Here is a 55240-nt window from a genome sequence, read left to right on the forward strand (position 1 = left end):
CCTGTATTACCGATTGACTTTGTGGGTTATTTGCCGGACGATGGGCGGGAACCCAGCCCCCAGCCGTGAGTGAGGTCTTCCGTGTCCGCTCCCGCCGTCGACGCGGGGATACGACAACGGGCCGTGCGAACACGGTCACGCGTCCCCCTTCTCTCCGCCACCGCCTGGCAGCGTCTCGCCAGCCCTCTGGTCATCGTCGTCGTCTGGCAGGTCGCCAGCACCGCCGGACTCCTAGAGGAACGGCTCCTCGCCTCACCCGCCAAGATCCTCACCACCGCCGCCGGGCTCGTCCAGGAAGGGGTCCTGCCCGAGGCGATCGCCGTCTCGCTCCAGCGGGCCGCGATCGGCTTCACCCTCGGCGCGGTCGCCGGAGTCGGCCTCGCCCTGGTCGCCGGGCTCAGCCGCGTCGGTGAGAACGCCGTCGACCCGCCGCTGCAGATGCTGCGAGCGCTTCCGCTTTTCGGCCTGATCCCGCTGTTCATCCTGTGGTTCGGCATCGGGGAGACCCCCAAGGTGGCCCTGGTCGCCCTCGGTGTGCTCTTCCCGCTCTACCTCAACACCTTCTCCGGGATCCGCGGCGTCGACGGCAAACTCGCCGAGGTGGCCCGGGTGCTGCGGCTGAGCCGTACCGAGACGATCGCCCACATCGTCCTGCCGGGCGCGCTCGCCCAGACGCTCGTCGGCCTGCGGCAGAGCCTGGGCGTGGCCTGGCTGGCGCTGATCGTGGCCGAGCAGATCAACGCGGACGCCGGACTGGGATACATGATCAACAACGCCCGGGAGTTCCTGCGCACCGACGTGGTCGTCGTCGGTCTGATCGTCTACGCGGTCCTCGGCCTGCTGACGGACGCGCTGGTGCGCCTGCTGGAGAGGAGGGCCCTGTCATGGCGGCAGAATTTCCTGTCACGCTGACCTCGTCCCGTACGGAGACGCCTTCGCGCACCGATTCCCGGCCGCCGGCGAGGACGCCTTCGCGGACCGAGCCGCAGACCTTCGTGAAAGCGTCGTCCCGCACCGAGAGTCGGCCCGCCACGGCGGCTCCGGTGGCGGCTGTCAGGGGCCTCACCAGGGATTTCGGGCGGCGAAGGGTCCTCGACGGGGTCGACCTGGAGATCGGCCGGGGCGAGTTCGTCGCCCTGCTCGGCCGCAGCGGTTCCGGCAAGTCCACCCTCCTGCGGGTGCTCGCGGGGCTCGACCCCGGCGCCGAGGGCGAGGTCGAGGTCGGAGGCGTCGGAGGCGTCGGAGGCGTCGGAGGCACTGTCGCCGTGGCCTTCCAGGAACCCCGGCTGGTGCCGTGGAAGCGGGTCCTGGCCAACGTCGCCCTCGGTCTTCGCGCCCCCGACCCGGACGCCGCCGCGCGGGCCGCGCTGGAGGAGGTCGGTCTCGGCGGGCTGAGCGACGCCTGGCCGCTCACCCTGTCGGGCGGGGAGGCCCAGCGGGCCTCCCTGGCCAGGGCACTGGTCCGCGAGCCCGGTCTGCTCCTGCTCGACGAGCCGTTCAGCGCCCTGGACGCGCTGACCCGCATCACCATCCACCGCCTCGTACTCGACCTGTGGGAGAGGCACCGCCCCGGCATCCTGCTCGTCACCCACGACGTGGACGAGGCCATGCTGCTGGCCGACCGCGTCCTGGTACTCGACGGAGGCACCGTCGCCCACGAGTCCCGGATCGAACTGCCCCGGCCCCGCCACCGCGACCACCCCGACCTCATCGCACTGCGCTCCACCCTGCTCGACCGGCTGGGCGTCACCCCGGAAGGAACCGCATGAAACGTCGTGTCACCGCCCTGATCGCCGCGGCACTGCTCCTCACCGTCACCGCGGCCTGCGGGGCGGGGGAGGAACAGGGCGCCCGGGCCGACGGCTCGATCGACCTGTCCCAGGTGACGCTGCGCGTCGGCGACCAGAAGGGCACGGGTCTGCAGGCGCTGCTGACCGCGGCCGGCCAGCTCGACGACGTCAAGTACAAGGTGACCTGGTCCCAGTTCACCTCGGGGCCGCCGATCCTGGAGGCCATCAACGCCGGTTCCCTGGACTTCGGCGCGGTGGGCAACGCCCCGCCGGTCTTCGCCGCCGCAGCGGGCGCGAAGATCTCCGTCGTCGCGGTCGCCGAGAAGGGGCTCGGTGGCCAGGCCGTCGTCGTCCCCGCGGACTCGCCCATCAAGACCCCGGCCGACCTGCGCGGTAAGCGCGTCGCCGTGGCCAAGGGCAGCTCCGCGAACTTCCACCTGCTCGCCGTGCTGAAGAAGGAGGGGCTGAGCTTCGGCGACATCCAGCCCCAGTATCTCCAGCCACCGGACGCCCTGGCCGCGCTCTCATCCGGCAAGATCGACGCCTGGGCCATCTGGGATCCCTACACCGCCCAGGCCGAGGCGCAGACGAAGGCGCGCATCCTGGTCGACGGCGAGGGCTACGCCAACGGCTTCGAGTTCCAGATCACGGGCAAGGACGTCCTCGCCGACCCGGCCCGCACGGCGGCGCTGGGAGACTGGGTGGCGCGAATCCGCAAGGCGCACCAGTGGGCCAACGAACACCAGGACGAGTGGAGCAGGGTCTTCTCCGAGCTCACCGGCCTGGACCAGGGGATCGTCGGCACGGCGATCAAGCGCAGTTCGTACCGGGACCTCAAGCTCGCCGGGGACGTCGTCGAGCGTGAGCAGCTCGTGGCCGACGCCTTCAGTGAGGAGAAGCTCATCCCGGTGTCCATCACGTTCGCCGACGTCGTCGACACCCGGTTCGACGCCACCTTGGAGAACCCCTCGTGACGTCCCTTCCGAGGCCCGGAGGCACTCGATGAAGTTCCACTGGTTCCTGCCCACCGCCGGTGACAGCCGGGTCCTCACCGGGGGCGGCCACGGCCTCGCCAGGGGGCACGGCCGCTCCGAGGCGGCGGCGTTCCGCTCGCCGGACATCGAATACCTGGCGCAGGTCGCCCGCTCCGCCGAGCAACTCGGCTTCGAGGCCGTCCTCACCCCGACGGGCACCTGGTGCGAGGACGCCTGGCTGGTCACCGCCGCGCTGACCCGCGAGACCGAGCGGCTGAGGTTTCTCGTCGCGTTCCGGCCGGGCTTCATGTCCCCGACGCTGGCCGCGCAGATGGCCGCCACCTACCAGCGGCTCTCGCGCGGCAGGCTCCTGCTCAACGTGGTGACCGGCGGGGAGACCGCCGAACAGGCCAGGTTCGGCGACCACCTGTCCAAGGACGAACGCTACGAGCGCACCGACGAGTTCCTCTCGATCGTGCGCGGAGCGTGGAGCGGCACCCCGTACGACTTCGACGGCACGCACTACCGCGTCGAGGGCGCGATGGTCTCCGAGACGCCCGACCCCGTCCCGGAGATCTACTTCGGCGGCTCCTCGCAGGCGGCGGGACCGGTCGCGGCCAGGCACGTGGACGTCTACCTCACCTGGGGCGAGCCCCCGGAACAGGTCGCGAGGAAGATCGAGTGGATTCGCGGGCTGGCCGAGGAGCAGGGCCGCAAGCTCCGCTTCGGCATCCGGCTGCACGTGATCACCCGCGACACCGAGCGCGACGCCTGGGCGGAGGCCGAGCGGCTGCTGGCCGCCATCGACCCGGCCGACATCGTCTCGGCCAGGAAGCTGCTGGGCCGCAGCGAGTCGGTCGGCCAGAAACGCATGCTGGAACTGCACGCGGGCTTCACCGGTGGCGGCGCCCGTGACCTGGAGATCCACCCGAACCTCTGGGCCGGGGTCGGTCTCGTCAGGGGCGGCGCCGGGACCGCGCTGGTGGGCAGCCACTCCCAGGTCGCCGAGCGGATCGAGGAGTACGCCTCGCTCGGCATCGAGGAGTTCGTCCTGTCCGGCTATCCCCATCTGGAGGAGTCGTACTGGTTCGGTGAGAACGTGCTTCCCCGGTTCGCCGCCGCACCCGCGTCGAGGTGAGCACGAGGGCGGTCGTGGCCGGGTTCGCCGACCGCGGTCCGCTTCGCGGAACGCCACGGGATTCGCGGCCTGGCTGAAACCGGCCCGGCCGCGAATCCCGGCTGCAACCGGCCCGGCTTGGAACCTGTCCGGCCGTACCTCGCCGGGGGGTGACCGGCCGGGGCCCCGTTCGGTGAGGACCCGTTCGAGCGGGTCAGGTGCGGTCCGGCGGGTCGCCCGGTCGCTGTGTGGAGCGGTGGCGCCTGCGGTAGGCGCGTTGCTGGCAGGCCCGCGAGCAGTAGGCCCGCGGGCGACCCGCCTCGGCCCGGTCCAGGGTCGTTCCGCACATCACGCACAAAGCTCTTTCGTCACGCATTGCATCACGCTCACGAATCAGAGCCTCGACGCCGTCCAGCACGCGCCGCAGGCCGAACTCGAAGGAGTCCTCCGGCTCGTCGTAACCGCCCGCCTCCCAGATGTGGGTCAGCGTGGGATAGCGGTGGAGGTTCTCGTACAGGGACTGCCTGGCTCCCCACCACTCCTCCTCGGAGACCCCGGTGTGCCGCTCTACCCTGGCGATCTCCGCGGCCCTCGCCGCCTCGCTGTCCACGAACCGGCCGACGAGGCCCACCACGGCGACCATCTCGGCGGGCTTCAGGCCGCTCTTCGCCACGGTGCTGAGCGCGTACTCGAAGTTGGCGACGGAGTTCGGTCCCGGGATGTGCCGGCTGCCGCGCGTCCCGGCCAGCCAGGGGTGGCGCAGGCGCAGAGCCCAGCCGCGCCGCGCCCATCCTTCGAGCGCCTCGCGCCACCCGTGCGCCGTGCTCACCGAGGTTCCCGCCGCCGCGACGGTCTCGCCCGTCGCCGCCTCCGTCGTCCCCGCCGCCTCCGCCCCGCCTGACGTGCTCCCCGCGTCACCCGCGGCCTGACCTGACGCGCCACCCGTGCCCGGCGCGGCACCCGGCGTGGTGTCGGCCAGCACCGCGTCGCACATCAACTCGACGAGCTGCGCCTTTCCCGGTACGTGCCGGTAGAGCGACATGCTGGTGAAGCCGAGCCGTTCGCCGACCCGGCGCATGGACAGCGCCTCGATCCCTTCGGTGTCGGCGATCTCGACGGCCGCGCGCACGATCGCGTCGACGCTCAGCCCCTGTCTCGGCGCGGCGTCCCGCGGCTTTCGCCACAGCAGTTCGACCGTCCGGTCGGGACCCTCCTCGACGGCCACCCCGTCCTCCTTCCGGCTTGACGCTCGGACCCAATATCTGTTTATGCTGTATAACGCTGTTTACATTATAAACGAGGAGTGTTCCTTGAGTGAGCTCTACGTCTCCCCATCCGGCGACGACGCCTGGCCCGGCACCCGCAGACAGCCCCTCGCGAGCCTCGCCCGCGCCCGTGACCTGGCACGCGGCACCGGCACCGTGGTCAACCTGCTGGCGGGCACCCACAGGCTCGCGGAAACCTTCCGGCTCACCGAGGCCGACTCCGGCGTGACCTACCGGGCCGTGGGTGAGGCCGTCATCAGCGGAGGCAGAGTGATCACCGGCTGGCAGGAGCGGGACGGTGTGTGGCTGGCCGAGGTCGGCGACCTCGACACCCGGCAGCTCCACGTCGACGGACGCAGGGCCGAACGAGCCGCGATCGACACGATTCCCGGGAACGTCACCAGAACCGACACGGGTTACGTCACCGACAGCACGGCCCCCCAGGGCTGGGGAAACCCCGGCGACGTCGAGTTCGTCCTGCGCGGCGTCTACCCGTGGACCGAGGCCCGCTTCGGTGTCGCCGCCGTCGAGGGCGACGAGCACTCGACCGTCATCACCATGGCCCAGCCCGCCTTCGCCTGGGCGATCGACCTCTACAACTCGGCCGTCCCGTGGGAGAGCATCGAATCCCACGGCCCCGGCCTGCCGACCCGGGTGGAGAACGGTGTGGGCTTCCTGACCGAGCCCGGCACCTTCGCCCTCGACAGGTCCCGCCCCGGCCACCACGTCCTGCACTACCGGCCGCGCCCCGGCGAGGATCCCGGGCGGACGGAGGTCGTCGCACCCGTGCTGGAGGAACTGGTCAACGTCACCGGGGCCCGCGACGTCGCCTTCCTGGGCATCACCTTCGCCGACGCCACCTGGATGCGACCGAGTCGTCCCGAAGGTTTTCTGCACTACCACGGCAGCGGCTACTACGACGGCGGCCCCATCGAAAAGGTGTCGTTCGGCGAGGGCGCGTGGGTGACGGTCCCCGGGGAGTCGCTGGCGATCCCCGCGAACGTCGTGTTCGAGGGCGCGGGAAGCGCCTCGGTCGAAGACTGCCGCTTCACCAGGCTGGGCGCCACGGCCCTGCGGTTCTCCGGCGACAGCACCGGCATCCTGGTGCGAGGCAACGTGTTCGAGGGCGTCTGCGGAGGCGGGATCTCGATCAGCGGGAGCCGCGGCGCCACGGTCGAGAACAACTGGATCCACGACATCGGCCTGGAGTACTCCGGCGCGCCCGGCATCGCGGTGAGCGCGAGCGAGGACTCCACGATCGCGCACAACCAGGTGAACGACGTCCCGCACTGCGGCATCGTGGCCGGCGTCGGTAAGAGCACCCGGATCCTGCGCAACCTCACCTTCAACACGCTGAAGGTGCTGGCCGACGGCGGCGGCATCTACCTGTCGGGCCCGCAGGGCGACTCCCACGACAACGGCGCGGTGATCCGAGGCAACGTCGTGCGCGACACGCTCACGCCGTACAACTTCGCGCTCTACACCGACTACGGCGCCGCCTGGGTCACCGTCGAGGACAACGCCGTCCAGCGCGCCGACAACACCGCCGTCCTGCAGGTCTGGCCGCCGCTGGAGAACGTCGTCTTCCGAGGCAACGTCTGGGACGCCGACCCCGTGGGCTGGGACGACCCGCCGCAGGGCGTCACCCTGGAGGACAACGCGACACTGGCCGACGAGAAGGACTTCGAGGTCCGCACGGCGGAGATCGCCGCGCGGGCCGGCCTGGAGCCCGGCTACGCCCACCTGCTGGACCGGTGACCGCGGGCGCTCCCCGGGCACCGTCGGCCGCCATCCAAACCCGTCGTACGCGAAACGAACGGCCCGGCTCTCTTGGAGAAGCCTTGGGATCGCCGGGAGCGTGAAGCCGACGCGGGCGCGGTATGAGAGGGATAGTCCCGGTGCCCGTACGCGGGCACGGGCCGCGCCATGTCCTGCCGTGAGCATCGGCAGCCGTGACATGGCGCGGCGCGAGGCGGGCCGACGTCCCGGACGCTGACCGGGGGACACGCCGGTGCCGCAACCGGGTGACACCGACACATCACTGGGCGACGGCTCGTCGAGCCTGGGAGCGGCCCGAGCGAGGAGAGTTCAGTCATGGAGATGCCCGCGGTCAACGAGTGCCAGGTCGAGGCGTGCGCGTACAACACCGCGCACAGCTGCCACGCCCTCGCCATCACGGTCGGCAACAGCAGCCACGCCGAGTGCGAGACCTTCTTCAAGGTCCCTTCGAAGGGGGGCGACCCGACCCACACCGGCCGCGTCGGCGCCTGCAAGATGGCCGACTGCCAGCACAACATCCAGTACGAGTGCCAGGCCTCCGGCATCGTCGTCGGCTACGCCCAGCAGGACATCGACTGCCTCACCTACGCGCCCGCCTGACCTCGGACAGCCCGAGTCAGGACGACGGCAGAGCCGGGCCGAGCCGTTCGGTGATGAGCGGTGGCCCTGCTGTGCTGGATGGTGGCGGTCAGTGATAGGTCGCGCCCTGGGTCACCCGGCGCGGCAAGGGCCCGGCCAGTGGAGGCATATGGGAAGTCGGCTCTTCGCATCCAGTACCACCCGGGAGCCCAGTGGTTCCCCGAGCCGGACGACGCCCTCGCCGAATGCGCCGACGCCCGCACACAGACCGTTGCCGTTGTGCTCATCGACCTCGATTCCGAGGACCACGACGTCGGGCCGCTCGTCGGCCCGCAGGCGGATGGTCGACATCTTTCGGCCGAGGCAGATGCCGTATCCGTAGCTCACCCGCAGCGTGTGTTCGTCGAGCACCTCGAAACCCATGACGTCGGGGGGCAGGTGGTCGCCGACGGCATCCTCGACGGTGCCGAGCATGGCCCCGTCGACCGCGACATGGTCGATCGGGCCGGGCAGGTTGGAGAAGGACAGCCGCCACGCCGGGACGGTGGCCATGCCGCGCAGGGTCCGCAGGCGCATGGTCGTGAAGGTGGCGGTGGTCATCTTGTACGCCCGATCGTCCTGGGCGGAGGCCTCCATCCTGTAAGGGGACAGAGCGATCAGCGCCTGGCGTGCGCTGATCACGGGGATCCGCATGGTGGAGCCGTCATCCCAGCGGATCCGCGCCTTCTCCGGCGGTGTGGGAAGCGGGCCGGCCACGGCGAAGCCGTACTCCTCGTCACTGGAGATCCGCTGCTCCACGTCCTGCCGCATCTGGCTCAGGTCCTCCGTCGGGACGAAGCCGTTGCGCCAGATCTCGGCCGCGCCGCCGGTCCGCCAGGTCCAGACGGCGCGGGCGGCGTAATCAACGAACGTGAGCCGTCTGGGGAGGTGGTCGCCTCCGGCAAGCACAGTCACCGTCAGGAGCATCACCAGTAATCGCAGCATCCGAAGATTATCGAGGTCACCAGGACTGCCAGGGCGCCCTATAAGGCCAATTCGGCATCGAACTGCACGGCGCCCGTACCCTCGGCCGGTTCGGTGCGTGGAACCACGTATCGCTCAGCGCCTCCTGGCACTGAGGGCTGCCATCTGGCACGACCACACCACTGCAGCCGATCTCCCGCAAACTGATCGTCTACGATTAACGACCAGGCTTAGGACTTACTCGTTCAGCGGGCTGTGAGAGCCGATATCGCCTGGACGCCGCCCCCGCCGGTACCCCCTGATCGCTTTTCCTGTACGAAGCCCTTGACGGGTTCGTCGCCTGTCAAAACATAAAGCCGTTATGGTGATCGAGATGATCGACCACCATAACGGCCTGTAGGACAAGATCAATGGTGAGCGGTCATCTGCTGTCCGACTCGACGGACAGACTATGGCGTGTTGGATTCACTCGGAAAAGCCATGGCTTTTGAGGCGTGCGATCAGGTCGTCCATGCTTTTTGGCTCTGCCCATCCTGAGCGAGTGCCCGCGACGTCCAGCGGCTCGATCCCGCCCACGAGGGTTTGGCCGCCTGCACTTTTCTGCTGGACAAGTGTCTGATCTTCGAATACGAGACCTTGGGGTGGCGGACTGGTGAGCACGGCATCATCGGGTATGGCGGCTCCAGGCTTTACGAGGGGATCTTCGTAGGGAATGTGCTCGGCTGCGAAAACCACGGTTCTAGTACCGGTGGGGATGGCCTTTTCGAAGTCCTCCAAGGTTTTTCTGGGCAACCACTCCTCGGCCTTCTTGGACTCGTCTCGGACTACGGCGCCTCGGAACAGATCGACAAAGATCATTTTTTTCTCCCCGACTCCCTTCAAGGGGTCGGTGACCTTGATCCTGAGAATGACACGATGTTCGAGTGGCCCATTGGGGTACGTGGACAGAGCCGGACCTTCCTGCCAGCCGTCGACCACGCCCGCAGCGACGATCGAGTAGATGTTTGCCAGTGCCTCCGGTGAGGGCAGGGCTTGGAAGTCGGATTCCGCGACCCGGAGAATCGAGATGTCGAGTGCTTCGCGATTTCCCTGGGCGATCTGGACCGTAGCGGGGTTGTCGAAGCTCTCATCGCCCGTGCAGCCGCTCAGGGCAAGGGCCGAAACAAGAGTCAGGGCAGTGATGGGCCGCTTCACCGAAGACCTCCTTTCTGTTTCAGAGCCATTAGGAGTTCGCGTGATCGAGGGCCTGCCCTCTCAACGAACAGTCCCCCATCACTACCGGAGCCGAGGAGGGGTGGGGAAGGGCAGGCGGGCGGGGAGGGCGAAGGTGACGGCCTTGCCGGGGGTGCCGGTGGTGTGGGTCGTGGCGGGGTGGACGTGGCACCGCCCTTGGGAGAGCCGGTGGACCAGGAGCAGGCCGCGGCCGTTCTCGGTGAGCAGGGGCAGGCCGATCTCCTCCACCGAGTCGAGAAGACCGAGGATGATGCGGACCTCGTGGAGGTCGGGGTCGCCGTCGACGACCTCGCACCAGGTGGGGGCGCCGTCCAGGCTGAGAACGCGCAGCTCGTACGGGGGACGGGCGTGCCTCTCGGCGTTGGCGGCCAGCTCCGCCACGATGGTCTCCGCGTCGGAGACGGCCTCGTCGTCCAGACCGGCCTCCCGGAGCACCTCTCGGAGCACGGCGCGGGCGCGACGTGAGGCCGAGCCAGGCTGAAGGATCTTGACCAGTACGCGAACGTCGCCGCCTCCCATCACTCCGGCGTGCTGTCCCATCAGGCCGCCGCCTCGGTCGTGATCCGGAGGGAAGATCAGATCCTCGCCGGGGTGGTCCTGGGCACCGTGGGGGATGCCGCCGGATGGCCGCATGAGCACGCTCCGTTCGCTGTCGGTGACTGTGGACAGCAGGAAACGCGACGGGCGTAGCGGCGTGAAGATCGGGTGCTGCTCGTTTGCCAAGGCTCAGGGAACGCCATGTCCAGCGTGGCAGGCCCCTGGTCGTTTCCCCAGTTCAGACGGTTATTCGACATCAAATCTGGCGCAAAGCGAACCTGTGCGGACGTATGGGCAAGCCTGTTGCCGCAGCGGTGGTAACAGGCTTTGGCTGTGTCGAATGGAACGGGGTGAGCAGGTAAGTGAATTCAGGGGCACGGCTCGATGGTTCGACGGCTGGTGGGCGCTGGAGGTCGAAGGGCCGGGGCTGCGGCGTCCTGCGCATACCCAGGTGCGGCGCCTTGACCAGATCGAGGAGACGGTCGGCGACCTGTTGACGCTCCGCTTCGACGCCGAGGTGGAATGCCGTCTTGCGTTCACTCGTGTGGACTGGTCGGTTTCTGGTCGTTCTCCTTGGCGGGGTGGTGTGCGGCGGCTCTCCTTCATCACAATGGGTAGTCATTCGGATACCGAAGGGGAGTGGCATGGGTGGGTCGCGGAGTCGTAGGGCTCGTCCCGAGCTGGTCAGTGCGCGGGTGCAGCGGGGGATGAGCCAGGAGGCGGCGGCGGAGGCACTCGGGGTGACGCCGACGACCTGGGCGCGCTGGGAGCGTGGAGAGCAGGGGGTGCGTGCCTGCTACCGGCCGCTGATCGCCGCCGTGTTCGGGGTCGAGGCGGTCGAGGTCGAGCGGTGGATAGACGGGTGGTCCTACGGGGAGACATCATCGTGGCCGATCGCGGGCTGTGACGACGACTCACCTGCGGCTACGGTGAAGTCGGCCGCGCTTCTGTGGAGGTTGGAGATGGACCCGTCCCGGCGTCACCTACTGGCCTCGCTGCCGTTCGTGCCCGGAGCCCTGGGCGAGTGGCTGGTCTCCTGGAACTACGGCACCCCGACCGCGTCGGCCGCCCGGCAGGACGAGGGACGCGAGGTGGGTCTCGCCGACGTGGCGCGGATCGTCGAGGCGCAGAAGGCGTTCGGCCAGATAGACCAGCGGTTCGGGGCCGGGCTGGTGCGCCCGGTGGTGGTCAAATACCTGCACGAGACGGTGGCGCCGCTGCTGCGGGGTCGTTACGACGAGCGGGTGGGCTCCGAGCTGATGACGGCGGCGGCCGGGATGACCTGGCTCGCGGGCTGGACGGCCTTCGACCTGAACCGGCACGGCCAGGCTCAGCAGCACTTCGGCCAGGCACTGCGGCTGGCCAAGAACGCCGACGACCCGCTGACCGGTGCCTGGGTGCTGGCGACGCTGACCTTGCAGGCCATTCATCTGGAGCAGGGGGCCTGGGCAGTCTGGCTGGCCCGAGCCGCCGTCGACACCGCTCGCCGGGCTGAGGCACCCCCTCGCGTCATGGCCGTGATGCTGGCGAGGGAGGCCAGGGCAACGGCCTTGCAGACCAAACCGGCTGAGAGCCACGATCGACACAGCGCCAAGCAGGTCGAGCGACTGCTCGTCGAAGTCGAGCGCGCCTATGCCCAAGGGGCCACTGACCGTGATCCGGAGTGGGTCGGCAAGTACGACGAGGTGGAGCTGAACGGACAGGCAGGCGGGTGCTGGCGGCTTCTGGGTGACTATGCGCGGGCGGCGGCTTGCGCGGAAGCGGCGGTGACCGAATTCAGTGAGCGCCTTCCTCGATCCGCCCAGATCAACCGGCTTAGTGCCGCTGGGGCGTACCTGGGAATGGGCGAGCTGGACCAAGCCCTTGCCTGCGCGCGGGCCGCCATCCCGGCGACCAAGACGCTGACCTCCGCTCGCACGGTAGAGCGTCTTCAGCGGTTCGCCGGACAGCTTGAGCCGTACGGGGACAGCGTGATGGTTCGAGAGTTCCGGGATCATCTGAACAGAGAGCTCGCCGCCTGACCGGGGCGACCTTGAGGTTGTTGTTCACAGACGGTGCCGGGCGGCGTCGATCGCCTCAACGATCTCCCGGTCGCGAAGGGCCTCGGCCATCATGTCGCGGTAGCGGGACGAAAAGTCGTTCCCGCCGCTGTCGAAGCAGCCGACCCAGGGAAAGCGCCGCCGGATGGCCTCGTAGTCGATGGCGTCCGTGTCAGATGCGTCCGCCGGTCCGCTCATGCCCCCAGTGCAAACGGTCACGAAGAGAGCTTATTCGATCACATAAAGACAGTCGGAGGTTTGCGGGTGAGTGAGCGCGGCGCGGTCGAGGCGGGGCTCAGGTGCGGGAGGGACGGCGGGAGGCGATCACGTCGGTGACGGCCACGATCAGCGCGACCAGTACGAAGGCGATGGTGACCAGCAGTGAGTGCCGGAACGCCGTCGCGTACTCGCCGCCCGAGGAGGCGACCTCGGAGAGGAACACCGAGCCGATCGCCGCGATGCCGACGGCGGCGCCGATGCGCTGTCCCGTCTGGAGCACGCCCCCGGCAGTGCCCGCTTCGGGGACCGGCACCTCCGACAGGGTGAGCGTCTGGTTCGGGGAGATCACCAGGCCGCTGCCCAGGCCGGCGAGGAGCAGCGGGACCGCGGTGGCCCAGGCCACGTGGGGGCCGGGGACGAGTTCCACCGCGAGCGCGGTGACGGCGAGGGAGACCGCGACCGTCACGAGCCCGGCCACCACCAGCGGGCGGCCGAGCCGGGTGACGAACCTGCCGCTGAACAGGGAGGTCACGGCCGAGCCCGCCGCGAACGGCGTGGTCGCCAGTCCCGCCTCCAGGGCCGAGTAGCCCAGGCCGTTCTGCAGGTACAGGGTGAGGATGAAGAAGATCGCGGTGAAGCCCGCGAAGTAGAGCGCCCCGAGCAGGGCGCCGAGCGCGTACGAGCGCCTGCGGAACAGGGACAGGTCGACGACCGGCTGGTGGTGCCGCCCGTACCGGCGCTCCCAGGCCACGAAGGCCGCGAGCAGGGCGAGCCCGGCGAGCAGGGACGGCCACCTGGCCGAGGCGCCCCACTCCTGACCCTCGACGAGTGGCAGAAGCACCAGCAGGACGCAGGCGGCGAGCAGCAGCACGCCCACCGGGTCCATGGTCTGCCGGGGGCGGGACTCCTTGGCGGCGGGCCGGATGTAGCGGTAGGCCAGGACGACGGCCAAGGCGCCGATCGGCACGTTGACGTAGAAGACGAGGCGCCAGCCGTTGATGTCGCCGCCGAGGTTGATGAGCGCCCCGCCGAGCAGCGGGCCGATCGCGGTCGAGATGCCGATGACGGTGCCCAGCATCCCGAACGCCCGGCCTCGCTCCGCTCCACGGAAGAGCTGCTGGATCAGCCCGCTGACCTGCGGATTGATCACTCCGCCCGCGATCCCCTGCACGAGTCTCGCGACGACCAGCAAGGTCGGGTTCTGGGCGAGCCCGGCCGCCGCGCTCGCCGCGGTGAACAGTACGACGCCGAAGACGAACGCGTTGCGCCGGCCGTGCGTGTCGCCGAACCGCCCGGCGGGGACGAGCACCAGCCCGAAGGTGAGCGCGTACCCGGAGACCACCCACTGCAGGGTGCTCTGCGGGGCCTCCAGCCCGGTACGGATGGAGGGCAGCGCCACGTTGACGATGCTGACGTCCAGCAGGGTCATGAAACCGGCGACGAGGCAGACGGTGAGCGCCTTCCAGCGGCGCGGATCGGCTCCCTCGCGATGCCGGGAGGACGTCGCCCTGTCGGGTCCGGCGCTCATCCGGTCGTGTGGGGGAGCGGCGTTCCGGCCCGTGGTCGGCTGAGGATCATCATGACCGCCCCGTTCCCCGTCTTCGGTCGGCTTTCCAGCTTTTAGCAGGGCGTATGTACCCTTTGTAGCCTTTCCAATCATGGTTCGCGCCCCGGAGCGTGATCCGGCCCTCGCGGGTGTACCCGCGAGGGCCGGGGGAGAGTTCTCACGCCGGGGCGATTCCCCGGCCATCACGGATGTGCCCGCGAGGGCCGGGGGGAAGTCCTCACGCCAGGGTGGTTTCCGGGTCCGCGAGGGCCGGAGGTCACCGTCGGCGCGGGGAGCACCTCACGTCACGGACACGACACCTCGCTGCTCGTGGCCGGGACGTTGATCGCGGTCCAGGCGGCCTTGACCGCGTTCACCTCGGTGCAGCCGCCCGGGTAGAGCGACTTGGCGGCCGCCACGGTGGCGAGGCGCGCCTTGGCGTGCGTCCACGGGGAGGTCTTGGTGTTCAGCCCGGCCTGGAAGATCCGGCCGGCCTTCTGGATGCCGATGCCCGTCAGGGTCGTCGGACCCGAGCAGACGGTGCTGGCCGGCTTGCCCACCGGGTTGGTGCCCTCGGCGAGCAGGTAGAACCAGTGGTTCTGCGGGCCTGCCGCCGCGTGGACCGCGGTGGAGGGGATGGAGGAGCTGTAGCAGTTCGGGTGTCCCTTGGCCGAGGGGTTGTACATGTTGCGGATCTCGCCCGAGCCGGTCAGGTTGACCTCCTCGCCCACCAGGTAGTCCGGCGGGTCGAGGGAGGCGGGCTGGTTGGCGTAGTGCTCGGTCAGCGCGCCGAAGATGTCACCGGTCGACTCGTTCAGGCCACCGGCCTCGTTGCCGCTGCCCCCGCTGCCACCGGAGTACTGGAAGATGCCGTGGCCGTACTCGTGGCCGACCACGTCCATCGGGGTGGCCTGCCGGGTGTTCGCCGAGTTGCGCCCGAAGCTGGTGTAGCTGCCGTTCCAGTAGGCGTTGACGGCGCTCAGGCCGACCCGGGCCGGGAAGGCGCCGCCCGAGCCGGTGAACCCGTTGCGGCCCAGCCAGGCGCTGAGCATGTTCCATTCCGTCTGGGCCGCGTACAAGGCGTCGACGCAGGCGGTCTCCAGGTTGGTGCCCGAGCCGTTGCCCCAGGAGTCGTCGGTCCCGGTGTAGGCCGAACCGTTCTGGCCGCCGCAGCGCAGGCCGGGCCGGGTGGTGTCGGTCATCGAGTACGAGCTGCCCGAGCCCGAGGTCTGGATGGTCACCGGGTTGCCGTTGTAGTAGCTGTTGCCGGTTCCGGCGTGCACGTCGTCGTAGGAGTCGAAGACCGATCCGTCGAGGGCGTCCACGAAGACGTGCAGGACGCTCGGAGCCTCGGCGGTGGCGCCGGTGACGACCACCTCCCAGGCCAGTCTGGGCGTCGTGGTGGTGGCGTGCACGAGCAGCTTGGGCGCGGTCGCGCTCTCCACGACGGGCAGCTGCGCGCGGGCGGTGGCGGTCGCCGTGGCGGCGTCCACCTTGCTCGTGACGTCGATCGTGATCCTGGACTGCTGGCCCGAGCTCACGGACCCGACGAGCTCTCCGGCCCTGTCGGTGGAGACGATCACCTCACCGCCGTAGACCGGCAGTCCACGGTAGGTGCGCGCGTAGGTGAGGTACTGCAGGCCGTACGCACCGGCGATGTTCCTGGTGAGGGTGAACTTCTCGTTCTGTCCCTTGAGGACGGCTTCCGACCTGGCGGCGAGGGTCGCGTTGGCGGTGGTGACCGCGCGGTTGCGAGCTTCCGCGTCCGGCGGCGCGTACACCGGCGGCTCGGCGGACACGGTTCGGGCTGCGGCGGCGTCCGCCGGGGTGGCGGCGTTCACCGCCGTGGGGGTGGTCATGGCGGCGACGACCAGTACGGCCACGGCGCCAAGCTTGACCTTCGGATTCACGCGGGTGATTCCTCTCGATGTCCCTTGGGGGGTAGGAGGGATGCAAGGAGCCCTAAGAAGTCCGGGCTTTTTTAAGGTGGCATCGAGATGGGCGGCTGAATACCTCGCAAAGTTCCATAACGTCGTGATATGGGCTGATACGCGTACGAGAGCGGACCAGCTGGAGCGCTCTCACCTGCGCGGACGCCACTCCGCCGCCACATGGGGAACGGCCGCCCGCGTTTGGAGCGCGTCAGGACCGTGTGGTGGATGTCGCCGTGGACCGGTATCGCGAGGGCGGAACCCCGTACCGGTCGACGAACGCCTGACGCAGGGTCTCGGTCGTCCCGAACCCACAGCGGATCGCCACGCCGGTCATCGGCAGAGAGGTCGAGGTCAGGAGGTACGCGGCGGCCTCGGTGCGGGCCTGCCGCACGAACCGTCCCGGTGTCTGGCCGAGATGTTCCAGGAACAGCCTGGTCAGATGCCGCTCGCTCACCCCCGCGCCGTGCGCCAGCGCGACCGTGGTCAGGTCGGCGCCCAGGTGTGTCGTGACGTACTCGGCAACCTGTCTGACCAGGCTGTTCTCGGGCGAGGGCGAGGCGGTGAACATGCTCATCTGTGCCTGGTCACCCGGACGCTGAAGGTAGGTCACCAGACCGCGTGCCACTCGCCGCGCCAGCTCGGCGCCGTGATCCTCCTCGACGAAGGCGAGGGTGAGGTCCAGGGCGCTGGTGACCCCGGCCGCCGTGTAGGTGTTACCGTCACGAACGAAGATCGGGGCGGGGTCGACGGCGACCTTCGGGTGACGGGCGGCGAGGGCCTTCGCCGACTGCCAGTGGGTGGTGGCGCGCCGCCCGTCGAGCAGGCCCGCGGCGGCCAGCACGGCGGCGCCCGTGCACACCGACGCGACGCGGCGGCTCTCCCGCGCCAGGCGACGGACATGAGCGAGGATCGACCGGTTGCCGGCCGCCGCCTCGTGTCCGATGCCTCCCGACACGACGAGCGTGTCGAGTGGCCCGGCGATCCGTTCGAGCGCTTCCTGGGCCTGGAGCGTGAGGCCGGTACCGCAGGTGATGGGACTTCCCCCGGGAGTGGCCAGGCGCACGCGGTAGACGGGAGCGGCACCCTGCAGGTTCGCGTTCTCCAGGGTCGTGGTCACACAGGCGATGTCGAGCAACTCCGCCGCGTCGTACCCGATGACGGCGACACGGCGTTCGACCATGAGGGGACCCTATGCCAGAACGGACAGGAGTCCCAGATTTCCGGACCTGTTCGACCGCCTTCCTTGGTGCGTGATCGGTGCGGCGACAGAGTTGGGCCATGACACAGACAGCACCGCCCGCCCGCCGATGGGGCCGCTTCGCCTGGCACTACGTTGAGATGATCATCGCGATGTTCGTCGGAATGGTCGTTCTCGGAATGCTCCTGTCCGCGGTGGGGCTCGGCTTCTCCCACGACCGGCAGCCCGAACTCGCCTACCTGTTGATGGCGTTCGACATGTCCGTCGGCATGGCCGCCTGGATGCGCTACCGGGGCCACGGCTGGGCCTCCACCCTGGAGATGTGCGCCGCCATGTTCGTCCCCGTCGTACCGCTCTTCCCGCTGCTCTGGCTGGGGCTCATCGACGGCGGGTCGCTCATGACGATCGCCCACGTGGCGATGTTCCCGCTGATGCTGGCCGTCATGTTCCGGCGCCTCGACGAGTACGCGGGTTGCGTGTCCTGAGATCTCGCGGCCGGTGTCCGAGGAGATCACCGAGGCGCGCGGTGAGGTGTCGGCACCGTCAGGACGGGGTTTCCGCGGACGTCCGGGTCCTGCGGGGTGGCCCGGCGCCGGGCTCGGCCGGGGGAAGCGGCCCGTCGCCCTCGCGTAACACGTCGTCGGCCATCTGGTCGTACTCGGCCACCCGGCTCCTGCCCGCCTCGCCGAGCTGCTCGACCACGGCGGCGACCAGCGTTTCGAGCAGCGCCACCGCCGGGGTCAGCGAGTCGAACGGCGAGGGCGAGCGGACCTGGGCGGGCAGCACGACGTCCGCCACCGCGGCGGCGGGCGACAGCCACGGGTCGGTCAGCAGCACGATCTTCACGTTGCGCGCCGCCGCGGCGCGGGCGAAGGCGATCGTCTCGCGCTGGTAGCGCCGGTAGTCGAAGAGCACCAGCACGTCGCGGCGGCCCATGTCGAGCAGGTGGGCGGCGTGGTCGGCGGTGGACCCGGTGATGTAGGTCGCGTTGGGCCGCAACTGGTGCAGGTGGGCGATGAGGTACTGGGCCAGGATGGTGCTGAACCGGCCCCCGGCCGCCGAGATGCGGCGGCCGGGGTCGGCGAGCAGTTCCGCGGCCTTGACCAGCTCCCCTTCGGGAAGCTGGTCGAAGGTCATGGCGGTGGCGTCCAGCAGCACCCGGCGGGACCGGCTCAGCACCCGGCCGGTGTCCTCCTCGGCGCTGCCGTACTGGGCCAGGGGAGAGGAGTAGCGCTGCTGGGTCTCACGCTTGAGCGCCTGCTGCAACTCCGGATAGCCCTCGAAACCCAGCCGGTAGGCCAGCCGCAGCACGGTGGCCGGACTGGTCTGGGCCTGGCTCGCGACGGTCGCCAGCGGCTCCAGGCCGGCGGTCGGGTAGCCGGCGAGCAGGGTGCGGGCGACCCGCTGCTCCGCACGGGGCAGCTTGGGCAGCACATCGCGGAGCTGGGCCGCGACGGTGCGCGGCTCAGGGGTGCCGGACATGGTGCCTCCTCCGAAACGGCCGCCGGCTCGCGCGGCACGTCGGCAGGTAGGGATCATGCCACGAACCGTGCGAAATGAGAACGTCGCCCCCGGGTCGCGCACCGACCGCCCGGGGCCGGCTACCGCTCACCGCTCACCGCTCATCCGCGAGCCCGCACCAGTCGATCGCGGTCAGCGCGTAGGTCTTCGCCGACTGCACCAACTGGGCGATCTCCACGTACTCGTTCTCCGCGTGCGCGGTGTACCCGACACCGGGGCCGTACACCAGGCCGCCGATGCCCTTGCGGTCCATCCAGGTCAGGTCGCACACGCCCATGAAGCCGGTGGTGAGCGGCGGCTGCCCGCCGGTCGCCGTGGTGTGCGCGCCGACCAGTGCCGCGCTCAGCGGGGCGTCGTCGGGCAGCGAGTACGGCGGCCAGAGCAGCTTCCACTCGAACACCGGCGGATGCTCGCGCAGCCACGGGTCGGTGCGGCAGGCGTCCATCACCCGGGACTCGATCTCGGCCATGACCTCCTCGTTGGACCGGTCGGGGTGGTGGTAGACGCAGTACTCCACGACCAGCTCGTCGGCGAGGAAGAAGGGCACCAGGATGCCCGAGGGGTTGGCCCGCAGCACACCGGGCAGCAGGTTGAAGTAGCCGGGCGGGAAGAGCGGGTGCCGGTTGTGCCGGGCCCAGTCGTCCTCCAGGGCGCGCAACGCCTGGTAGACCACCCAGAACTTGTCGACGGTGTTGACGCCGAGCGCGTCGCCCTCCAGCGTCGGGTGCACGGTCATGCCCCGCAGCCCGGAGTGCGCGGTCTTGCCCTCCAGGGAGACACTGAACCAGAGCAGGCCCGGCGTCACCGGCACCGACGCGGGCAGGGTGCCCGCCTGCCCGGACGGCTCGCAGACGATGGCCGCGTCCGCGCCGAACCCGGCCTCCAGCACCGCGGTGGTGCCCGCCTCGTGGTCGCCGACCTCCTCGCCGACGACGCCCTGCAGGACCAGGTCACCGGCGAGGCGCACGCCGGCCCCGCGCAGCGCGAGGGCCGCGTAGGCCGCGGCGACCAGACCGCCCTTCATGTCCGTCGCGCCGCGCCCGATCACCGCGTCGTCGGTGACCTGGGCACGGAACGGGTCGCCGCGCCACCGGTCGAGGCGGCCCGGCGGGACCACGTCGACGTGCCCGTTGAGCAGCAGCGACCGGCCGCCACCGGCGCCGGAGACGACACCGCAGGCGTTGTCGCGGCCCCGCTCCACGGTGACCTTGGTGACCTCGGCCCCGGCCTCGGCGTACAGGTCGCCGAGCAGCGCGCTCACGTCGCCCTCCGCCCCGACGATCTTGTCGTACTCCTGGCCGGGGTAGCGCGGGTTCACGCTGGGGATGGCGATCGCGTCGGCCAGGCTGGAGACCATCCGCTCGGCGAGCAGGTCGACCTGCTCCAGCACCCGGCGGGTCACGTCGTGTTCGGCGGTCATGCGGTCTCCTTCGAGGTGGTGGGAAGTGGTTCCTGAGCGGGGGTACGGGGCCGCCGCAGCGAGGCGAGGACGGAGTTCGTGATGCCGGCCAGGCCCTTGGGGGCGATCCAGAGCACCACGAGGATCAGCATGGCGATCGCCATGTCGCGCCAGGCCCCGGCGTCCTGCAGCACGTCGGAGACGAGGGTGACGACCACGGCGCCGGCGATCGGCCCGTAGACGCTGCCGCTGCCGCCCAGGAAGATCATGCTGAGCAGCAGGGTCAGGTAGCCGAAGCCGAAGACGTCGGTGCTGACCACGCCGTTGAGGAAGGCGTTGAAGCTGCCCGCCACCCCGGCCACGGCCGCGCCGACCATGAAGACGATCAGGTGCTGGCGCACCCGGGAGACGCCCCGGCTGGTGGCGAGCGCCTCGTTGTCGCGCAGTGCCAGCAGCGACATGCCCAGGGTCGAGCGGGTCAGCACCCGGACCAGCACGGTTACCGCGAACAGCAGCGCTGCACCGAGGAAGTAGTAGCCGATCCGGCCGTCGGCCCGCAGGTTGACGTCGCCCAGGCTGAGCCGGGGGATGCCGACGATGCCGTTGGATCCACCGGTCAGACCCGCCTGCCCGAGCACCAGGTAGATGCAGAGCTGGGAGAAGACGTACGTGGCCAGGCCCACGTAGATGCCGCGCAGCCGCAGCACCGGCAGGAACGCCACCAGCGAGGCGATCAGGGCCGACAGCCCCGAGATCGGCAGGGCGAGCCACGGGTCGATGCCGGTGCGGGTGGCCAGGATGCCCGTGGTGTAGGCGCCGATGCCGAAGAACCCGATCTGGGCGAAGTTGAAGATGCCGGCGAAACCGAGGGTGAGGTTCCAGCTCATGGCGAGCACGCCGTACATCGTGAAGAGGATGAGCAGCAGCCGGGAGTGCGGGTCGGTGAAGACCATCGGCAGGGCCACCAGGACCGCCGCGTAGACCGGCCAGCCGGCCCAGGAGCGCAGGTTGGTCATGGCGTTCACGCGCTCCTCACCTTGGTCCGCAGCAGTCCCTCGGGTTTGACCAGCATGATCACGATCATCGCGAGGAAGACCAGGACCGGGCTCCAGGAGAGCCCGAAGTAGTAGGTGGTGACGGCTTCGAGCAGGCCGATGGCGTACGCGCCGGCGATGGTGCCCGCCAGGCTGCCGGCCCCGCCGAAGGCGAGCACCACGAAGGCCCGCAGCAGCGGGTCGCCGCCCATGCCCGGGGAGATGAACTGCATGCTGCCGAGCAGCGCCCCGGCCACGGTGGCCAGGCCGATCGCGACCACGACCACGAAGACGTAGACCCGGCGCGGTGCGATGCCGAGCAGCTGGGCGTGCTCGCGGTTCTGTTCCAGCGCCCGTACGGTCAGCCCGATGCCGGTGCGTTTGAGCACCAGGGCGAGCAGGCCCACCAGCAGCGGGGCGAGCAGGATCGTGACGAGCTGGCTGCCCTGGGCGACCGCCCCGGCGACCTCGACGCGCGCGCCGCCGAACGGCGGGAGCTGCTTGATCTCCGGACCCCAGATCAGCTGGGCGCCGCTCTGCAGCAGCATCGTGGCCGCCAGCGTGGCGACCATCACCAGCATGTCGCCTCCTGGCCGCCGGATGAACGGGCTGACCAGCAGGAACTCGTAGGCCAGTCCGATCAGCGCCATCGCCGCCACGGCGCCGAGCAGCGCCACCGCGACCGGTAGCCCGGTCGAGTCCAGCAGCGTCCAGGTCAGGTAGGCGCCGAACATCATCAGCGCGCCGTGCCCGAAGTTGAAGACCCGCAGCGTGGACCAGATCAGCGTCAGCCCCGCCGCCATGAGCATGTAGAGGCCGCCGAGGACGAGCGTGCTCGTCACGATGACACTAATGCCGTCCATCGGCGGTCCCTCCCAGGAAGAGCGACATCATCTCGTCGCGGCTGCGGCTGCCGTCCGAGGCGCCGCTGTCCACCACGTCGCCGTGCAGGACGACGTGGTAGCGGTCGGTCAGGTCGAGCACCAGGTCCATGTCGCCGTCGATCAGGACGACCGACGAGACCTCGGCCCGGACCCGCACGATGCACTCGCTCAGTTCGTGCTTGACCTTGGGTGACAGGCCCAGCGTGGGTTCGTCGAGGATCAGCAGCGTGGGCCGGGCCATCAGGCCCATGCCGAGGCTGGCCATCTGGCGTTCCCCGCCGCTGAGCGTGCCGGTGAGCTGCCGGCGCCGTTCCTTGAGCTTGGGAAAGACGGAGAACACCCGGTCGATCCCGTCCCGCCAGGTCGAGGAGTGGCCGCTGGAGGACGCGGAGAGCCGCAGCGCCTCCTCCACGGTGAGCTGCGGGAACAGCCGCGAGCCCTGCGGCACGTGGACGAGCCCGCGCCTGACCAGGCTGCCGGGGGACTCGCCCTTGGTGTCGCGTCCGGCGAAGGCGATCGTGCCGGAGGTGGCCCGGTGCAGGTTGGAGACGCAGCGCAGCAGGGTGGTCTTGCCGTGGCCGTTCGGCCCCAGCAGCCCGACCGCCTCGTTCTCCCCGACGCGCAGCGAGATGCCGCGCAACACCTTCGCCTGGCCGTAGCCGGCGGTGAGGTTCTGCACGGTCAGCAGATCGCTCATCGCGCGGCCCCCGGTCCCAGGTAGGCTTCGACGACCCTCGGGTCGGACAGCACCTCGGCGGGCCGGCCGGTCACGATGATCCGGCCGCTGTCGAGGACCGCCATCCGGTCGGCGAGCGCCTCCAGCACCGAGAGCACGTGCTCGATGATCACCATGGTGACGCCCGTGCCGCGCACACCGGCCAGCAGCCGGATCAGCGCGTCCTGGTCGGCCGGGTCGAGGCCGGCCGCGGGCTCGTCGAGCAGCAGCACCGAAGGGCCGCTGACCAGCGCACCGGCGATCATCAGGCGCTTGCGGTCGATCAGCGAGAGTCCGTCGGCCGGGCGGTTCGGGTCGCCGCCGAGTTCCACCGCGTCCAGCGCCTCCCGGCACCGGGCGGGGGCCCAGCGCCTGGCCTTGCCCGCGCCGCCGTACGCCGAGCCGATGCGGACGTTCTCCAGCACGCTCAGCGACTCGAAGACGGCCTCGGTCTGGAAGGTGCGCTTGAGACCGGCCTTGGCGATCCAGCGCGGCGAGCGGTTCTGGATCTCGTGGCCGTCGAAGATCACCTTTCCGGAGTCGGGGCGGATCGGGATGCCGGTGAGCAGGTTGAACAGCGTGCTCTTGCCCGCGCCGTTGGGGCCGGCCAGGCCGAAGACCTCGTCGCGCCTCACCGACATCGAGACGCCGTCGACGGCCCGCAGGCTGCCGAACGACTTGCCGACCTCGTGCGCGGCGAGGATGACCTGAGCGTTCACGACGCGGCCCGCCCCGGCCCGCGCCAGTCGCCCTGGGCGAGGAAACCGCCGTCGACCGGGAGCAGCACGCCGCTGACGAACGAGGCGTCCGGGGCGTTACCGTTCCCCGGCGGCTCCGCGGCGGTACGCGTGCCGCGTTCCACGTCGACGTCTGCGATCATGACCTGCGCCCCCTCCGCGCGCAGGCGGTGCGCGATGGCCGCGCCGATCCCGCCCGCCGCGCCTGTGACCAGGGCCCGTCGCCCGGTCAGAGTGCTCGCCATCGCGATATCTCCCTCAATCCGCTGGTAATCGTGGTGTCGGTGGGCCGGGTGGCTGGCTCGGCCGGCCTGTCTCATCCGCCGGGCAGACCCACCCCGTACGGCTTCATCCGGTCGACGCCGGGGGACCAGGCCCCGCCGCCGCGCCGCGCGATGCCGTTGGGCCGGGCGAAGTGCCAGGTGGTGGGCTCCTCGGCGACGACGAGGACGTCGAACCCGGCGGCGGAGAGGTCGGCCGAGGCCCCCGCGTCGCGCGGGTCCAGCCAGACGCGGTCGCCCTCGGCGTGGATCCTCGGCGCCGAGATCGCCTCCTGGAGGTCCGCGCCGTCACGCCAGCGGGCGGCGATCTGGGCGACGGCGGAGATGATCCGCCGCCCGCCCGAGGCGCCGAGCGTCGCCTCGGCGTTCCCGGGGCCGGTCAGTACGACGGGACTGACCGCGCTGAGCCCGGCCGCGCCCGGAGCGACACTGGTCACCCGGCCGGGACGGGGGTCGAAGTACATCATCCCGTCGTTCAGCACGATGCCGGTCTCCGGCTCCACCATGCGGGAGCCGAACAGGTCGAGCACCGTCTGGGTGAGCGAGACCGTCATGCCCTGGTCGTCGACCGCCGACATGTGCGAGGTGCATCCCGCCCTGGCGGAGCCGCCGGGAGGCGCGGGTGGCTGGTTCCGGCCCGCGATCCAGCGGGCCACCGTCTCGTCGGCGTACTCGGGGGAGGCGAGCCGGGCCCAGGGCGCGGGACTCTCCGATGAGGTGGTGACCTCACGCAGCCGGTCCTCGAACGCGTGGGACAGCACCCGTGCCCACAGCCGGGCCCCCGGATCCAGCCCGCGCCGCCGGGCGGCCTCGACCAGTTGCAGCGCCTCGATCACCGAGATCACCCCGGTGGCGTGCGGGCCGTACAGCCGTATCGGGCCGATCTCGACGGGAAGGACCTCGGACTCGTCGACGGTGTACCCGGCGAAGTCCTCCGCCGTCAGCAGCCCGCCGGCCTCGGTGACCGTCGTGGCGATCGCGTGGGCGGCCCGGCCCAGGTAGAACGCGTCGGCGCCGCCGGCGCCGATCTCACGGAGCACCCGGGCCAGCCGGGGTTGGACGAGCGGGTCGCCCGGCCCCTGGGACGGGCCGCGCAACGGCAGGCCGTCGGGCAGGAAGAGGTCGGCGGAGGAGGGGAAGGCCCGCAGCGTCCGGGCCTCGGCGCAGATCGCCGAGGAGGCGAACCAGTTGGTCTCGTGTCCGGCCTCGGCCAGTTCGATCGCCGGGGCGAGCACCTGGGGCAGCGGCAGACGGCCGAACCTGGCGTGCGCCCGGCACAGGGCGGCGACCGCTCCGGGGACGCCCACCGACAGCGGGCCGACGATGTTCGCGTCGTCGCGCACGGCCGGCCAGTTGTACAGGCCGGTGCCGGTCGCGGACGGCGCCGGCGGGAACATCCGCGGGTGCGCGAGGCCCGGGGCCCGGATCGGGCCGCACACGACGGTCGCGGCCGGGGTGTCCGGCTCGCGCACCACCAGCCACGCGCCGCCGCCGAGTCCGCTCATGTAGGGCTCGACCACTCCGGTGGCGAAGGCGGTGGCGACCGCCGCGTCCACGGCGCTGCCGCCGGCGCGCAGCATCGACGCCCCCGCGCGCGCCGCCCTCGGGTCGGGCGCGGTGACCATCCCGCCGGCTCCCCGGGCGGGTCCGGGCTCAGCCCTGCCAGGCATCGGCGATCTCGCTCAGCGTCGCGAACCAGACGTCGCCCGTCGCCAGCATCCGGTCGATCAGCGCCTCCAGGACGAGCAGGTGGTGGGCTCGGCCGATGGTCTGCGGGTGCATGGTGAGCACGTAGACCGCACCGGGCACCCGCTGGTGGGCGTAGTCGAAGATGGTGTTCCAGCGGTCTTCCATGTCACGGTGGGAACCCAGCGGGGAGACCCCGGCGACGTACTCCACCGAGGGCCAGTCGTCGAGATACCACGACACGGGGATCTCCACGATCCGGCTCTCCGGGCCGAACTCGCTGGCCGACTCGTAGTTCACCGTGACCCGCCGGGGCCGGTAGGGCTCGAACTCCCGGCCCATCAGCGAGCTGTCCCAGTCGAAGCCGAACTCCTCCAGCAGGCCCAGCGTGCTCTCGGAGAAGTCCCAGGCGGGCGAGCGGTAGCCACGGGGGCGGTGCCCGACGACCTGCTCGTGCTGGCGCAGCGCGACCTCCATGAGCCGGCGCTCCTCGTCGGGGCCCAGATCGGGCACGACCTCGTGGTAGCAGCCGTGCGCGGCGATCTCGTGCCCGGCCGCCAGGATCTGCTCGATGCGGTGCGGGAAGGTCACCAGGTCGTGGCCGGGGGTGGCCCAGGTCGCGGGCAGGTCGTTGCGGCCGAGCAGTTCCAGCAGCCGGGGCACCCCCTGCTCGGCGCCGAAGTCGCCACGCGAGAGGTAGGACGGCGAGGTGCGGCCCAGGGTGCCCATCCAGGGGGAGTGGGCGTCGAAGTCGAAGGTGAGCGCCACGGCCATCCGCTTGCCCTGCGGCAGCGCCAGGGGAGCCGAGGTCACTTCTTCATCCACGGCGGGAGCCGGAAGGAGCCCGACTTGTACTTCTCCGGGGCGATCAGCGTCCGCTTCTCGTCCTGGAACTGGAAGGACTGCAGCGGCACGTAGTCGTCGCCCTGCTTGGCCAGGTGGGTGGCCTGGTCGAACGCGATCCGCCCGGAGGCCCGCTCGCTGTCGCTCTTGCCGATGGCGGCGCCGATCGCCAGCGCGTCGTCGGGGTCACCGACCTCGCGCAGCGCGTCGGCGTAGATCATGGTCTCCACGTACGTCATCACGCCCTGCGGGTCGACGTCGTCGGTCCCGTACTCGGCCTTCCAGTCCTTCTGCAACTGCGCGGCCGGCGCGTAGTCGGGTGAGGGCACCATGCCCGCGAGGTTGTTGAACAGCACACCCTCGGCCTGCTGCTTGGTCAGCTCGAAGAACTGGGGCTGGTTGGGGCCGTACTGCATGAAGAGCAGGGAGTTGGTGGGCTTCTGCAGGAACTGCTGCAGGAAGCTGGCCTCGTTGGAGACCTGGTAGTCGGTGTTGACGATGAAGTCGGGGTCGGCGGAGCGGATCTTCCCGAGGACCGTGCCCCAGTCGTTGACCGTGCCGAACGGCACCTTCTCCTGGCCGGCGATGGTCCAGCCCTTGGCCTCGAACTGCTTGACCAGGCCGTCGGCGATGCTCTCGCTGTAGGGGTTGTCGGAGCGGACGATGAACGCGGACTTGCCGCGCGGCTTCCACAGCCCCTGCTCGGCCCAGGACTCGGCCAGGTCGACCGGCTCGGTGCCGTAGGCGTCGTAGTTGGGGGTGATCGACCAGACGGTGGGGTACTTCGCCGGGTCCTTCTCGATGATCTCCTGGGTCTGCGCGGTGTTGCCGCCGATCAGGTAGACCTTCTCCGCCGCGGCGAACTCGTCGATCTCGAAGTTGGACGTGGAGGCGTAGCCGGTGACGACCGCCTTCACCGACTCGTCGTCGGTGAGGGTCTGCACGCCCTTGGTCACCGCGTCGTTGGACTGGCTCTGCACGTCCGCGACCTTGAGCTTGAACGTGTATCCGTTGACGCCGCCGGCCGCGTTGAGCTGCTTGACGGCGAGCTCGGCCCCCTGCTTCATGCCCAGGCCGTCGGATGCCAGAGCTCCGGTCAGTGGGGCGAGCAGGCCGATCTGGATCTCCTTCGTGCCGGCCTCACCGCCGTTCTCCGCCGCTGAGGTGGAGGTGGACGAGGAGCACGCGGTGAGCGCCGCCAGGGCGCCCGTCACCGCGACGGCGGTGATCGCCCGGACTGGCGTCCGGGGACGGAGGAAGGGGGAACGGGCCACGGTGAAGCCTCTCTGCGTCTGCTGGACGAGGGGACGAACGCGTGCGAGACATGCCTGCTTTGCACCGTTCTGTCAGTTTCGACGATTGAAACGTACGTTGCATACTGCGGCAAAGACTAGGGCTGTAAAAGATTTGTTACTTAAACTCGATCCGTCCCGCCGCTCTGATCTCGTAAAACGTGGATCAGCTCGGCGGCAGGGCCGTCCCGGCCGGGAAGGGGTGCGCGTGCTCGAAGGCGGCGGTCGCCGACCCGGGGTCACACGCGTCCAGGTGCGCCACCGAGGCGGGAGTGGTCTCCTGCCGGGGCGACGCGTGTGACCTGGCCGTTCTTCCGGGCTGCCGGGTAACACGCATGCTAAGTTTCATTCCGTCGCCTTGACCATACATGTGAATCGTATGTTTCACTTAGGGCGGCCGGGACGCGAGGTGCGGACCGGACTGGGAGGAGAGAGCCGATGACGACAGGGACCGCCTTCGTGGCGACCTGTGACCTCGCGGCCCAGGTGCGCGGCCGGGCGACCCCGGCGGCGCGGCTGGAGCAGACGTTGCGCACCGGGGTGGGATGGGTCCCCGCCAACCTGGCGCTGACCTGTTTCGGCCAGCTGGTCGACGACAACGTCTTCGGCTCGGTGGGCGACCTGAGGCTGCTTCCCGACCCCGCGACGGCCGTCGACCTGCCGGACGACGGCCCGGTGCCGGGCACCCGGCTCTACCTCGCCGACCAGGTCGGCCTGGACGGCAGCCCCTGGCCCGGCTGCCCGCGTGGCTTCCTCGCCCGCGCGCTGGAGGACCTGAAGGAGATCGCGGGCCTGGAGATCAACGTCTCCTTCGAGCACGAGTTCATGCTCGGCGGCCAGGCGGAGGCGCCGCCCTTCTCCTTCCAGCGGCTGCGCGGCGTCGAGCCGTTCGGCACCGACCTGGTCGCGCTGCTGGAGGAGGCCGGGCTGGAACCGGAGAGCTGGCTTCCCGAGTACGGGGACGGCCAGTTCGAGATCACCCTGCGTCCCGCCCCCGGCATGGTCGCCGCCGACCGGGCGGTCCTGCTGCGCGAACTCGTCCGCGACCTCGCCCGCAGACGCGGGCACCCGGTCACCTTCGTCCCGCTGGCCGACCCCGCGGGCGTCGGCAACGGCGTCCATGTGCACTTCTCGCTCCGCGAGGCCGGTGGCGCCCCGGTGATGTTCGACGCCGAAGCCCCCGGCAGGCTCTCCTCGACCGCGGCCAGGTTCGCGGCCGGGATCCTGCGACACGCCGGCGCGGTGGTGGCCGTCACGGCTCCCAGCGTCGGCTCCCACCTCAGGCTCACTCCGCACCGGTGGAGCGCCGGCGGGGTCTTCCTCGCCGAGCGCAACCGCGAGGCGCTGCTGCGCATCGCGCCGACCGTCGAGATCGGGAACGCCGACCCCGCGGACCAGCTCCACCTGGAGTATCGGGCCGCGGACGCCACCGCCAACCCGTGGCTGGTGCTCGGTGTCCTGATCCGCGCGGGCCTCGCGGGACTGGCCGGTGCCGAGGACGCCCGGGTGTGGCCGGAGAGCTCGGCCGAGGCCGACCTGGCGGGAGAGCCCGCGCTTCCCGGTTCCCTGCCCGAGGCGCTCGCCGCGCTGGAGGCCGACGAGGTCGCCCGCGGCTGGTTCCCCCACGAACTGCTGCACACCTTCCTCGCCGTGCGCCGGGGCGAACTGGCCCACGTCGCGGGACTGCCCGACCACGAGCTCTGCCGGAAGGTCGCCGATGTCTACTGAGAGCTCCCCGGCGGGCGCGGCCGGCGGTCTGGAGAGCGTGCTCGCCACCCTGCCCCTGGTCGACCACCATGTGCACGGAGCCTCCTCCGGAGACCTCGGCCGCGGTGAGTTCGAGACGCTGGTGACCGAGTCCGACCGGCCGATCCCGGCGTTCATGACCCAGTTCGACTCCCAGCTCGGCTTCGCGATCCGCCGCTGGTGCGCGCCGGTCCTCGGCCTGCCCGCCCACGCCGCACCGGAGGACTACCTGGCGCGCCGTACCGAACTCGGCGCCGCCGAGGTGAACCGGCGGCTGCTGGCCGCCAGCGGTATCGGACGCTTCCTGCTGGAGACCGGTTACCGGGGCGACGACGTCCTGGACCCGGCCGGGATGGCGGAGGCGTCGGGGCGGCCCGCGCACGAGGTGGTCCGCATCGAGCGGGTGCTGGAGCAGGTGGCGGCCTCGGGGGTCTCGGCCGCGGAGCTGCCGGGCCGGTTCCGCGAGGAACTCCAGCGCCGCACCGCCGACGCCGTCGGTCTCAAGAGCATCGTCGCCTACCGGCACGGCTTCGCCTTCGACCCGGCGCCGCCCGGGGAGCGGGAGGTCGCCCTCGCGGCGGACCGCTGGCTGTCCGCCGGTGAGGAGAGCGGCCACTGGCGGGTGGACGACCCGGTGCTGCTCCGCTTCGGGCTCTGGGCGGGGGTGGAGCGCGGGCTGCCGCTGCAACTACACGCCGGTTACGGGGACCCCGACGTGGAACTGCACATGTGCGACCCGCTGCTGCTCACCCGCTGGCTGAAGCTCGTCGAGCCGCACGGCGTGGACGTCCTGCTGCTGCACTGCTATCCCTACCATCGCAACGCCGGTTATCTCGCGCAGGTCTTCCCGCACGTCTACTTCGACGTCGGTCTCGGCGTCAACTACACCGGCAGCCGGTCGGACGCGCTGATCGCCGAGTCACTGGAACTCGCGCCGTTCGCCAAGATCCTGTTCTCGTCGGACGCCTGGGGCCCCGCGGAACTGCACATGCTGGGGGCCCACCTGTTCCGCCGCGGACTCGGCCGGGCACTGCGCGGGTGGGTCGACGCCGGCGAGTGGGCCGAGGAGGAGGCGGTCCGGGTGGCCACCATGATCGGTGTCGGCAACGCCCTGCGCGTCTACGGTCTGGAACCGGCCGAATGATCGAGTCTGTCGCCCGCGGCCCGGCCGCCGGTTCCGTCGCGGCCAGGCTCCGGTCGGCGCTGGAGCGGCGGCTGCCCGCCGCGACGGAGCTACGCCGCCGACTGCACGCACTCCCCGACCTGTCGGGGGAGGAGGGGCCGACCCGCGACCTGATCCTGGCCGAGCTGCCGGGACACCCGGTGGAGGCGGTGGCCGGTACGGGCGCGCTGGTGCGCGTCGGCGGTCCAGGGCCGGCGGTCGCCGTGCGGGCCGAACTCGACGCGCTCGCGGTCACCGAACGGACCGGCGTCGGCTGGGCGTCCACGAGGCCGGGCCGCATGCACGCCTGCGGGCACGACGTGCACCTCGCCGCCCTGGTGGCGCTCTGCCACGCGGTCGGTGAGACCGTCGGCACGCCCCCGCTGATCGCGATGCTCCAGCCACGCGAGGAGACCTATCCCTCCGGCGCCCACGACATCGCCCGGTCGCCGGCACTGGCGGAACACCGGATCACCGCCGTCATCGGCGCACACGTCCAGCCCACCCTGCCGCGCGGCGAGGTCGCGGCCACCCCGGGTACGGTGAACGCCGCCGCCGACGAGTTCACGGTCGTGGTCAGGGGCCGCGGCGGGCACGCCGCCTACCCGCACCTGACCAGGGATCCGGTACTCGCGCTCGCCCACGTCGTCGTCGCCCTGCAGCAGGTGGTCAGCCGTGACGTCGACCCGACCAACTCGGCGGTCCTCGGCGTCTCCACACTGGCGGCCGGCAGCGCGGCCAACGTCGTCCCCGACGAGGCCACGGCCGGCGGTACGGTCAGGGCGCTGAGCGAGCACATCCGCGACCAGGTGCACGCCCGGCTGGAGGAGGTCGCGGACCTGGTCGCGCGGGCCCACGGCTGCGAGGCCAAGGTGAGCATCACCCGGGGCGAGCCGGTCCTGCGCAACGACCCCGGGCTCGCCACCCGCGCAGGTGCCCATCTGGACCACCTCGGCCTCGCGCTCTCGCGGCCGCTGCTCTCCTTCGGCGCCGACGACTTCTCCTACCTCTCCGCCATGCTGCCCGGCCTGATGATGTTCGTCGGGGTCGGTGACGGCACGGACGTGCGCATGCACAGCGCCGGCTTCCTGCCCGGCGACGGCGCGGTGCGCGATGTCGCGCTGGCCATGCTGGCGGGATACCTCGCGGCGGCGGAGACGACGTAGTCGCGAGGGGCGCTCAGCCGCCGGTGGCGTGTTCCCAGTAGGGGTCGCGGTAGAGGGTGACCGAGGTGCCGCGAAGCAGCTCGTCGGGGGCGGAGACGAGCACGAGCTCGCCCTTCGCCTCCAGTCCGCGCAGGATGTCGCGGACCCGGGGGCCGACCGGCAGACGGCCCACCGGGAGGTGAAGGGTGTCGCGGACCAGGTCGGCCACCTGCGAGAGCCGGAACGGCTCGGTGAGACCGGAGATCAGGCCGCGGACGATCTCGACGGTGATCACACTTTCGGCCTCGAGGTGGGCGAGCTGCCAGGTCAGCTGAACCGTGCGCCGGCCGGTTCCGGCGCAGGCGGTGCACGGCTGGGAGAAGCCGGGCACGATGTCCTCGACGGTGGTGCCCAGGCAGGTGGTGCACTGGTCTGTCTCCGAGGCGTGCGACTCGGCCGCCGCCCGGTCGGGCAGCCGGGTGCCGCACACGCACAGATAGATCCGGAACCCGCCGCTCACCACGACGAGGTCGTCGGCGTCGTCGGGGACCTCTTCCCACAGGGCGGTGATCGTGTGCATTCTCATCGTCGTGCGACTCTACCCATTTCCCGGCGATCCCGGTCCCGTCACCTCAGCATGACCGGGACCAGCCTCATCGGGGCGTTCCACAGCCATTCCTCGGTGATGTAGGTGGAGGTGAGCAGCGTCATCAGGCCGAGGGTCCGCTCGGTGGCGGTGGAGGGGTGGGCGCCGCAGTCGCCGAAGCGGCACATCCACAGCTCGACCATGCTGTCGTCGGAGAGCTGCTCGTGGACCGAGGGCCGTCCCGCGGGAAACCCGTCCCGCCAGATGTCGACCGACGGGCTGGTGGACGGGAACGCCCCGGCCAGCACCCCGCCGCCCGAGGTGACCGCCCGCCCGACCTCGTCGCGAACCGGCAGGATGCCACCGGACTGGAAGAGCACCACTCCTCCCCCCGGAGGGCTGGCCACGCGCAGGACCTCCACGGGGGAGGCCTGCTCCGCGCCCCACAGCTCACCGATCCCCATCGGCGGGCACGACTCCGGCGCGACGCCCAGGCGGCGGATGACCTCGTCCTCGGGCACCTCGCCGACGAAGGCCAGGCACAGTTCCTCGTTGTAGTCCTCGTACGAGAACATCATCGCGTCGACGGTGTCCTGGAGTTCGCGGAACCGGGGGCTCACGCTGGGCGCCCCGGGCAGGTGGGCGAACAGGTCGGCCATCTCGGTGAAGAGGGCCTGGACGCCGGGGGAGCGGCCCGCGATGCACGGCCGCCAGGGGTCGGCGCCCGCGGCGAGCAGGATTCGTACGGCGTCCTCCCAGCCGTGGCGGACGGCCTCCCACAGCGGGGTGGCGCCGTCGGTGTCGACGGGGTCGACCTCCGCGCCCGACGCGAGCAGCAGCTCGATCACCTGGGTGGCGCCCTCCTGGGCGGCCTGGTGCAGGGGGGTCGTGCGCAGCCACGGCAGTCGTCGGCCGGGGTCGAACCCGTCCGCCAGCCGCTGGCGGATCTGCGCCAGGTTGGTGTCACGCCACGCGTCGACGTCCTCGGCCCATTCGTCTTCGCCCACTTTTATCCCATCTTGTTGTGCTGAGCGGATCCAACCAGGTCCGTACGACACTTCTCGGCGAGGGTCCGTCGCGAGAGGCGGTCGGCGGCGCGGGTGGTCTCGGGGAGGCGGTAGCGGGGCGTCAGGTTCAGCACGTTGTGGCAGGCGGTGTCGAGGTCGACGCGGTGACCGGTGGAGACGAAGACGGGTTTGACCCCGTCCCGGGTGCGCAGCACGCGGCCGACGACGTCGCCGTCCAGCGTCAGGTCGCTCCACGCGCCCCGCTCGGGCGCGGGTTCGGGGTAGGTGCCGACGAAGGCGGTCTTGCCGACTCCGATCGAGGGCAGTCCGGTGAGCACCCCGAGGTGGCAGGCGAGACCGAAGCGGCGCGGGTGCGCCAGGCCGTATCCGTCGCAGACGACCAGGTCGGGGGGTGCGGACAGCCGTGCGAGGGCGTCCAGCAGCGCGGGGACCTCGCGGAAGGCGAGCAGTCCGGGGACGTAGTCGAAGGTCACCTTGCCGGTGACGGCGACCTCTTCGACGATCTCCAGTGTCGTTCCGTCCAGGACGGTCACCGCCGCCGCGAGCCGGTCCCTGTCGTAGGCGACGTCCACTCCCGCGATCCTCGCGGGCCGGCGGGGTCCGGGACCGGCCAGGTCGAGCAGTGCCCTGAGCTCGTCCTGGATGGCCTCGGCCTCCGTGACAGTGCGCGGCATTTGTACCTTCATGACTCCATGATCGCTACTTTTATAGTATGACGTCATATTTCGGTACTGTTCATCGGGTTCTTCGGTGACCGGTGACGTCACCGCGGGAATTCGGGGAAGGGACTGTCCATGTCGGTGCTCGTGGCGTTCAGCGTGACCCCCATCGGGGTGGGGGAGGATGTCGGCGAACTCGTCTCCGAGGCGGTGCGCGTCGTCCGGGCCTCCGGCCTGCCCAACAGGACCGACGCCATGTTCACCACGGTCGAGGGCGAGACGTGGGACGAGGTCATGACCGTGGTGCGGGACGCCGTCGCGGCGGTCGAGGCCCGCGCCGGACGGGTCAGCCTCGTCCTCAAGGCGGACATCCGCGAGGGGCAGGGCGGCCGCCTGGAGACCAAGGTCGCCACCGTCGAACGGCATCTCGCCCCGTAACGCCCCGGCGCCCGAGGACGGTGGTCCACCTCGTGATGCCACGCGCCGGTCGGCGCGTGCCCGCTCCTCGAAGAGATCGTGACGCCTTTCGCGGCCGGAGACGTGGACGCCGTCGCGGGTGCCGTCAGGTGCTGTTTCGTGCCTCGGACGGTCTCTCCCGCCCGCGTGTTCCCGGATTCCGCGAGGGCCGGGCTCGCCCGGAGCGTAAGGGGAATGCCCGCGGAGTCGAGATCGTTCTTGAGGCACGGGCGACTTCAGGAGCGTGAAACCGCATGGCGGGCAGCAGATCGATCGGGCGTCTCCTCGCGGGCGGGCTGGCGCTGGCCGCCGCCGGGTGGGCGCTGAAGGACATCCCCGCGGAGCTCGGCGGCAGGGCCGAGGGGGAGCGGCTGGAGCGGATGCGCCGCTCGCCGCAGTTCCACGACGGCGTCTTCCGTAACTCCATGCCCGGAGGATTCGTCCCCTCCGCGCAGAGCACCCGAGAGGTCGTCCGGAACATGGTGCGCAACCGCGAGGAGCGCCGCCCGGCCGTACCGGTCCCCGTGGTGACCTCCCCGCTGGGCGGGCCGTCCCCGGCGGGGCTGAGCGTCATCTGGTACGGCCACGCCACCGCGCTGCTGGAGATCGAGGGGCGCCGCGTGCTCGTCGACCCGGTGTGGAGCAGGCGCGCCTCGCCCTCCCAGCTGGTCGGCCCGCGCCGTCTGCACCCGGTGCCCGGACCGCTGGCGGGCCTTCCGCCGCTCGACGCGATCGTCATCTCGCACGACCACTACGACCACCTCGACCGCGCGACGGTCCGCGGGCTCACCGCGCTGCAGGCCGCCCCGTTTCTGGTGCCGCTGGGCATCGGCGCGCATCTGGAGCGGTGGGGCGTGCCCGCCTCACGGATCATCGAGCTCGACTGGGAGGAGGAGGCGGACGTCGCGGGCCTGCGGTTCGTCGCCACCGCCGCCCGCCACTTCTCCGGCCGCACCCTCAACCGGAACGTCACCCTGTGGGGCTCCTGGGTGATCGCGGCCGGAGAGAAGAAGGTCTTCTACGCGGGCGACTCCGGATACTTCGACGGCTACGCGAGGATCGGCGCCGCGCACGGCCCGTTCGACCTCACGCTCATGCCGATCGGCGCCTACAACGCCGCCTGGCCCGACATCCACATGGATCCCGAGGAGGCGGTCAACGCCCACCTCGACCTGGGCGGCGGGCTGCTCCTGCCGGTCCACTGGGCGACCTTCGCCCTCGCCACGCACCCGTGGGCCGAGCCGGTCGACCGCCTGTGGCGCGAGGCCAAGGCCCGCGACGTCCGCATCACCGTTCCCCGCCCGGGCGAGCGCGTCGACACCACCGAGGTGCCCATGCTGGAGAGCTGGTGGGAGGTGTCGTACGGCGCCGAGACGTCCCGCACGCCCGGCCGGGTGCCGAACTCCCCTCCCCGAGGCTCCGACCCCAGGCTCTGATCCTTCGGGAAGGAGCCACCCGGGTGAGCCCTCCGACCACGGAGAGGGCGGCGGGGGTCTCGGCCGGTCGCCAGGGCGGGACGACCCGTCACAGCGCGGCCTGCCTGGTGCGCGCGAGGTAGTCCTCCACGCGCCGCCGGTCGGGTTCGGCGGGCAGCACGCCACCGCCGCGAAATCTCGCCGTCAGCTCGGAGCGCCAGCGTTCGACCTCCTGCCAGGGGAGCTCTCCCCTGCGTACGGCGAGCAGCCGGTCGCGGTGGGCGTCCATCCGCACCAGCGGCTCGCCGTGGCGGGCCAGGTGCAGGCCGCTGAGCAGCAGGCGGATCATGTGCATCGCCTGCTTCCACCTGGGACGCCCGGGGTCCAGGCGGCGGAACTGGGCGTCGGCGTATCCCACGAAGGTCCGGTTGGCGCGTTCGGACAGGAAGGCGTCCCGGATGGCGAGCAGTTCCTCGCCCGCCGGGGTGATGCGCTCGACCATCGGCGACCACAGGCACTCCAGGATCGTCGGGTTGGCCTCCAGCGCGAGAGCGCAGAACCGCTCGACCTCCCACGAGAACTGCTCGGGCAGCGGTCCTTCGACGTGCGTGGGCGGCTTGGCCAGCCGCCAGAACAGCCGGGTCGGCGCCACGAAGACTCCGCGCCGGTCGATGTCCGACTCCTCGGTCTCCAGCCCGTACGCTCGCGAGCCGACCACCACCGACAAGACCAGGTGATCCGGGACGTACCGTTCATCCATCCGCACAGCCTGTCAGTGCCGCTCCCGGCTCGGGTACAGGTTTTCGCCCGCGGGACGGGGAGGAAGGCGGCCGGGCGGGACCTCACCGGGAGACGTTCGCCGACACCCTCACCGTCAGTACAGGTTCTCGCGGGCGTCGGCCTTCAGGTCGTCGTCGATCAGCTTGGCCGACCACTCCAGGTTCAGCTGGTCCTTGAGGATCCGGCCGAGTGTGGGCAGCGACTCGCGCTCCGGCCACCGCTCCGGCTGCCAGAGCGCCGAGCGCCGGAAGGCCTTGGAGCAGTGGAAGAAGCACTCGCGCACCTCGACGCTCACCGCCAGCGTGGGGAGCCTGCCCTTCACCCGCAGGCGCTCCATGTACGGGGCCTGGCTGACCACCTGTGCCCGCCCGTTGACGCGCAGGGTCTCCTCGGTGCCGGGCACCACGAACAGCAGGCCGACGTTCGGGTTGGCGACGATGTTGCGCAGGCTGTCGACCCGGCGGTTGCCGGGCCGGTCGGGGATCACCAGCGTGTGGTCGTCGAGGACGAGGACGCCGCCCGGCTCCTCGCCGCGCGGGGAGACGTCACAGGTGCCGTCGGGGGCCGAGGTCGCGAGCAGGACGAACGGCGAGGCGGCGATGAAGTCGCGGGCGTGTTCGTCGAGGTGGCCGATGTCCTTGCGCAGGACGACGTCCGTGGCCTCCCCGGTGATCCGGCGCAGCTCTTCTTCTGAGGTGACCGTGACGATCTGGCCGGTCTCGCCGGTCGCACCGGTGTCGAGGGAAGTCATGAGGTAAGGCTAGCCTTGTCGGTAATCATGGCTCAATGCTCCCTGGGGCGTCTCCGGTCCTGCCGGTGGGCGCGGGGAGCGACCTTCGATCCAGGGCTCGGCGGGACGGATCCCGCCGAAGTCCCCGGCCGCCCGGTGGCGGGCCGGATCTCGCGGTCAGGCGGCGAGGGCGGCGTGCATCTCCCAGACCAGGATCTCGGCCGGGTCGGTCGCGGTGACGCGCTGGCCGCCGGTGGCGGTGAAGCGGACGGCGTCGCCCTCGGCGAGGTGCCCGGCCCCCTCCAGGTCGACGGTGCCGCGCGGGACGAACAGGTGCAGGAACGGCGCCTCGGGCAGTTGCACGCTCTGGCCCGGCTGGAGCCTGGCCACGTGCAGCGCGGCGTACCTGTTGTTGATCCGGATGGCGCTGCGGCCCTCGTCTCTGGCCATGCCGGACGCGACCGGGACCAGGGTGCCGCCGAGCAGTTCGGAGTCGATCTCCAGCTGCTCGTACCCGGGGGCGAGTCCACCCTCGTCGGGAACCACCCACATCTGGACGAAGTGCACCGGGTCGGTGTGCTGCTCGCCCTGGAGCCGCCACGAGTCGTTCTTCTCCGAGTGGAGGATGCCCGTCCCCGCGCTCATCCGCTGGGCCAGTCCCGGATAGATCACCCCGGAGTGGCCCTCGGAGTCCTGGTGGACGAGGGATCCGCGCATCACCCAGGTGACGATCTCCATGTCCCGGTGGGGGTGGGTGTCGAAGCCGGTGCCCGGCTTGACGATGTCGTCGTTGTTGACGAGCAGCACACCGTGGTGGGTGTTGGAAAGGTCCTGGTGGCGGCCGAAGGAGAAGGAGTGCTTCGAGTCCAGCCACGGGATCTTGGTGGCGTAGCGCTCGTCGGACCTGCGGATGTCGACGTTCATGTCTGGTGGTCCTCTCATCCCGTTTGTTGAAACTTAAACTAGAGAGCCGCGTGAAATGTTCCGCACATCTCCGGGTCGGGCAGATCTTGCTTACCGATCCGAATATGATGTGTGACGATTTATCACCACGCGGGCCGCGGGTGACCCTACTTTGACGGGGAGCGGCCTACGCGATCTACCTGGGGGAACACCGTGTTTGGCCTGCTTTCGTGTCCTCCGAGGTCGCCGGATCGATGAGTGCTCCCGCGAAAACCGCCGACTACGACTACGGAAGGTTCAGCAGGCTCGCCGGGCCCGTGACCGAGCCGGAACCCGGGGTGCCCTACCGCGTGAGCTACCGCTCCCTGCTGGCCACCGAGCCGCACCGGGTGCGGGCGGTGTTGCTGATGGTCGCGGCCCTTCTCGTGGAGTTCACCCTGATGGTCTGGCTGCTGCTGCCCGACCACTGGACCGTCCGTCCCGACCCCTATGGCACGATCCCGTGGTACCTGCCGGTGGCCGACCGGATCATGCTCGTCGCGATCGCCTTCATCGAGGTCTTCCGGCTGGTCAGCGTGGTCTCCAACGTGCACGCCATGCTGGCGGCGAGGGATCCGGTCCCGGTCGCGCCGGAACCCGGCACCCGGGTGGCCTTCATCACCACCTGCGTACCCGGCAAGGAGCCGTTGGAGATGGTCAGGGAGACCCTGGCCGCCGCGCTGAAGATCCGCCACGACGGCGTGCTCGACGTCTGGCTGCTGGACGAGGGCGACGACCCCGACATCCGCGAACTCTGTGACTGGCTGGGCGCCCGCCACTTCACCCGCAAGGGCGTGCCCGAGTGGAACCAGCCCAAGGGAACGTTCCGAGCCAAGACCAAGCACGGCAACTACAACAGCTGGCTGGACGCGCACGGCGACGACTACGACTTCTTCGTCTCGGTCGACACCGACCACGTACCGCTCCCGGAGTTCTGCGAGCGCATGCTCGGCTACTTCCGTGACCCGAGGGTGGCCTTCGTCGTCGGTCCCCAGGTCTACGGCAACTACGACGCCGGGGTCACCAAGGCCGCCGAGAGCCAGCAGTTCCTGTTCCACTCGCTGATCCAGCGGGCGGGCAACCTGTACGGCGCGCCGATGTTCGTCGGCACCAACAACGCGGTGCGCATCCGCGCGCTCAAGCAGATCGGCGGCCTGTACGACTCGATCACCGAGGACATGGCCACCGGCATCGAGTTCCACCGCTCCCGTGACCCGCAGACCGGGCAGCGCTGGATGTCGGTCTACACCCCCGACGTGCTGGCCGTGGGGGAGGGGCCGTCCTCGTGGACCGACTTCTTCACCCAGCAGCTGCGCTGGAGCCGGGGAACCTACGAGACGCTGCTCACCCAGTTCTGGAAGGCCGCGCCGAAGCTCTCGCCCGGCCGGTTCTTCAACTACTCCCTGATGGTGACCTTCTATCCGATGTCCGCGCTCAACTGGCTGCTCGCCGGGCTCAGCGCCACCCTGTTCATGGCCGTCGGCGGCTCCGGCGTGACCGTGCCGATGGACATGTGGCTCATGCTGTACGGCGACGCGGCGCTGCTGCAGGTCATGCTCTACACCTGGAACCGGCGCCACAACGTCAGCCCGCACGAGCCGGAGGGCTCCTCCGGGGTGGCGGGGATGGTCATGTCGGCGCTGTCGGCGCCCATCTACGTCACCTCGCTGATCGGCGCCGCGCTGCGCAGGCCCAGCAAGTTCGTGGTCACCCCCAAGGGCGACTCGGCCAGCCCCGACCAGATCGCCACGTTCCGTATCCACCTGTGGTGGGCGGCGATCTTCGGCGGAGGGCTGCTGCTCACCGTCTTCTGGACCGGCCACATCCACCTGGTCATGACGCTGTGGGCGATCCTCGCCCTGGTCATCTGCCTGGGGCCCCTCGTGACCTGGGCCTGGAGTTCGCGGGCGGTCAAGGAGGGCCTGCGCCCGGTCGGTGACGAGTCGTGAGCCGCCTGCGCAAGCACCTGGTCGGGGTGGCGGTGGTGACCGCCGTCCTCGCGATCAACCTGCCCGCCGTCGCGGGTTTCGCCACGGAGAAGTGGCGCGACTACAGCATCAACCGCGACGACTACAAGGCGTCCCACGGCCACTGGACCTTCCTCGACGTCCCCGAGAGGTTCAAGGTCAACGCCATCCACGCCGCGCTGCTGCACACCGGCAAGGTGCTCATCGTCGCCGGATCGGGGAACAACGCCGCCAACTTCGACAAGGGCACCTTCAAGACCGTGCTGTGGGACCCTGCGAAGCCGGGCGGGCCCGACGAGTTCAAGCTGATCGACACCCCCGTCGACCTCTTCTGCGCGGGACACACGATGCTGCCCGACGGCAAGCTCCTCATCGCGGGCGGCACGGGCCGCTTCGAGGTGCTGAAGGCCAAGGTCAAGCGGGCCGCGGGCGCCCTGACCTTCAAGAACGAGAACCCCGACGCCAAGCCCAGACAGTTCCACCCCGGCACGCTGCTCACCGCCCCCGGCGGTCAGGTCTACCGCACCACCGCCCACATCAGCGTGCCGCCCGCGAAGAAGATCGAGACCGGAGTGCCGGGGAAGGTGAGGATCCGGCCCAGCGAGACCAAGGTCTTCGCCGAGGCCGTCACCGAGGGCGCGGCCGGCCTGCTCACCGCGCCGGCCGGTTCCGTCAACTACGAGATCCAGGGACTCAAGGGCCGGGAGAAGCGCGACCTGTACGCCATGGGCGGCAGCATGACGATGGAGAAGCAGGACTTCCAGGGCATCAGGGACGCCTACGAGTTCGACCCCGTCACCGAGCGCTACACCAAGGTCCAGGACATGGCCGAGGGGCGCTGGTACCCGACCATGACGAACCTGCCCGACGGCAGGGTCATGACCGTCTCCGGACTCGACGTCGTGGGGGAGGTCACCAGGGACAACGAGATCTACAACCCCAGGACCAAGACCTGGCGGCCCGGCCCCAAGAGGTTCTTCCCGACCTACCCCGCGTTGTTCCTGCTGGAGGACGACACCCTCTTCTTCACCGGTATGAGCGCCGGGTACGGCCCCGGCCAGCTCGAGTTGCGTCCCCCCGGAATCTGGGACTACCGCCGCGACACCGACCGTCTGGTGAAGACCCCGGGCGGCGTCGGAGGCATGGCGCCCGACGAGATGGAGGCGTTCACCCCCGTCCCCGGATTGCCCGAGCCCGAGCTGAACGAGACCGGCGCCTCCGTGCTGCTGCCGCCCGCGCAGGACCAGCGGATCATGGTGATGGGCGGGGGGCCGGTCGGGGAACGCCAGCCGGGCCTGCCCAACGCCACCGCCAGGACCGCCATCGTCGACCTCACCGAGGCGAGCCCGCGCTACGTCAGAGGCCCCGACCTGTCCGACCCGGTGCGCTACCCGAACGCCGTGCTGCTGCCCGACGACAGCGTGCTCTCCTTCAACGGCTCCAGCGACTACCGGGGACGCGGCGCCAGTGACGTCCTGCGCGCGGAGGTCTACCGCCCGGAGAGCAACAGCTTCCACGAGGCCGCGGCGCCCGCCGTCGGCCGCAACTACCACGCCGAAGGGCTCCTGCTGCCCGACGGACGGGTGCTCGGCATGGGCTCCGACCCGCTCTTCGGCGACAAGGCGGGCTCCCTGCCCGGCACCTTCGACCAGCGCATCGAGATCTACACACCGACCTACCTGCACAACGGCGAGAAGGCGCCGGTGTTCACCGGCGGGCGCGAGAGCGTGTTCCTGGGGCGCAGGGCCGGTTTCCAGACTTCCGACGCCGCACGCATCCACCAGGTGCGGCTGATGCGCCCGAGCGCCGTCACCCACGTCACCGATGTGGAGCAACGCTCGATCAAGTTGGAGTTCACCCGGGTGCCTACCGGGATAATCGCCGAGATCCCCTCCAATCCAGCCCTGGTGCCCCCAGGGTGGTACATGCTGTTCGGAGTCACCGAACGGGGAACGCCGTCCCCGGCCCGCTGGGTCCACATCCGAGGAGAGGGCTGACATGATCCCCGCAGCCCTCCGGTGGTGTACGGCGCCCTCCCACTTCTGTTCCCCGGGGTCGGCCCGGGGGCCCCACGCCGGAGGTATTCGATGAACAGGTACGGCCTCGCGGCCGCGCTGGCTCTCGCTCTCGCGACGGGGGCCTGCACCGGCGATCCCGCGCCGCCCACCACCTCCGGGAACGCGGCCTCAGGGAACGCCACCTCCGGGGGCACTCCCTCGGGCCCCGCGGGCGGGTTCTACGTCGACCCCGACGGCGCCGCGGCCCAGGAGGTCCGCAGGCTTGAGGGCGAGGGCAGGACCGAGGAGGCCGGGCTGATCCGTAAGATCGCCGACCGGCCCAACGCGATCTGGATCGGTGACCAGGACCCGAAGGACAGGGTCGCCGCCATCACCACCAAGGCCCGGCAGGCGGGCCGGATCCCCGTCCTGGTGGCGTACCACATCCCCAACCGCGACTGCGGCCAGTTCTCCGCGGGCGGCGCCTCCGACGCGGAGGAGTACCGCTCCTGGATCGGCCGGTTCGCCGAGGGCATCGGCGACCGGCCCGCGCTGGTCGTCGTCGAACCCGACGCGCTCGCCCACATCCTGGACAACTGCACCCAGGGCGGTCAGGCGGGCGAGCGCCTCGACCTGCTGCGCGGCGCGGTGGAGACGCTGAAGAAACAGCCCGCGGCCAAGGTCTACCTCGACGCGGGGAACGCCGGCTGGATCAAGAACCCCGGCGAGTGGGCCGAACCCATGCGCAGGGCGGGGGTGCCCCAGGCGGACGGCTTCGCCTTCAACGTCAGCAACTTCTTCACCGTCGAGGAGAGCGTCGCCGTCGCGGGACGGCTCTCGGACGCGGTCGACGGGGCCCGCTACGTCATCGACACCTCCCGCAACGGCAACGGTCCCGTCCGCGACGCGCAGGGCGACGACGCGTGGTGCAACCCCAAGGGCCGCGCGCTCGGCGCGGAACCGACCACCGAGACCGGCCACGAGCGGGTGGACGCCTTCCTGTGGATCAAGCGGCCCGGCGAGTCGGACGGCGAGTGCCACCGGGGGGAGCCCCGCGCCGGCGACTGGTTCCCCGAATACGCGCTGGAACTCGCGCGTAACGCGAGATAGCCGCTTATTCGTTATATCTTCGATCTTGCAGGTCAAGATTGCTTCGCAGGAGATTGACCGGAGTTGTCAGTTTTTCAGCGACCCTCTGGGAGCTTTCCTCGATGAACAGATGGAAAACGGCCATCGTCGCGCTGGCGGTCACCCTGCCAAGCGGCGTACTGCCCGCCGTGCTACCCGCCGGCGTGCTGCCTACCGACGCGTTGCCCGCCGCCGCCGCGCGATCCGCGGCCTCCCCGATCCAGGACGGCGAGACCAAGCCGGTCTACTCGCGCGCCGACGCGCTCACCGAGACCGTGTTCGTCGAGGTCGCCGGGGTCGACAGCGACGCCGACGGCCGCCCGGACCGGGTCGCCGTCGACATCATGCGCCCCAAGGAGACCGCCTCGGGGCTGAAGGTCCCGGTCATCATGGAGGCGAGCCCCTACTACGCGGGCGGCAACGACGTGCCCAACCACGTCGTCGACCTGGACGGCTCCGACCCCGCGGGCATGGAGTACCGGCGCAACAAGTTCCAGGACCTGCGCGACGAGATGTTCGGCATCGACGGCCTCGACGTGAACCGCGCGGTCGCGCCGCCCTTCCGCGGTTACTACGACAACTACTTCGTGCCGCGCGGCTACGCGATCGCGCTGGTGGAGAACCTCGGCTCGGGACGGGCGACCGGCTGCCCCACGACCGGCCTGGACAACGAGACCGCGGGCCCCAAGGCCGCGATCGACTGGCTCAACGGCCGCGCCCGGGGGTTCGACGCGGCAGGGAACGAGATCAGGGCCGACTGGTCCACCGGGAACGTCGGCATGATCGGCGTCTCCTACAACGGCACGCTGCCCAACGCCGTCGCCGCGACCGGGGTCAAGGGGCTCAAGGCGATCGTGCCGATCGCGGCCATCTCCTCCTGGTACGACTACTACCGAGCCAACGGCGGGGTGCTCGCCCCCGGCGGCTACCAGGGCGAGGACGCCGACGTGCTCGCCCGCTACGTGCTGACCCGCGAGAACGCCACGCAGACCTGTGGCGCGCTGATGGACCGCATCGAGCAGGACCAGGACCGGGTCACCGGCGACTACTCCGGTTTCTGGGACCGGCGCAACTACCTCAACGACGTGCGCAAGGTCCGCGCCGCGGTCTTCCTGGTGCACGGACTCAACGACTGGAACGTCAAGACCAAGCAGGCCGTCCAGTGGTGGGACGCCCTCGCCAAGCGGAACGTGCCCCGCAAGATCTGGCTCCACCAGGGCGCGCACTTCAACCCGTTCTCCTTCGCCGGACGCAACGCCGAGTGGCTGCGCCAGCTCCACCGCTGGTTCGACTTCCACCTGTACGGCCTGCGCAACGGCATCATGGACGAGCCGCAGGCCGACGTGGAGTCGGGCCCGGGACAGTGGGCACAGCACGCCTCGTGGCCGCTGCCCGGCACCCGCGACGTGCGGCTCCACCTCGCCGCCGGCAAGGACGGCCGTAACGGCACCCTGAGCGCCGACCGCCCCCGGGACCGCCGCACCGTCGAGACGTTCGTCGACCAGAGCGCCCGTACCGCCGAGCAGCTCGCCGAGAACGCCGAGGCCACGGATCCCAACCGGCTGGCCTACGTCTCGGGCACCCTGGCCCGCGACGCGCGCCTGTCGGGCACCCCGGAGGTCTCGGTGCGCGCCGCCTTCAATGGCGGGCGCTCGCCGTACCTGACGGCGCTGCTCGTCGACTACGGCACCGACACCCGCGCGTACGGCGGCGTCGTCTACGGCGACACCCAGGTCTGCTACGGCCAGGGCGTGCCCGGCGACACCGGCTGCTCCCGGCTGGCCGAGCACATCACGGTGACCGCCCCCTACAAGATCATCACAAGGGGCTGGCTCGACGTCCGCAACCGCCACTCCGCCTCGAAGTCCGAGCTTCTGCGCGAGGGGCACTTCTACGACTTCCGCTTCGACCTGCAGCCGAACGACTACGTCGTCAAGGCCGGCCACCGGATCGGCGTCGTGCTCCTGTCCACCGACCGTGACTTCACCCTGCGCCTGCCCCCGGGGACCGGCGTCTCGGTCGAGCCCGGATCCAGCTCGGTCGTCCTCCCGCTCGTCGGCGGGAGCGCCGCCCTCCGCTGATCCCCGGCCCGGTCAGGGAACGCGGACCCTTCGCGTGGCCTGCGGCACCCGGGCGAGGGGACGGGCATGAGGGGAAACCCCGGCTTGTCCCTGAGATCGGGGCCCAGGCCTGCCGCCGGGCCGGGCAGGGGCCTAGCGTGGGGTGCATGGGACGAATTCTTCTGATCGTGGCGGCCGTGGTGATCGGCTTCCTCCTGCTGGGCTCGGTGCTGGGCTTCCTCCTCACGCTCCTCAAGTGGGCTCTGATCATCGGACTGGTGGGGGTGGCGGTCGTGTTCGCGAGCCGGCTCTTCCACTCCTCGAACGCACGCGACTGACCTCGGCCCGTCCCCGGCCGAGGGCGGGTCGTGGCGCGGGTGCGCGTCCCCCGCCGGTCCTCACCGCGCTCGACGGCGGACCCTCCGGCCGGTCGCGAGGCGGGCGCGGGCTCACCGAGACCACCGTGACCACGCGGGCCGATGTCAGTCCCGCCGTTCGACGGCACGCGCCGTCGGCCACGCCCCGTTCTCGACCAACCGGCGCGTCACCCGGAAGACCTCGGTCGCGACGACCTCGACGGCGGCCGGTATCCGGCCGCCCCGCTGCAGAGCGAGCACAACGGTGCGGGACACCTCGGGATCGGTCAGCGGGCCGCCGCTCAGCCGCCCGGTCGCCACGTCCTCGGCGACGCCCGCGGCGGGCAGGACGCTCCAGCCGGTTCCCGACGACACCAGCTTCTTCTGCAGCAGCATCGAGTTGGTCTGGCACGCCACCGTGGGCTCGACGCCGGCGGTGCCGAGCGCCTCGTCGATGAGGGTCCGCAGTCCGTGCCCGGCCACGGGCAGTACGAGTGGCTGTCTCGTCACGTGGTCCCAGGTCAGCGAGCCGACGTCGCCGAGAGCCGCGCCGGGCGGCGCGACCGCCCACAGCGACTCGTGCAGCAGCGGTGTGACGGAGATCGACGGTGTCGACGCGAGGTTGTACAGCAGGGTCATGTCCACGGCGCCGTCGTCCAGCCACTGCTGCAGGTGGCCGGAGAAGGCGCTGAGCAGGCGCAGATCGATGCCCGGGTGCCGCCGTGCGACCGACTCCATCAGAGGAGCCGCGAGGATCTCGACGGTGCTCTCCAGCAGCCCGATCGTGACGATCCCCTGGACCTGCCCGCGATCGGGCCGGATCTCGGCCCGTGCCCGCTCCAGTTCGAGGAGCGCCCGGCGCGCGCGCTCGGTCAGGATCTCACCTGCGGGAGTGAGCGTCATGCCCTGGCTGGTGCGCTCGAAGAGCCGGACGCCGATCTCCTCCTCAAGCGAGCGGATGTGCCGGCTGACCGCGGGCTGCACGACGCGGAGCAGGCGAGCCGCCTTGGTGACACTGCCGACATCGCTGACGGTGACGAGCGCCGTGAGCTGCTTGAGGTCCATCGGGTCCTTTACGTGGTCATGCGCGAAACGAGTGAGGTCATCACATATCAGCATTTCACAGGATGTGACATCGCAAAATAAGATGGCCTGGCGGCCAAGCGCACCGTGTGTCCCCGTTCCTGACCATCACGCCCGGGAGGGCTTCCCATGTGCGAACTCAGCGCGGATGAAGCGGCGATCGTCGCCCTGGTGCGGGAATGGGTCGACCACGAGGTCAAACCCGTCGTGCGGGAACTGGAGCACACCGACACCTATCCCGAGGCGCTCATCGAGCAGATGAAGCGGATGGGCATCTACGGCCTCGCGATCCCCGAGCCGTGGAACGACGCCGGCGTCTCCGCGCGCTGCTACGCCGCGGTGACCGAGGAGCTCGCGCGCGGTTGGATGAGCCTGGCCGGCGCGATGGGCGGGCACAGCGTGGTCGCGAAGCTGCTCCTCGCCTACGGAACCCGGGAGCAGAAGGACCACTACCTGCCGAAGATGGCCGTCGGCGAGATCCGGGCGACGATGGCGCTCACCGAGCCCGGCGGAGGGTCCGACCTGCAGGCCATGCGCACCGTGGCACGCAGGCAGGGCGACGAGTACGTGCTCAACGGGTCCAAGACGTGGATCACGAACGCGCGGCGGTCCCAGCTGATCGCCCTGCTGTGTCTCACCGACCCCACGGCCTCCCCCGCGCACCGCGGCATCAGCATCCTGCTGGTCGAGAAGGGGCCCGGCTTCGAGGTGTCACGCGACCTTCCGAAGCTCGGCTACAAGGGGGTCGAGAGCTGCGAGCTGTCCTTCGACGACTTCCACGTGCCCCGCTCCGCGCTGCTCGGCGACGCGGAGGGCCACGGCTTCGCGCAGATGATGCGCGGCCTGGAGATCGGGCGCATCCAGGTGGCCGCGCGAGCGGTCGGTGTCGGCGCCGCGGCGTTGGAGGACGCCCTGCGCTACAGCCAGGAGCGTGAGAGCTTCGGGCAGCCGATCTGGAGGCACCAGTCGATCGGCAACTACCTCGCGGACATGGCGACCCAGCTGACGGCCGCCCGCCAGCTCGTCCAGTACGCCGCGCGCCGCTACGACTCGGGTGAGCGAGCCGACCTGGAGGCGGGCATGGCGAAACTGTTCGCCTCGGAGACGGCGATGAAGATCGCTCTGGACGCTGTGCGCATCCACGGCGGATACGGCTACTCGACCGAGTTCGACGTCGAACGGTACTTCCGTGACGCCCCACTGATGATCATCGGTGAGGGCACCAACGAGATCCAGCGCAACGTGATCGCGCGGGAGCTGGTCCGGCGCCACCGGGTGCGGCCGTGACGGCCCCGGTCGCGGCGTCCTGGCTGTTCGTCCCCGGCAGCCGGCCGGATCGGTTCGACAAGGCCGCCCGCGCCGGTGCCGGCGAGGTCGTCGTCGACCTTGAGGACGCGGTCGCCCCCGAGGACAAGGAGTCCGCTCGCGACGAGGTCGCGGCCTGGCTGGCCGGCGGTGCGACGGCCTGGGTGCGTGTCAACGCGGCGAACACCCGGTGGCACGAGGCCGATCTCGCGGCGCTGGCCTCCTGCCGGGGGTTGCGCGGAGTGATGGTGCCCAAGACGGAAGGACCGGCCGTCCTGCGCAGGGTCGCCCGATGGCTGCCGGCCGAGGCCGGGATCGTCGCGCTGGTGGAGAGCGCGCTGGGAGTTCAGGAGGCGGGAGTCATCGCCGCCTTCCCCGCGGTGACCGCGCTGGCGTTCGGATCGATCGACTTCGCGCTCGACATCGGCGCCGAGCATACCGACGAGGCCCTGCTGTTCGCCCGTTGCGCACTCGTCGTGGCCTCCCGCGCGGCGTCCCTGCCGGCCCCGATCGACGGCGTCACCGTCGAACTCCGGGATACCGCCGCGGTCAGGACGGCCGCGGCCCGCGCCAGGGGGCTCGGCTTCGGGGGAAAGCTGTGCGTCCACCCCGCTCAGGTCGAACCCGTCAACGCGGCCTTCGCTCCCGACCACGTGGATCTGGAGTGGGCGAGGGCGGTGCTCGCCGAGGCGCCCGGGGGCGAGGTTTTCACCAGCAACGGCCAGATGGTCGACAGGCCGGTCCTGGAGCGAGCCCGCCGGATAATGGCGCGGGCCGGCCACCGGACGACGGCCGGACCGGGGGCGTGAGAGAGACGCCGCACGCGTCCGCCGCCGGCCGGGAGCCGGTGACGGGGATCGTGCCACATCCGGGCGGGCACAACGAGGGCATCCGGGCCGATCACGGCCCGCGACACGAGGAGGCCGCCGAATGACCGAGGCAGGGGACACCGAGACGGAGGGCACCGAGGCGGAGGGCACCGAGACGGAGGTCGTCGAGGCGGAGGGCACCGAGGCGGAGGTCGTCGAGCGCACCGAGGCGCTCCAGCCGGAGCCCGCCGTCGCGCTCGCCCGGCTCCTCGGCGTCGACCTGCCGGATCTGGAGAGCGAGGGGCTGCCCCTGTTGTGGCACTGGGTCTACCTGCTGGAGCGGCCGCGCCAGGTCGACCTTGGAGCCGACGGTCATCCGGTCCGCGGTGTGATCCCCGCGCCACCCGCGCCGGGACGGCGCCGGATGGCGGCCGGCGGCCGGGTCAGGCTGTTCGGCCCGCTCGTCGTGGGGCGCGCTGCGACGCGACGCACCGAGGTCGTGTCACTGACCGAGAAGGAAGGACGCACGGGGCCGCTGACCTTCGTCGTCGTGCGCCACACCGTACGCCAGGGTGACGAGGTCAAGGTCGTCGAGGAACAGGACATCGTCTATCGCGACGTCTATCGCGACGCCGTCGCCACCGGCTCGCGTGCCGAAGCGGGCACGTTCACACCGGTGGCGGTCGAAGAGGACGAGTGGCCGCTGCCCGTGGACCCGGTGCTGCTGTTCCGGTTCTCGGCGTTGACCTACAACGCGCACCGCATCCACTACGACCGTGACTACGCCCGCGACGTCGAAGGCTACCCGGGGCTGGTGACCCACGGTCCGCTGCAGGCACTGGCCATGGCGGAGTGCGTGCGAGGAAAGGGCGTGCTCGCCACGGCGATCGACTACCGCCTGGTGGCGCCGTTGTTCGACCACCAGGGCCTGGTGGCACGGGGCGTCGTGACCGGTTCCGGCCACGAGGTCTCCGTCCGCGACCTCGGCGGCCGGATCACGGCGAAGGGACAGGTCCGCTCGTCCGCGGTCAGTCCCGGGAGACGTGCCTCAGCCTGAGGTCGTCGAGCAGGGTCTGGGTCGCGGCGGCCACCGCCTCGACGGCCCGCTCGAAGGCCTCCGCGTTGCGCGTCGACGGGGAGCGGAAGCCCGACACCTTGCGGACGTACTGGAGCGCGGCGGCTCGCACGTCGTCGTCGGTCACGTCGCTGGCGTAGGGCTCACGAAGGGTCTTGATGCTCCGGCACATGACAGGACCGTACTGCGTCTCGCGACCCTACAGATCCGGCAGGCCCCGCCGGAACCGGCCGACGGGGGGCGTCCTGACCCACCGGATCGTGCCCGAGCCGCTCGGCTCGACTCCGGATCGGCGGCCGGAACCGTGCGGTCCGAGGCCGGATCACGCCGGGGCCGGTCGCCGCGCGACGACGGTCAGCCGTCGTGGCCGTCGCGCTCGCGCTGGATCGCGTCGGCACTCTGGATGGCGCCGAGAAGCCCGGGAAAGAGCACGTCGAGGTCACGTCGGCGCAGCGCGTTCATCTTGGCCGTGCCCCGATAGACCTGGTTGATCACCCCGGCCTCGCGCAGCACCCGGAAGTGGTGGGTGGTGGTCGACTTGGTGATCGCCAGATCGATCGCCGAGCAGGGGGCCTCCCCGTCCTCGCCCAGTTGCCACAGGAAACGCACGATCTGAAGGCGCATCGGGTCGGACAGCGCGTGCAGCACGCCCTCCAGACGGATGTCCTCGCGCGCGGGGTGTTCCAGAGCCCTGACGGACGAGGTCGACACGGTGATTCCCTCCCTTGGGTGGCTCGATTGTACGAGAGCAGTCGTAGTTTGACATCTGTCGTAGTACGTAGATTATCGTATTAGCGTCAAGCCGGGGCGCCGCCCCAAAGACCCTCTCCAGAAGGAGTACGACCGTGAGCGCCCTGTTCGAGCCCCTGACCCTGAGGTCCCTCACCATTCCCAACCGGATCTGGATGGCTCCGATGTGCCAGTACTCCGCGGCGGTCGAGGGGCCGGAGCAGGGGGTGCCGACCGACTGGCACCTGTCCCACCTCGCCGCCCGCGCGGTGGGCGGTGCCGGGCTCATCCTGACCGAGGCCACCGCGGTGGCGCCGGAGGGCCGCATCAGCCCGGCCGACCTCGGACTCTGGAACGACCGCCAGCAGCAGGCGTTCACCCGTGTCGCCCGTTTCCTGCGGGAGCACGGTGCCGTGCCCGGCATCCAGCTCGCGCACGCGGGACGCAAGGCCTCCACCCGCAGCCCCTGGCAAGGCGGCGCGCCCACCGGACCCGGCGAGCACGGCTGGCAGCCGGTCGGGCCGAGCCCGATCCCCTTCGACGAACGTCACCCCACTCCCACGGAGCTGGACGCCGACGACATCGACAGGATCGTGGGCGACTTCGCCGCCGCGGCGCGCAGGGCGCTGGCCGCGGGCTTCCAGGTGGCCGAGATCCACGGCGCGCACGGCTACCTGATCGCCCAGTTCCTGTCGCCCGTCAGCAACCACCGCACCGACGCGTACGGCGGCTCGTACGAGAACCGCACCCGCTTCGCGCTCCGGGTCGTCGACGCGGTGCGCGAGGTCTGGCCCGACGAGCTCCCCCTCTTCTTCCGCGTCTCGGCCACCGACTGGCTGGCGGAGAACCCCGCGGACGACCGCGAGGGCTGGGGCGCCGACGACACCGTCCGCTTCGCCAAGGACCTGCTGGCCCACGGCGTCGACCTGCTCGACACCTCGACCGGCGGCAACGTCGCCGGGGTGCGCATCCCCACCGGGCCCGGCTACCAGGTCCCGTACGCGGCCAGGGTGAAGGCCGAGACCGACCTGCGGGTGGGCGCGGTCGGTGAGATCACCAGGCCCCGGCAGGCCGAGGAGATCATCGCCTCCGGTCAGGCCGACGCGGTCCTGCTCGGCAGGGAACTGCTCCGCACCCCGTACTGGCCGAACCTCGCCGCCTGCGAGCTCGGCTCCGCCGCCCGCTGGCCCGACCAGTATCACCGCGCGGTCTGACTCCGCCGCGGCCGTCACCCGGCGCGTCCCCCCACCGGACGGGGAGGTGACCCGTCCGGTGAGGGGACGCGCTGGGGGGAAGACGGAGCGGCCCGCCAGGGGGGCGCGGGCCGGTCCGTCTGTCAGGGGGAGTGGCGATGAACGGACCGGCCCGCCAGGGGGCGAACCCCCGGGGGTCGAGCGGGCCGGTCCGGGATCATGGGGTGGTGCGGCGCAGGGCGACCGCGTCCCGGTGGACCGCGGCGGGAGCGTGACCGTCGAGGAGCAGGCGGCGCATCAGGACCGCGACCTCACCCATCGTCTCCGGGCGGAAGCCGCGGCGGGTCACCTCCTGGGTGCCGATCCGCAGGCCCCGCGCGGGCTCACCGGAAGACTGCCCCGGCAGGCGGACGCCGCTGAGATAGACGCCGCCCTCGGCCAGCAGCCTGGCGGCCTCGTCCCCGCCGCCGAACGCGACGGCGTCCACCGCCACGTGGTGCGAGACGGTCCAGCCCCGATGGGCGGCGGCCACGGTGAAGCCCTCGCCGTCCAGTGCCGCGGCCAGTGCCCCGGCGTTGGCGAGGCAGCGGTCGGCGTACGCGGAACCGCCCGCGGCGTGCTCGGCGGAGGCGAGGACCAGCGGCGCAAGGCGTGAGGCGTCGTAGTTGGCGGTCAGGCCGGGATAGGCGGCCGCCGACACCTGGCGGGCGAGATCCTCGTCGCGGGTCACCACGGCCGCGCCCGGCGGGCCGCCGAAGGACATGTAGGTGGACATGGTCACCAGGTGCGCGCCCTCGTCCAGCGGACGCTGGAACCGGCCGCCCGCGATGAGCCCCGCCACGTGCGAGGCGTCGTAGACCAGCAGGGCCCCCACCTCGTCGCAGGCCGCCCGTAACCTCGCGACGTCGTACGGGAACAGCATCAGGTTCGCGCCGACCACCACCAGCGCGGGCCGGTGCGCGCGCAGGAACGCCGGCAGGGCCACGTGGTCGACGTCGAGCCGTTCGGCGTCGTAGGGCAGGTCGGCGACCCGCAGGCCCCGGATTCCGGCGGCGCCCTGGGCGTGGTGGCTGGCGTGACCCCCGGCGGTCTCCGGGAGCACCGCGATCGTGTCGCCGGGGCCGGCGAACGCGCTGTAGCAGGCGAGGTTGGCCAGCGTGGCGCTCTGCAGGCGCACCTCGGCGAACTCACCGCCCATCAACGCCGCGACCTGGAGCGGGGCGAGGACCTCCAGCACGTCCAGCTCCTCCAGGCCGGTCTGGAACTTCTCGCCCGGCCAGCCCATCGAAGGGCGGCACCCCAGGGAGATCTCGTGCGCGGCCCTGGCGCGCTCGCTCATCGTGTTGGTGCCCGCGTACAGCACCACGCCGTCCTCGTCGAGGCGGCCGCGGTGCTCGGCCAGTACCGCGTCGACCAGCCGGGACACCGCGTCGAACCCCAGTCCGCCCACCTCGGCCTCAAGCTCGGCCAGGCGCAACTGTGCCCGTGGCGGCGCCCACGGGGCGACGCGGCTGCGCTCCTCCACGAGGTTCCTTTCACCGGGCGATCGAACGACTCTCACGAGGCGGGTTCCCCGGCTCCCACGAGGCGGGTCCCCCGAAATGAGTAAGTGCGACGCTACGGCCCACGCCAGGTCGAGTCATCGTTCCGGCGCCGGAGATACTTCCTACATCTGTAGGATTGGACCGTGATAGCGGATGATGTTCAGGATCTGCTGGAGTCGCTCGCCGTGGCCGTGGGCCGGGGGATGTCCGTGGACGACCTGGAGGGCCGGGTCGTCGCGCACAGTGCCCATCACGGGGAGGTCGATCCGGTCAGGGCACAGGCCATCCTCTCGCGCTCGGTTCCCGCCGAGGTGGGGGCCTGGCAGGAGGCGCACGGGGTGACCACGACCCGCGAGCCGGTACGGATCCCGAAAAATCCTGACTTGGGGATGGCGGCGAGGCTCTGTGTCCCTCTGCTCCACCAGGACCGCCGCGTCGGCTACCTGTGGATCATCGAGGGCCCCGGCCCGCTCAACCCGCAGGAGCGCGAAAGGGCCGTGCGCGACGCCGCCGCGATCGCCGCCCTGCTCGACGACGGCGGCAGCTCCCACATCCTGAGCCAGCTGCTCACCGGTGAGATCGGCGTGCGGCGTGCGGCCGGTGTGCTCGGTGAGGGGCCGCTGCGCGTCCTGGCGCTGCGGGGCGACCCGGACGGCCTGCGCGAGGCGGTCGGCGCGGAGCTCGCCAGGGTGCGCCGCCCGCCGGCCTTCACGATCCTGGACCGCCACGCCGTACTGCTGCTGAACCGCGGCGAGGACGCGGTGGCACTGGGGGAGCGGCTCGCCACCAGGACCCGCGCGGGCGCCGGGCTCAGCGCACCGCACCCCGGGCTGGAATCGGCCGTACGGGCGCACGAGGAGGCGCTCACCGCGGCCAGGGCCGCCGCGGCCGAACCCGCGCTGCGGCCGGTCGCCCGCTGGCCGGACCTGGGCGTCTACCGGTTGCTCGCCGACCCGGTCGCGGGCCCGCACGGGTCGGCCGGCGGCCCGCTCGACGCGCTGCGCGAGCACCCGGCGCTCCTCACCACCCTGGAGACCTATCTGGACAGCGGAGGAGACGCCCAGGAGACCGCGAGGCTGCTCCACCTGCACCGCACCAGCCTCTATTACCGCCTCACCAGAATCGAGCACCTGGCCGACCGCAACCTCAAGAACGGAACCCACAGGTTAGAACTTCATCTCGCGCTGAAGCTCGGTCGCTGGAATGCGGTGTAGCGGCCGGGTAATCCGGGCACAGCTTTCCGGTGTTGCAGTTGATCAGCGAGATCATGGCCATCGTCGTCGTGCTCGTGCTCATTCCGCTGTCGTTAATTCTCGTGTCCGTTGTGGTCCTCCTCGCGCTGGCCGCGTTGGCTCTGGCGACTTCACGGGAGCAGGATGGGAGAACGACATCCCGGCGGAGGTAAGACGGTGCGGCAGCTCAGCGCGGTGGATACGCAGTTCCTGAATTTCGAGACCTCGACGAACGTCGCGAACATCGGGGGACTCGCGATCCTGTCGGGAGGCCTGACCCGCGGTGACCTGGTGTCGCTGCTGGCCCGCCGGCTCCACCTGGCCGCGCCCTTCCGCATGCGGCTCGCCTTCGTCCCGTTCGGCCTGGACCACCCCTACTGGACCGAGGACTCCAGAATCGACCTCGACTACCACGTGCGCGAGATCGCGCTGCCCAAACCGGGCAGTGACATGCAACTGGGCGAGCAGGTGGCCAGGCTGCACGCCCGGCGCCTGGATCGGCGTCGCCCGCTGTGGGAGATGTATCTCATCCACGGCCTGCACGGGGA

General features: G+C 70.8%; 55 protein-coding genes (1 of these 55 only partly in view). 26 read left to right on the forward strand and 29 right to left on the reverse strand.

Annotated features, from left to right (window positions below; all coding sequences use genetic code 11):
- Positions 1 to 123 precede the first annotated feature (123 nt).
- From ABT352_RS30355 to ABT352_RS30370, 4 genes are all read left to right on the forward strand, one after another.
- On the forward strand, positions 124 to 912 hold the full coding sequence (locus ABT352_RS30355) for an ABC transporter permease (RefSeq protein WP_350948387.1): 789 nt from the start codon (positions 124 to 126) through the stop codon (positions 910 to 912).
- 131 nt (positions 913 to 1043) lie between these two features.
- Positions 1044 to 1769 carry an ABC transporter ATP-binding protein gene (locus ABT352_RS30360; protein ID WP_350948388.1) on the forward strand — a complete coding sequence of 242 codons (726 nt, stop codon included), beginning with the start codon at positions 1044 to 1046 and terminating at the stop codon, positions 1767 to 1769.
- A complete protein-coding gene (locus ABT352_RS30365; protein WP_350948389.1) occupies positions 1766 to 2764 on the forward strand; it encodes an ABC transporter substrate-binding protein in 999 nt (332 codons plus the stop codon). The genes ABT352_RS30360 and ABT352_RS30365 overlap by 4 nt, the downstream gene beginning before the upstream one ends.
- A gap of 28 nt (positions 2765 to 2792) precedes the next feature.
- Positions 2793 to 3902 carry an LLM class flavin-dependent oxidoreductase gene (locus ABT352_RS30370; protein ID WP_350948390.1) on the forward strand — a complete coding sequence of 370 codons (1110 nt, stop codon included), beginning with the start codon at positions 2793 to 2795 and terminating at the stop codon, positions 3900 to 3902.
- Between the two features lie 193 nt (positions 3903 to 4095).
- Here ABT352_RS30370 and ABT352_RS30375 read toward each other — a convergent pair whose 3' ends face one another.
- The gene (locus ABT352_RS30375) at positions 4096 to 5106 is read right to left on the reverse strand and encodes a TetR/AcrR family transcriptional regulator (protein ID WP_350948391.1); all 1011 of its coding nucleotides are present in this window, start codon (positions 5104 to 5106) and stop codon (positions 4096 to 4098) included.
- 85 nt (positions 5107 to 5191) lie between these two features.
- On the opposite strand from ABT352_RS30375, the gene ABT352_RS30380 reads away from it, so the two are divergent.
- Positions 5192 to 6904: a right-handed parallel beta-helix repeat-containing protein gene (locus ABT352_RS30380; protein ID WP_350948392.1), complete on the forward strand. Its 1713-nt coding sequence runs from the start codon at positions 5192 to 5194 to the stop codon at positions 6902 to 6904.
- A gap of 336 nt (positions 6905 to 7240) precedes the next feature.
- Positions 7241 to 7525, forward strand: a complete 285-nt coding sequence (locus ABT352_RS30385) for a DUF1540 domain-containing protein (protein WP_350948393.1) — start codon at positions 7241 to 7243, stop codon at positions 7523 to 7525.
- 111 nt (positions 7526 to 7636) lie between these two features.
- On the opposite strand, the gene ABT352_RS30390 is transcribed toward ABT352_RS30385, so the two are convergent.
- The 3 genes from ABT352_RS30390 to ABT352_RS30400 form a co-directional block, all read right to left on the reverse strand.
- Positions 7637 to 8488 (reverse strand): hypothetical protein, encoded by an 852-nt coding sequence (locus tag ABT352_RS30390; protein WP_350948394.1) that lies wholly within the window; start codon positions 8486 to 8488, stop codon positions 7637 to 7639.
- A 444-nt stretch (positions 8489 to 8932) separates the two neighbouring features.
- A complete protein-coding gene (locus ABT352_RS30395) occupies positions 8933 to 9661 on the reverse strand; it encodes a hypothetical protein (RefSeq protein WP_350948395.1) in 729 nt (242 codons plus the stop codon).
- A gap of 81 nt (positions 9662 to 9742) precedes the next feature.
- The gene (locus ABT352_RS30400) at positions 9743 to 10423 is read right to left on the reverse strand and encodes an ATP-binding protein (RefSeq protein ID WP_350948396.1); all 681 of its coding nucleotides are present in this window, start codon (positions 10421 to 10423) and stop codon (positions 9743 to 9745) included.
- 154 nt (positions 10424 to 10577) lie between these two features.
- Here ABT352_RS30400 and ABT352_RS30405 point away from each other — a divergent pair, with 154 nt between their 5' ends.
- Together ABT352_RS30405 and ABT352_RS30410 are read left to right on the forward strand one after the other, a co-directional pair.
- Positions 10578 to 10904 (forward strand): hypothetical protein, encoded by a 327-nt coding sequence (locus ABT352_RS30405; RefSeq protein WP_350948397.1) that lies wholly within the window; start codon positions 10578 to 10580, stop codon positions 10902 to 10904.
- Positions 10882 to 12258 carry a helix-turn-helix domain-containing protein gene (locus ABT352_RS30410; RefSeq protein ID WP_350948398.1) on the forward strand — a complete coding sequence of 459 codons (1377 nt, stop codon included), beginning with the start codon at positions 10882 to 10884 and terminating at the stop codon, positions 12256 to 12258. Before ABT352_RS30405 ends, ABT352_RS30410 begins: the two co-directional genes overlap by 23 nt.
- 24 nt (positions 12259 to 12282) lie before the next feature.
- Here ABT352_RS30410 and ABT352_RS30415 read toward each other — a convergent pair whose 3' ends face one another.
- The 4 genes from ABT352_RS30415 to ABT352_RS30430 all read right to left on the reverse strand — a co-directional run bounded on the left by ABT352_RS30415 (position 12283) and on the right by ABT352_RS30430 (position 17155).
- Positions 12283 to 12474 (reverse strand): hypothetical protein, encoded by a 192-nt coding sequence (locus ABT352_RS30415; RefSeq protein WP_350948399.1) that lies wholly within the window; start codon positions 12472 to 12474, stop codon positions 12283 to 12285.
- 97 nt (positions 12475 to 12571) lie between these two features.
- Positions 12572 to 14023, reverse strand: a complete 1452-nt coding sequence (locus ABT352_RS30420) for an MFS transporter (RefSeq protein ID WP_350948400.1) — start codon at positions 14021 to 14023, stop codon at positions 12572 to 12574.
- Between the two features lie 323 nt (positions 14024 to 14346).
- Entirely contained in the window at positions 14347 to 15951 is a 1605-nt protein-coding gene (locus tag ABT352_RS30425) for a M4 family metallopeptidase (protein WP_350948401.1), read from the reverse strand.
- A 232-nt stretch (positions 15952 to 16183) separates the two neighbouring features.
- Positions 16184 to 17155, reverse strand: coding sequence for a GlxA family transcriptional regulator (locus ABT352_RS30430; protein ID WP_350948402.1), 972 nt, complete (start codon positions 17153 to 17155; stop codon positions 16184 to 16186).
- A gap of 98 nt (positions 17156 to 17253) precedes the next feature.
- On the opposite strand from ABT352_RS30430, the gene ABT352_RS30435 reads away from it, so the two are divergent.
- Positions 17254 to 17658 (forward strand): hypothetical protein, encoded by a 405-nt coding sequence (locus tag ABT352_RS30435; RefSeq protein WP_350948403.1) that lies wholly within the window; start codon positions 17254 to 17256, stop codon positions 17656 to 17658.
- Positions 17659 to 17716: 58 nt separating this feature from the next.
- Here ABT352_RS30435 and ABT352_RS30440 read toward each other — a convergent pair whose 3' ends face one another.
- From ABT352_RS30440 to ABT352_RS30490, 11 genes are all read right to left on the reverse strand, one after another.
- Entirely contained in the window at positions 17717 to 18655 is a 939-nt protein-coding gene (locus ABT352_RS30440) for a MurR/RpiR family transcriptional regulator (RefSeq protein WP_350948404.1), read from the reverse strand.
- A gap of 133 nt (positions 18656 to 18788) precedes the next feature.
- Positions 18789 to 20114 (reverse strand): ArgE/DapE family deacylase, encoded by a 1326-nt coding sequence (locus ABT352_RS30445; protein ID WP_350948405.1) that lies wholly within the window; start codon positions 20112 to 20114, stop codon positions 18789 to 18791.
- Positions 20111 to 21109 carry a branched-chain amino acid ABC transporter permease gene (locus ABT352_RS30450; protein WP_350948459.1) on the reverse strand — a complete coding sequence of 333 codons (999 nt, stop codon included), beginning with the start codon at positions 21107 to 21109 and terminating at the stop codon, positions 20111 to 20113. Before ABT352_RS30450 ends, ABT352_RS30445 begins: the two co-directional genes overlap by 4 nt.
- 5 nt (positions 21110 to 21114) lie before the next feature.
- The gene (locus ABT352_RS30455) at positions 21115 to 21990 is read right to left on the reverse strand and encodes a branched-chain amino acid ABC transporter permease (RefSeq protein WP_350948406.1); all 876 of its coding nucleotides are present in this window, start codon (positions 21988 to 21990) and stop codon (positions 21115 to 21117) included.
- Entirely contained in the window at positions 21977 to 22708 is a 732-nt protein-coding gene (locus ABT352_RS30460; protein WP_350948407.1) for an ABC transporter ATP-binding protein, read from the reverse strand. Before ABT352_RS30460 ends, ABT352_RS30455 begins: the two co-directional genes overlap by 14 nt.
- Positions 22705 to 23445, reverse strand: coding sequence for an ABC transporter ATP-binding protein (locus tag ABT352_RS30465; RefSeq protein ID WP_350948408.1), 741 nt, complete (start codon positions 23443 to 23445; stop codon positions 22705 to 22707). The genes ABT352_RS30460 and ABT352_RS30465 overlap by 4 nt, the downstream gene beginning before the upstream one ends.
- Entirely contained in the window at positions 23442 to 23708 is a 267-nt protein-coding gene (locus ABT352_RS30470; protein ID WP_350948409.1) for an SDR family NAD(P)-dependent oxidoreductase, read from the reverse strand. Before ABT352_RS30470 ends, ABT352_RS30465 begins: the two co-directional genes overlap by 4 nt.
- A 71-nt stretch (positions 23709 to 23779) precedes the next feature.
- Positions 23780 to 25369 carry a gamma-glutamyltransferase family protein gene (locus ABT352_RS30475; protein ID WP_350948410.1) on the reverse strand — a complete coding sequence of 530 codons (1590 nt, stop codon included), beginning with the start codon at positions 25367 to 25369 and terminating at the stop codon, positions 23780 to 23782.
- 28 nt (positions 25370 to 25397) lie between these two features.
- Positions 25398 to 26243, reverse strand: a complete 846-nt coding sequence (locus ABT352_RS30480) for a polysaccharide deacetylase family protein (protein WP_350948411.1) — start codon at positions 26241 to 26243, stop codon at positions 25398 to 25400.
- Complete coding sequence (locus ABT352_RS30485; RefSeq protein WP_350948412.1) at positions 26240 to 27547, reverse strand: ABC transporter substrate-binding protein; 1308 nt, start codon at positions 27545 to 27547, stop codon at positions 26240 to 26242. Before ABT352_RS30485 ends, ABT352_RS30480 begins: the two co-directional genes overlap by 4 nt.
- Before the next feature lie 184 nt (positions 27548 to 27731).
- On the reverse strand, positions 27732 to 27902 hold the full coding sequence (locus tag ABT352_RS30490; RefSeq protein ID WP_350948413.1) for a hypothetical protein: 171 nt from the start codon (positions 27900 to 27902) through the stop codon (positions 27732 to 27734).
- Between the two features lie 101 nt (positions 27903 to 28003).
- Between ABT352_RS30490 and ABT352_RS30495 the strand changes: the two genes are divergently transcribed.
- From ABT352_RS30495 to ABT352_RS30505, 3 genes are read left to right on the forward strand one after another with little or no spacing between them, the layout of a single operon-like run.
- Positions 28004 to 29293, forward strand: a complete 1290-nt coding sequence (locus ABT352_RS30495; protein WP_350948414.1) for a type I glutamate--ammonia ligase — start codon at positions 28004 to 28006, stop codon at positions 29291 to 29293.
- Entirely contained in the window at positions 29283 to 30455 is a 1173-nt protein-coding gene (locus tag ABT352_RS30500; RefSeq protein WP_350948415.1) for an amidohydrolase family protein, read from the forward strand. Before ABT352_RS30495 ends, ABT352_RS30500 begins: the two co-directional genes overlap by 11 nt.
- The gene (locus tag ABT352_RS30505; protein ID WP_350948416.1) at positions 30452 to 31639 is read left to right on the forward strand and encodes a M20 metallopeptidase family protein; all 1188 of its coding nucleotides are present in this window, start codon (positions 30452 to 30454) and stop codon (positions 31637 to 31639) included. The genes ABT352_RS30500 and ABT352_RS30505 overlap by 4 nt, the downstream gene beginning before the upstream one ends.
- A 13-nt stretch (positions 31640 to 31652) precedes the next feature.
- On the opposite strand, the gene ABT352_RS30510 is transcribed toward ABT352_RS30505, so the two are convergent.
- Genes ABT352_RS30510 through ABT352_RS30520 form a run of 3 tightly spaced genes read right to left on the reverse strand, consistent with a single transcriptional unit; the run spans position 31653 to position 33906 of the window.
- Positions 31653 to 32204 (reverse strand): hypothetical protein, encoded by a 552-nt coding sequence (locus ABT352_RS30510; RefSeq protein ID WP_350948417.1) that lies wholly within the window; start codon positions 32202 to 32204, stop codon positions 31653 to 31655.
- Positions 32205 to 32245: 41 nt separating this feature from the next.
- Positions 32246 to 33211 carry an ankyrin repeat domain-containing protein gene (locus tag ABT352_RS30515; RefSeq protein ID WP_350948418.1) on the reverse strand — a complete coding sequence of 322 codons (966 nt, stop codon included), beginning with the start codon at positions 33209 to 33211 and terminating at the stop codon, positions 32246 to 32248.
- A gap of 2 nt (positions 33212 to 33213) precedes the next feature.
- Positions 33214 to 33906 carry an endonuclease V gene (locus ABT352_RS30520; protein ID WP_502992905.1) on the reverse strand — a complete coding sequence of 231 codons (693 nt, stop codon included), beginning with the start codon at positions 33904 to 33906 and terminating at the stop codon, positions 33214 to 33216.
- Positions 33907 to 34026: 120 nt separating this feature from the next.
- Here ABT352_RS30520 and ABT352_RS30525 point away from each other — a divergent pair, with 120 nt between their 5' ends.
- Both ABT352_RS30525 and ABT352_RS30530 read left to right on the forward strand, forming a co-directional pair.
- Entirely contained in the window at positions 34027 to 34329 is a 303-nt protein-coding gene (locus tag ABT352_RS30525) for a thiamine-binding protein (RefSeq protein ID WP_502992906.1), read from the forward strand.
- A 272-nt stretch (positions 34330 to 34601) separates the two neighbouring features.
- A complete protein-coding gene (locus ABT352_RS30530) occupies positions 34602 to 35783 on the forward strand; it encodes an MBL fold metallo-hydrolase (protein ID WP_350948420.1) in 1182 nt (393 codons plus the stop codon).
- Between the two features lie 88 nt (positions 35784 to 35871).
- On the opposite strand, the gene ABT352_RS30535 is transcribed toward ABT352_RS30530, so the two are convergent.
- The 3 genes from ABT352_RS30535 to ABT352_RS30545 all read right to left on the reverse strand — a co-directional run bounded on the left by ABT352_RS30535 (position 35872) and on the right by ABT352_RS30545 (position 38196).
- On the reverse strand, positions 35872 to 36522 hold the full coding sequence (locus tag ABT352_RS30535; protein WP_350948421.1) for a nucleotidyltransferase domain-containing protein: 651 nt from the start codon (positions 36520 to 36522) through the stop codon (positions 35872 to 35874).
- Between the two features lie 114 nt (positions 36523 to 36636).
- A complete protein-coding gene (locus ABT352_RS30540) occupies positions 36637 to 37293 on the reverse strand; it encodes a pyridoxamine 5'-phosphate oxidase family protein (protein WP_350948422.1) in 657 nt (218 codons plus the stop codon).
- A gap of 156 nt (positions 37294 to 37449) precedes the next feature.
- Positions 37450 to 38196, reverse strand: a complete 747-nt coding sequence (locus tag ABT352_RS30545) for a pirin family protein (RefSeq protein ID WP_350948423.1) — start codon at positions 38194 to 38196, stop codon at positions 37450 to 37452.
- Between the two features lie 233 nt (positions 38197 to 38429).
- Between ABT352_RS30545 and ABT352_RS30550 the strand changes: the two genes are divergently transcribed.
- The 5 genes from ABT352_RS30550 to ABT352_RS30570 all read left to right on the forward strand — a co-directional run bounded on the left by ABT352_RS30550 (position 38430) and on the right by ABT352_RS30570 (position 45704).
- On the forward strand, positions 38430 to 40163 hold the full coding sequence (locus ABT352_RS30550; protein ID WP_350948425.1) for a glycosyltransferase family 2 protein: 1734 nt from the start codon (positions 38430 to 38432) through the stop codon (positions 40161 to 40163).
- On the forward strand, positions 40160 to 42178 hold the full coding sequence (gene glxA, locus ABT352_RS30555) for a radical copper oxidase GlxA (protein ID WP_350948426.1): 2019 nt from the start codon (positions 40160 to 40162) through the stop codon (positions 42176 to 42178). Before ABT352_RS30550 ends, glxA begins: the two co-directional genes overlap by 4 nt.
- Positions 42179 to 42268: 90 nt before the next feature.
- A complete protein-coding gene (locus ABT352_RS30560) occupies positions 42269 to 43288 on the forward strand; it encodes a glycoside hydrolase family 6 protein (protein ID WP_350948427.1) in 1020 nt (339 codons plus the stop codon).
- A gap of 101 nt (positions 43289 to 43389) precedes the next feature.
- A complete protein-coding gene (locus tag ABT352_RS30565; protein WP_350948428.1) occupies positions 43390 to 45387 on the forward strand; it encodes a Xaa-Pro dipeptidyl-peptidase in 1998 nt (665 codons plus the stop codon).
- A gap of 146 nt (positions 45388 to 45533) precedes the next feature.
- Positions 45534 to 45704 (forward strand): hypothetical protein, encoded by a 171-nt coding sequence (locus tag ABT352_RS30570; protein WP_350948429.1) that lies wholly within the window; start codon positions 45534 to 45536, stop codon positions 45702 to 45704.
- A 144-nt stretch (positions 45705 to 45848) separates the two neighbouring features.
- On the opposite strand, the gene ABT352_RS30575 is transcribed toward ABT352_RS30570, so the two are convergent.
- Positions 45849 to 46787, reverse strand: coding sequence for a LysR family transcriptional regulator (locus ABT352_RS30575; RefSeq protein ID WP_350948430.1), 939 nt, complete (start codon positions 46785 to 46787; stop codon positions 45849 to 45851).
- A gap of 147 nt (positions 46788 to 46934) precedes the next feature.
- On the opposite strand from ABT352_RS30575, the gene ABT352_RS30580 reads away from it, so the two are divergent.
- From ABT352_RS30580 to ABT352_RS30590, 3 genes are all read left to right on the forward strand, one after another.
- The gene (locus ABT352_RS30580) at positions 46935 to 48092 is read left to right on the forward strand and encodes an acyl-CoA dehydrogenase family protein (RefSeq protein WP_350948431.1); all 1158 of its coding nucleotides are present in this window, start codon (positions 46935 to 46937) and stop codon (positions 48090 to 48092) included.
- Positions 48089 to 48919 (forward strand): HpcH/HpaI aldolase/citrate lyase family protein, encoded by an 831-nt coding sequence (locus ABT352_RS30585; RefSeq protein WP_350948432.1) that lies wholly within the window; start codon positions 48089 to 48091, stop codon positions 48917 to 48919. The genes ABT352_RS30580 and ABT352_RS30585 overlap by 4 nt, the downstream gene beginning before the upstream one ends.
- Before the next feature lie 121 nt (positions 48920 to 49040).
- Positions 49041 to 49976, forward strand: a complete 936-nt coding sequence (locus ABT352_RS30590; RefSeq protein WP_350948433.1) for an HTD2 family dehydratase — start codon at positions 49041 to 49043, stop codon at positions 49974 to 49976.
- On the opposite strand, the gene ABT352_RS30595 is transcribed toward ABT352_RS30590, so the two are convergent.
- Both ABT352_RS30595 and ABT352_RS30600 read right to left on the reverse strand, forming a co-directional pair.
- Positions 49948 to 50166, reverse strand: coding sequence for a DUF2277 domain-containing protein (locus ABT352_RS30595; protein ID WP_350948434.1), 219 nt, complete (start codon positions 50164 to 50166; stop codon positions 49948 to 49950). The genes ABT352_RS30590 and ABT352_RS30595 overlap by 29 nt on opposite strands.
- 182 nt (positions 50167 to 50348) lie before the next feature.
- Entirely contained in the window at positions 50349 to 50705 is a 357-nt protein-coding gene (locus ABT352_RS30600; protein WP_350948435.1) for an ArsR/SmtB family transcription factor, read from the reverse strand.
- A 134-nt stretch (positions 50706 to 50839) separates the two neighbouring features.
- Here ABT352_RS30600 and ABT352_RS30605 point away from each other — a divergent pair, with 134 nt between their 5' ends.
- Positions 50840 to 51937 (forward strand): NADH:flavin oxidoreductase/NADH oxidase, encoded by a 1098-nt coding sequence (locus ABT352_RS30605; RefSeq protein ID WP_350948436.1) that lies wholly within the window; start codon positions 50840 to 50842, stop codon positions 51935 to 51937.
- A 196-nt stretch (positions 51938 to 52133) separates the two neighbouring features.
- Here ABT352_RS30605 and ABT352_RS30610 read toward each other — a convergent pair whose 3' ends face one another.
- A complete protein-coding gene (locus ABT352_RS30610; protein WP_350948437.1) occupies positions 52134 to 53441 on the reverse strand; it encodes a glycine hydroxymethyltransferase in 1308 nt (435 codons plus the stop codon).
- 162 nt (positions 53442 to 53603) lie between these two features.
- Between ABT352_RS30610 and ABT352_RS30615 the strand changes: the two genes are divergently transcribed.
- The 3 genes in view from ABT352_RS30615 to ABT352_RS30625 are tightly spaced (at most 29 nt apart) and all read left to right on the forward strand, a layout consistent with a single transcriptional unit that may run on beyond the window.
- Positions 53604 to 54674 carry a PucR family transcriptional regulator gene (locus ABT352_RS30615; protein WP_350948438.1) on the forward strand — a complete coding sequence of 357 codons (1071 nt, stop codon included), beginning with the start codon at positions 53604 to 53606 and terminating at the stop codon, positions 54672 to 54674.
- A 29-nt stretch (positions 54675 to 54703) separates the two neighbouring features.
- Complete coding sequence (locus ABT352_RS30620; protein WP_350948439.1) at positions 54704 to 54865, forward strand: hypothetical protein; 162 nt, start codon at positions 54704 to 54706, stop codon at positions 54863 to 54865.
- A gap of 4 nt (positions 54866 to 54869) precedes the next feature.
- A protein-coding gene (locus ABT352_RS30625; protein ID WP_350948440.1) for a WS/DGAT/MGAT family O-acyltransferase crosses the window boundary here: on the forward strand, positions 54870 to 55240 show its 5' end (the start). Its footprint extends 1072 nt past the window's final position; the window shows 371 of its 1443 coding nt (coding positions 1-371); the start codon lies at positions 54870 to 54872; the stop codon falls past the right edge of the window.

Source organism: Streptosporangium sp. NPDC000563, assembly GCF_040299985.1.
In the GTDB taxonomy this organism is placed as follows: Bacteria; Actinomycetota; Actinomycetes; order Streptosporangiales; family Streptosporangiaceae; genus Streptosporangium.

Excerpts from the sequence above, each read along its gene's own strand:
- ABT352_RS30460 (WP_350948407.1), bottom strand. The coding sequence starts at position 22,708 with ATGAGCGATCTGCTGACCGTGCAGAACCTCACCGCCGGCTACGGCCAG.
- ABT352_RS30535 (WP_350948421.1), bottom strand. The coding sequence starts at position 36,522 with ATGGATGAACGGTACGTCCCGGATCACCTGGTCTTGTCGGTGGTGGTC.
- ABT352_RS30595 (WP_350948434.1), bottom strand. The coding sequence starts at position 50,166 with ATGTGCCGGAGCATCAAGACCCTTCGTGAGCCCTACGCCAGCGACGTG.
- ABT352_RS30530 (WP_350948420.1), top strand. The coding sequence starts at position 34,602 with ATGGCGGGCAGCAGATCGATCGGGCGTCTCCTCGCGGGCGGGCTGGCG.
- ABT352_RS30540 (WP_350948422.1), bottom strand. The coding sequence starts at position 37,293 with ATGACTTCCCTCGACACCGGTGCGACCGGCGAGACCGGCCAGATCGTC.
- ABT352_RS30445 (WP_350948405.1), bottom strand. The coding sequence starts at position 20,114 with ATGACCGCCGAACACGACGTGACCCGCCGGGTGCTGGAGCAGGTCGAC.
- ABT352_RS30440 (WP_350948404.1), bottom strand. The coding sequence starts at position 18,655 with ATGTCCGGCACCCCTGAGCCGCGCACCGTCGCGGCCCAGCTCCGCGAT.
- ABT352_RS30505 (WP_350948416.1), top strand. The coding sequence starts at position 30,452 with ATGATCGAGTCTGTCGCCCGCGGCCCGGCCGCCGGTTCCGTCGCGGCC.
- ABT352_RS30370 (WP_350948390.1), top strand. The coding sequence starts at position 2,793 with ATGAAGTTCCACTGGTTCCTGCCCACCGCCGGTGACAGCCGGGTCCTC.
- ABT352_RS30490 (WP_350948413.1), bottom strand. The coding sequence starts at position 27,902 with ATGCGTGTTACCCGGCAGCCCGGAAGAACGGCCAGGTCACACGCGTCG.
- ABT352_RS30365 (WP_350948389.1), top strand. The coding sequence starts at position 1,766 with ATGAAACGTCGTGTCACCGCCCTGATCGCCGCGGCACTGCTCCTCACC.
- ABT352_RS30495 (WP_350948414.1), top strand. The coding sequence starts at position 28,004 with ATGACGACAGGGACCGCCTTCGTGGCGACCTGTGACCTCGCGGCCCAG.
- ABT352_RS30435 (WP_350948403.1), top strand. The coding sequence starts at position 17,254 with ATGACACAGACAGCACCGCCCGCCCGCCGATGGGGCCGCTTCGCCTGG.
- ABT352_RS30430 (WP_350948402.1), bottom strand. The coding sequence starts at position 17,155 with ATGGTCGAACGCCGTGTCGCCGTCATCGGGTACGACGCGGCGGAGTTG.
- ABT352_RS30565 (WP_350948428.1), top strand. The coding sequence starts at position 43,390 with ATGAACAGATGGAAAACGGCCATCGTCGCGCTGGCGGTCACCCTGCCA.
- ABT352_RS30410 (WP_350948398.1), top strand. The coding sequence starts at position 10,882 with ATGGGTGGGTCGCGGAGTCGTAGGGCTCGTCCCGAGCTGGTCAGTGCG.
- ABT352_RS30415 (WP_350948399.1), bottom strand. The coding sequence starts at position 12,474 with ATGAGCGGACCGGCGGACGCATCTGACACGGACGCCATCGACTACGAG.
- ABT352_RS30560 (WP_350948427.1), top strand. The coding sequence starts at position 42,269 with ATGAACAGGTACGGCCTCGCGGCCGCGCTGGCTCTCGCTCTCGCGACG.
- ABT352_RS30545 (WP_350948423.1), bottom strand. The coding sequence starts at position 38,196 with ATGAACGTCGACATCCGCAGGTCCGACGAGCGCTACGCCACCAAGATC.
- ABT352_RS30550 (WP_350948425.1), top strand. The coding sequence starts at position 38,430 with ATGAGTGCTCCCGCGAAAACCGCCGACTACGACTACGGAAGGTTCAGC.
- ABT352_RS30525 (WP_502992906.1), top strand. The coding sequence starts at position 34,027 with ATGTCGGTGCTCGTGGCGTTCAGCGTGACCCCCATCGGGGTGGGGGAG.
- ABT352_RS30575 (WP_350948430.1), bottom strand. The coding sequence starts at position 46,787 with ATGGACCTCAAGCAGCTCACGGCGCTCGTCACCGTCAGCGATGTCGGC.
- ABT352_RS30450 (WP_350948459.1), bottom strand. The coding sequence starts at position 21,109 with ATGACCAACCTGCGCTCCTGGGCCGGCTGGCCGGTCTACGCGGCGGTC.
- ABT352_RS30420 (WP_350948400.1), bottom strand. The coding sequence starts at position 14,023 with ATGAGCGCCGGACCCGACAGGGCGACGTCCTCCCGGCATCGCGAGGGA.
- ABT352_RS30455 (WP_350948406.1), bottom strand. The coding sequence starts at position 21,990 with ATGGACGGCATTAGTGTCATCGTGACGAGCACGCTCGTCCTCGGCGGC.
- ABT352_RS30580 (WP_350948431.1), top strand. The coding sequence starts at position 46,935 with ATGTGCGAACTCAGCGCGGATGAAGCGGCGATCGTCGCCCTGGTGCGG.
- ABT352_RS30390 (WP_350948394.1), bottom strand. The coding sequence starts at position 8,488 with ATGCTGCGATTACTGGTGATGCTCCTGACGGTGACTGTGCTTGCCGGA.
- ABT352_RS30405 (WP_350948397.1), top strand. The coding sequence starts at position 10,578 with ATGGAACGGGGTGAGCAGGTAAGTGAATTCAGGGGCACGGCTCGATGG.
- ABT352_RS30510 (WP_350948417.1), bottom strand. The coding sequence starts at position 32,204 with ATGAGAATGCACACGATCACCGCCCTGTGGGAAGAGGTCCCCGACGAC.
- ABT352_RS30385 (WP_350948393.1), top strand. The coding sequence starts at position 7,241 with ATGGAGATGCCCGCGGTCAACGAGTGCCAGGTCGAGGCGTGCGCGTAC.
- ABT352_RS30470 (WP_350948409.1), bottom strand. The coding sequence starts at position 23,708 with ATGGCGAGCACTCTGACCGGGCGACGGGCCCTGGTCACAGGCGCGGCG.
- ABT352_RS30520 (WP_502992905.1), bottom strand. The coding sequence starts at position 33,906 with ATGCCGCGCACTGTCACGGAGGCCGAGGCCATCCAGGACGAGCTCAGG.
- ABT352_RS30500 (WP_350948415.1), top strand. The coding sequence starts at position 29,283 with ATGTCTACTGAGAGCTCCCCGGCGGGCGCGGCCGGCGGTCTGGAGAGC.
- ABT352_RS30475 (WP_350948410.1), bottom strand. The coding sequence starts at position 25,369 with ATGGTCACCGCGCCCGACCCGAGGGCGGCGCGCGCGGGGGCGTCGATG.
- ABT352_RS30570 (WP_350948429.1), top strand. The coding sequence starts at position 45,534 with ATGGGACGAATTCTTCTGATCGTGGCGGCCGTGGTGATCGGCTTCCTC.
- ABT352_RS30590 (WP_350948433.1), top strand. The coding sequence starts at position 49,041 with ATGACCGAGGCAGGGGACACCGAGACGGAGGGCACCGAGGCGGAGGGC.